General features: G+C 55.4%; 62 protein-coding genes and 2 pseudogenes (1 of these 64 running past the window's edge). 18 read left to right on the forward strand and 46 right to left on the reverse strand.

All coding sequences use genetic code 11. The annotated features are described in order from the left end of the window. The first annotated feature begins 129 nt into the window (after positions 1 to 129). Positions 130 to 1092, forward strand: coding sequence for an IS30-like element ISPpu17 family transposase (locus AC05QJ_RS31940; protein WP_004577240.1), 963 nt, complete (start codon positions 130 to 132; stop codon positions 1090 to 1092). A gap of 2 nt (positions 1093 to 1094) precedes the next feature. Here AC05QJ_RS31940 and AC05QJ_RS31945 read toward each other — a convergent pair whose 3' ends face one another. The 9 genes from AC05QJ_RS31945 to AC05QJ_RS31985 all read right to left on the reverse strand — a co-directional run bounded on the left by AC05QJ_RS31945 (position 1095) and on the right by AC05QJ_RS31985 (position 11333). Further along, positions 1095 to 1781, reverse strand: a complete 687-nt coding sequence (locus AC05QJ_RS31945; RefSeq protein WP_476748257.1) for a hypothetical protein — start codon at positions 1779 to 1781, stop codon at positions 1095 to 1097. Positions 1782 to 2014: 233 nt separating this feature from the next. After that, entirely contained in the window at positions 2015 to 2560 is a 546-nt protein-coding gene (locus AC05QJ_RS31950; protein WP_476748258.1) for a hypothetical protein, read from the reverse strand. A 347-nt stretch (positions 2561 to 2907) separates the two neighbouring features. Next, positions 2908 to 3351: a hypothetical protein gene (locus tag AC05QJ_RS31955; RefSeq protein ID WP_476748259.1), complete on the reverse strand. Its 444-nt coding sequence runs from the start codon at positions 3349 to 3351 to the stop codon at positions 2908 to 2910. A gap of 188 nt (positions 3352 to 3539) precedes the next feature. Continuing rightward, entirely contained in the window at positions 3540 to 3944 is a 405-nt protein-coding gene (locus AC05QJ_RS31960; RefSeq protein WP_476748260.1) for a hypothetical protein, read from the reverse strand. 516 nt (positions 3945 to 4460) lie between these two features. Beyond that, positions 4461 to 5099, reverse strand: a complete 639-nt coding sequence (locus tag AC05QJ_RS31965; RefSeq protein WP_476748261.1) for a hypothetical protein — start codon at positions 5097 to 5099, stop codon at positions 4461 to 4463. A 335-nt stretch (positions 5100 to 5434) separates the two neighbouring features. After that, entirely contained in the window at positions 5435 to 7552 is a 2118-nt protein-coding gene (locus tag AC05QJ_RS31970; protein ID WP_476748262.1) for a tandem-95 repeat protein, read from the reverse strand. A 345-nt stretch (positions 7553 to 7897) separates the two neighbouring features. Beyond that, a complete protein-coding gene (locus AC05QJ_RS31975; RefSeq protein ID WP_476748263.1) occupies positions 7898 to 9181 on the reverse strand; it encodes an OprD family porin in 1284 nt (427 codons plus the stop codon). A gap of 463 nt (positions 9182 to 9644) precedes the next feature. Then, positions 9645 to 9863 carry a hypothetical protein gene (locus AC05QJ_RS31980; protein ID WP_476748264.1) on the reverse strand — a complete coding sequence of 73 codons (219 nt, stop codon included), beginning with the start codon at positions 9861 to 9863 and terminating at the stop codon, positions 9645 to 9647. Positions 9864 to 10349: 486 nt separating this feature from the next. Beyond that, entirely contained in the window at positions 10350 to 11333 is a 984-nt protein-coding gene (locus AC05QJ_RS31985; protein ID WP_476746388.1) for an IS5 family transposase, read from the reverse strand. A 337-nt stretch (positions 11334 to 11670) separates the two neighbouring features. Between AC05QJ_RS31985 and AC05QJ_RS31990 the strand changes: the two genes are divergently transcribed. Further along, a complete protein-coding gene (locus AC05QJ_RS31990) occupies positions 11671 to 12783 on the forward strand; it encodes a DUF1173 family protein (RefSeq protein WP_476748265.1) in 1113 nt (370 codons plus the stop codon). Positions 12784 to 12846: 63 nt separating this feature from the next. On the opposite strand, the gene AC05QJ_RS31995 is transcribed toward AC05QJ_RS31990, so the two are convergent. The 4 genes from AC05QJ_RS31995 to AC05QJ_RS32010 all read right to left on the reverse strand — a co-directional run bounded on the left by AC05QJ_RS31995 (position 12847) and on the right by AC05QJ_RS32010 (position 14718). Further along, complete coding sequence (locus AC05QJ_RS31995; protein ID WP_476748054.1) at positions 12847 to 13575, reverse strand: phospholipase D family protein; 729 nt, start codon at positions 13573 to 13575, stop codon at positions 12847 to 12849. A gap of 73 nt (positions 13576 to 13648) precedes the next feature. Beyond that, on the reverse strand, positions 13649 to 13795 hold the full coding sequence (locus AC05QJ_RS32000; RefSeq protein ID WP_476748055.1) for a hypothetical protein: 147 nt from the start codon (positions 13793 to 13795) through the stop codon (positions 13649 to 13651). Between the two features lie 57 nt (positions 13796 to 13852). Beyond that, complete coding sequence (locus AC05QJ_RS32005) at positions 13853 to 14053, reverse strand: hypothetical protein (protein ID WP_476748056.1); 201 nt, start codon at positions 14051 to 14053, stop codon at positions 13853 to 13855. Positions 14054 to 14145: 92 nt separating this feature from the next. Further along, a complete protein-coding gene (locus AC05QJ_RS32010; RefSeq protein WP_476748057.1) occupies positions 14146 to 14718 on the reverse strand; it encodes a hypothetical protein in 573 nt (190 codons plus the stop codon). 326 nt (positions 14719 to 15044) lie between these two features. Between AC05QJ_RS32010 and AC05QJ_RS32015 the strand changes: the two genes are divergently transcribed. From AC05QJ_RS32015 to AC05QJ_RS32025, 3 genes are all read left to right on the forward strand, one after another. Continuing rightward, a complete protein-coding gene (locus AC05QJ_RS32015) occupies positions 15045 to 15395 on the forward strand; it encodes a hypothetical protein (protein ID WP_476748058.1) in 351 nt (116 codons plus the stop codon). A gap of 184 nt (positions 15396 to 15579) precedes the next feature. After that, a complete protein-coding gene (gene yejK, locus AC05QJ_RS32020) occupies positions 15580 to 16581 on the forward strand; it encodes a nucleoid-associated protein YejK (RefSeq protein WP_476748059.1) in 1002 nt (333 codons plus the stop codon). A gap of 355 nt (positions 16582 to 16936) precedes the next feature. Next, a complete protein-coding gene (locus AC05QJ_RS32025; protein WP_476748060.1) occupies positions 16937 to 17923 on the forward strand; it encodes a ParB/RepB/Spo0J family partition protein in 987 nt (328 codons plus the stop codon). Positions 17924 to 18292: 369 nt separating this feature from the next. On the opposite strand, the gene dnaB (AC05QJ_RS32030) is transcribed toward AC05QJ_RS32025, so the two are convergent. Further along, a complete protein-coding gene (gene dnaB, locus AC05QJ_RS32030; protein WP_476748061.1) occupies positions 18293 to 19690 on the reverse strand; it encodes a replicative DNA helicase in 1398 nt (465 codons plus the stop codon). 424 nt (positions 19691 to 20114) lie between these two features. Continuing rightward, positions 20115 to 21617 carry a replicative DNA helicase gene (dnaB, locus tag AC05QJ_RS32035; RefSeq protein WP_476748062.1) on the reverse strand — a complete coding sequence of 501 codons (1503 nt, stop codon included), beginning with the start codon at positions 21615 to 21617 and terminating at the stop codon, positions 20115 to 20117. 252 nt (positions 21618 to 21869) lie between these two features. Here dnaB (AC05QJ_RS32035) and AC05QJ_RS32040 point away from each other — a divergent pair, with 252 nt between their 5' ends. Together AC05QJ_RS32040 and AC05QJ_RS32045 are read left to right on the forward strand one after the other, a co-directional pair. Beyond that, positions 21870 to 22799, forward strand: coding sequence for a S49 family peptidase (locus AC05QJ_RS32040; RefSeq protein WP_476748063.1), 930 nt, complete (start codon positions 21870 to 21872; stop codon positions 22797 to 22799). Positions 22800 to 23003: 204 nt separating this feature from the next. Continuing rightward, positions 23004 to 24293, forward strand: a complete 1290-nt coding sequence (locus tag AC05QJ_RS32045; protein ID WP_476748064.1) for a DNA cytosine methyltransferase — start codon at positions 23004 to 23006, stop codon at positions 24291 to 24293. A gap of 137 nt (positions 24294 to 24430) precedes the next feature. On the opposite strand, the gene AC05QJ_RS32050 is transcribed toward AC05QJ_RS32045, so the two are convergent. From AC05QJ_RS32050 to AC05QJ_RS32170, 25 genes are all read right to left on the reverse strand, one after another. After that, on the reverse strand, positions 24431 to 24652 hold the full coding sequence (locus AC05QJ_RS32050; protein WP_476748065.1) for a hypothetical protein: 222 nt from the start codon (positions 24650 to 24652) through the stop codon (positions 24431 to 24433). 77 nt (positions 24653 to 24729) lie between these two features. After that, the gene (locus AC05QJ_RS32055) at positions 24730 to 24912 is read right to left on the reverse strand and encodes a hypothetical protein (protein WP_476748066.1); all 183 of its coding nucleotides are present in this window, start codon (positions 24910 to 24912) and stop codon (positions 24730 to 24732) included. Positions 24913 to 24934: 22 nt separating this feature from the next. Next, positions 24935 to 26464, reverse strand: coding sequence for a hypothetical protein (locus AC05QJ_RS32060; RefSeq protein WP_476748067.1), 1530 nt, complete (start codon positions 26462 to 26464; stop codon positions 24935 to 24937). A 21-nt stretch (positions 26465 to 26485) separates the two neighbouring features. Then, on the reverse strand, positions 26486 to 26668 hold the full coding sequence (locus AC05QJ_RS32065) for a hypothetical protein (protein WP_476748068.1): 183 nt from the start codon (positions 26666 to 26668) through the stop codon (positions 26486 to 26488). Positions 26669 to 26679: 11 nt separating this feature from the next. After that, positions 26680 to 26838, reverse strand: coding sequence for a hypothetical protein (locus AC05QJ_RS32070; protein ID WP_476748069.1), 159 nt, complete (start codon positions 26836 to 26838; stop codon positions 26680 to 26682). 110 nt (positions 26839 to 26948) lie between these two features. Further along, positions 26949 to 27557 carry a hypothetical protein gene (locus tag AC05QJ_RS32075; protein ID WP_476748070.1) on the reverse strand — a complete coding sequence of 203 codons (609 nt, stop codon included), beginning with the start codon at positions 27555 to 27557 and terminating at the stop codon, positions 26949 to 26951. A 134-nt stretch (positions 27558 to 27691) separates the two neighbouring features. Further along, positions 27692 to 28081 (reverse strand): hypothetical protein, encoded by a 390-nt coding sequence (locus tag AC05QJ_RS32080; protein WP_476748071.1) that lies wholly within the window; start codon positions 28079 to 28081, stop codon positions 27692 to 27694. A 20-nt stretch (positions 28082 to 28101) separates the two neighbouring features. Continuing rightward, a complete protein-coding gene (locus AC05QJ_RS32085) occupies positions 28102 to 28335 on the reverse strand; it encodes a DUF7706 family protein (RefSeq protein ID WP_476748072.1) in 234 nt (77 codons plus the stop codon). Between the two features lie 118 nt (positions 28336 to 28453). Then, the gene (locus tag AC05QJ_RS32090; protein ID WP_476748073.1) at positions 28454 to 28801 is read right to left on the reverse strand and encodes a hypothetical protein; all 348 of its coding nucleotides are present in this window, start codon (positions 28799 to 28801) and stop codon (positions 28454 to 28456) included. Between the two features lie 191 nt (positions 28802 to 28992). Beyond that, positions 28993 to 29409 carry a hypothetical protein gene (locus tag AC05QJ_RS32095; protein WP_476748074.1) on the reverse strand — a complete coding sequence of 139 codons (417 nt, stop codon included), beginning with the start codon at positions 29407 to 29409 and terminating at the stop codon, positions 28993 to 28995. 126 nt (positions 29410 to 29535) lie between these two features. Further along, positions 29536 to 30222, reverse strand: a complete 687-nt coding sequence (locus tag AC05QJ_RS32100; RefSeq protein WP_476748075.1) for a GNAT family N-acetyltransferase — start codon at positions 30220 to 30222, stop codon at positions 29536 to 29538. A gap of 62 nt (positions 30223 to 30284) precedes the next feature. Continuing rightward, positions 30285 to 30422 (reverse strand): hypothetical protein, encoded by a 138-nt coding sequence (locus AC05QJ_RS32105; protein WP_476748076.1) that lies wholly within the window; start codon positions 30420 to 30422, stop codon positions 30285 to 30287. An 8-nt stretch (positions 30423 to 30430) separates the two neighbouring features. After that, entirely contained in the window at positions 30431 to 30835 is a 405-nt protein-coding gene (locus AC05QJ_RS32110) for a hypothetical protein (RefSeq protein ID WP_476748077.1), read from the reverse strand. A 109-nt stretch (positions 30836 to 30944) separates the two neighbouring features. Continuing rightward, positions 30945 to 31214 carry a hypothetical protein gene (locus AC05QJ_RS32115; RefSeq protein ID WP_476748078.1) on the reverse strand — a complete coding sequence of 90 codons (270 nt, stop codon included), beginning with the start codon at positions 31212 to 31214 and terminating at the stop codon, positions 30945 to 30947. After that, positions 31211 to 31831 (reverse strand): hypothetical protein, encoded by a 621-nt coding sequence (locus AC05QJ_RS32120; RefSeq protein ID WP_476748079.1) that lies wholly within the window; start codon positions 31829 to 31831, stop codon positions 31211 to 31213. The genes AC05QJ_RS32115 and AC05QJ_RS32120 overlap by 4 nt, the downstream gene beginning before the upstream one ends. A gap of 885 nt (positions 31832 to 32716) precedes the next feature. Further along, on the reverse strand, positions 32717 to 32953 hold the full coding sequence (locus tag AC05QJ_RS32125) for a hypothetical protein (protein ID WP_476748080.1): 237 nt from the start codon (positions 32951 to 32953) through the stop codon (positions 32717 to 32719). 123 nt (positions 32954 to 33076) lie between these two features. Then, complete coding sequence (locus AC05QJ_RS32130) at positions 33077 to 33286, reverse strand: hypothetical protein (protein WP_476748081.1); 210 nt, start codon at positions 33284 to 33286, stop codon at positions 33077 to 33079. 14 nt (positions 33287 to 33300) lie between these two features. Further along, positions 33301 to 33654, reverse strand: coding sequence for a hypothetical protein (locus AC05QJ_RS32135; protein WP_476748082.1), 354 nt, complete (start codon positions 33652 to 33654; stop codon positions 33301 to 33303). A 111-nt stretch (positions 33655 to 33765) separates the two neighbouring features. Then, on the reverse strand, positions 33766 to 34074 hold the full coding sequence (locus tag AC05QJ_RS32140; protein ID WP_476748083.1) for a hypothetical protein: 309 nt from the start codon (positions 34072 to 34074) through the stop codon (positions 33766 to 33768). A 329-nt stretch (positions 34075 to 34403) separates the two neighbouring features. Beyond that, positions 34404 to 34646, reverse strand: coding sequence for a hypothetical protein (locus AC05QJ_RS32145; RefSeq protein WP_476748084.1), 243 nt, complete (start codon positions 34644 to 34646; stop codon positions 34404 to 34406). 18 nt (positions 34647 to 34664) lie between these two features. Beyond that, a complete protein-coding gene (locus AC05QJ_RS32150; protein WP_476748085.1) occupies positions 34665 to 35510 on the reverse strand; it encodes a hypothetical protein in 846 nt (281 codons plus the stop codon). A 269-nt stretch (positions 35511 to 35779) separates the two neighbouring features. Beyond that, on the reverse strand, positions 35780 to 36013 hold the full coding sequence (locus AC05QJ_RS32155) for a hypothetical protein (protein WP_476748086.1): 234 nt from the start codon (positions 36011 to 36013) through the stop codon (positions 35780 to 35782). Between the two features lie 53 nt (positions 36014 to 36066). Then, the gene (locus tag AC05QJ_RS32160) at positions 36067 to 36348 is read right to left on the reverse strand and encodes a hypothetical protein (protein WP_476748087.1); all 282 of its coding nucleotides are present in this window, start codon (positions 36346 to 36348) and stop codon (positions 36067 to 36069) included. 9 nt (positions 36349 to 36357) lie between these two features. After that, a complete protein-coding gene (locus tag AC05QJ_RS32165; protein WP_476748088.1) occupies positions 36358 to 36708 on the reverse strand; it encodes a hypothetical protein in 351 nt (116 codons plus the stop codon). Between the two features lie 11 nt (positions 36709 to 36719). Beyond that, complete coding sequence (locus tag AC05QJ_RS32170; protein ID WP_476748089.1) at positions 36720 to 36959, reverse strand: hypothetical protein; 240 nt, start codon at positions 36957 to 36959, stop codon at positions 36720 to 36722. A 554-nt stretch (positions 36960 to 37513) separates the two neighbouring features. Here AC05QJ_RS32170 and AC05QJ_RS32175 point away from each other — a divergent pair. The 6 genes and pseudogenes from AC05QJ_RS32175 to AC05QJ_RS32200 form a co-directional block, all read left to right on the forward strand. Next, positions 37514 to 39844: a KAP family P-loop NTPase fold protein gene (locus AC05QJ_RS32175; RefSeq protein WP_476748090.1), complete on the forward strand. Its 2331-nt coding sequence runs from the start codon at positions 37514 to 37516 to the stop codon at positions 39842 to 39844. A gap of 348 nt (positions 39845 to 40192) precedes the next feature. Then, positions 40193 to 42046, forward strand: a complete 1854-nt coding sequence (locus AC05QJ_RS32180) for a DEAD/DEAH box helicase (RefSeq protein ID WP_476748091.1) — start codon at positions 40193 to 40195, stop codon at positions 42044 to 42046. Next, a complete protein-coding gene (locus AC05QJ_RS32185; protein WP_476748092.1) occupies positions 42043 to 42471 on the forward strand; it encodes a hypothetical protein in 429 nt (142 codons plus the stop codon). Before AC05QJ_RS32180 ends, AC05QJ_RS32185 begins: the two co-directional genes overlap by 4 nt. Before the next feature lie 655 nt (positions 42472 to 43126). Continuing rightward, complete coding sequence (locus tag AC05QJ_RS32190) at positions 43127 to 45196, forward strand: putative bifunctional diguanylate cyclase/phosphodiesterase (RefSeq protein ID WP_060501710.1); 2070 nt, start codon at positions 43127 to 43129, stop codon at positions 45194 to 45196. A 152-nt stretch (positions 45197 to 45348) separates the two neighbouring features. Then, positions 45349 to 46077, forward strand: a pseudogene (locus AC05QJ_RS32195) (PAS domain-containing protein); the annotation flags it as partial. 153 nt (positions 46078 to 46230) lie between these two features. Continuing rightward, positions 46231 to 46668 (forward strand): annotated as a pseudogene (locus AC05QJ_RS32200) (methyl-accepting chemotaxis protein); the annotation flags it as partial. Positions 46669 to 46800: 132 nt separating this feature from the next. Here the strand turns inward: AC05QJ_RS32200 and tnpC are convergent. From tnpC to AC05QJ_RS32230, 6 genes are all read right to left on the reverse strand, one after another. Next, on the reverse strand, positions 46801 to 48348 hold the full coding sequence (gene tnpC / locus AC05QJ_RS32205; RefSeq protein WP_034128274.1) for an IS66 family transposase: 1548 nt from the start codon (positions 48346 to 48348) through the stop codon (positions 46801 to 46803). A gap of 61 nt (positions 48349 to 48409) precedes the next feature. After that, positions 48410 to 48745 (reverse strand): IS66 family insertion sequence element accessory protein TnpB, encoded by a 336-nt coding sequence (gene tnpB, locus AC05QJ_RS32210; RefSeq protein WP_009682493.1) that lies wholly within the window; start codon positions 48743 to 48745, stop codon positions 48410 to 48412. Further along, positions 48742 to 49074 (reverse strand): IS66-like element accessory protein TnpA, encoded by a 333-nt coding sequence (gene tnpA / locus AC05QJ_RS32215; protein ID WP_009682494.1) that lies wholly within the window; start codon positions 49072 to 49074, stop codon positions 48742 to 48744. Before tnpA ends, tnpB begins: the two co-directional genes overlap by 4 nt. Before the next feature lie 11 nt (positions 49075 to 49085). Next, positions 49086 to 50324, reverse strand: coding sequence for a HEPN/Toprim-associated domain-containing protein (locus tag AC05QJ_RS32220; protein ID WP_476748093.1), 1239 nt, complete (start codon positions 50322 to 50324; stop codon positions 49086 to 49088). A gap of 20 nt (positions 50325 to 50344) precedes the next feature. Continuing rightward, entirely contained in the window at positions 50345 to 50518 is a 174-nt protein-coding gene (locus tag AC05QJ_RS32225; RefSeq protein ID WP_476748094.1) for a pPIWI-associating nuclease domain-containing protein, read from the reverse strand. 213 nt (positions 50519 to 50731) lie between these two features. Continuing rightward, positions 50732 to 51562 carry a LysR substrate-binding domain-containing protein gene (locus AC05QJ_RS32230; RefSeq protein WP_476748095.1) on the reverse strand — a complete coding sequence of 277 codons (831 nt, stop codon included), beginning with the start codon at positions 51560 to 51562 and terminating at the stop codon, positions 50732 to 50734. 265 nt (positions 51563 to 51827) lie between these two features. Here AC05QJ_RS32230 and AC05QJ_RS32235 point away from each other — a divergent pair, with 265 nt between their 5' ends. The 5 genes in view from AC05QJ_RS32235 to AC05QJ_RS32255 are tightly spaced (at most 48 nt apart) and all read left to right on the forward strand, a layout consistent with a single transcriptional unit that may run on beyond the window. Continuing rightward, positions 51828 to 52520, forward strand: coding sequence for an ABC transporter permease (locus tag AC05QJ_RS32235; RefSeq protein ID WP_476748267.1), 693 nt, complete (start codon positions 51828 to 51830; stop codon positions 52518 to 52520). Beyond that, entirely contained in the window at positions 52520 to 53203 is a 684-nt protein-coding gene (locus tag AC05QJ_RS32240) for an ABC transporter permease (RefSeq protein WP_476748096.1), read from the forward strand. Before AC05QJ_RS32235 ends, AC05QJ_RS32240 begins: the two co-directional genes overlap by 1 nt. 48 nt (positions 53204 to 53251) lie before the next feature. Continuing rightward, positions 53252 to 54100 (forward strand): lysine/arginine/ornithine ABC transporter substrate-binding protein, encoded by an 849-nt coding sequence (locus AC05QJ_RS32245; RefSeq protein ID WP_476748097.1) that lies wholly within the window; start codon positions 53252 to 53254, stop codon positions 54098 to 54100. Between the two features lie 34 nt (positions 54101 to 54134). Then, positions 54135 to 55262 carry an NAD(P)/FAD-dependent oxidoreductase gene (locus tag AC05QJ_RS32250; protein ID WP_476748098.1) on the forward strand — a complete coding sequence of 376 codons (1128 nt, stop codon included), beginning with the start codon at positions 54135 to 54137 and terminating at the stop codon, positions 55260 to 55262. Further along, a protein-coding gene (locus tag AC05QJ_RS32255; protein WP_476748099.1) for a (2Fe-2S)-binding protein crosses the window boundary here: on the forward strand, positions 55252 to 55428 show its 5' portion. 138 nt of this gene lie beyond the right edge of the window; 177 of the gene's 315 nt are visible here — the first part of the coding sequence; it begins with the start codon at positions 55252 to 55254; its stop codon lies beyond the right edge, outside the window. The genes AC05QJ_RS32250 and AC05QJ_RS32255 overlap by 11 nt, the downstream gene beginning before the upstream one ends.

Here is a 55428-nt window from a genome sequence, read left to right on the forward strand (position 1 = left end):
GGTTAACTCCCGCAAACCATAGGGATTATGGCTCCTGAATTCATAGAATAAGCGCAACGCTTGAAACGAGAGGCAGAGAGCCAGCCACCGGTAGAATCCAGGCTCTCACACCGAAGGATTCAAGCGCAGATGACTACGCATTACCGGCAGCTGACTCAGGGACAACGTTACCAGATTGAGGCTGGCTTGAGCGCCGCAGAGAGCCAGGCGAGCATTGCAAAGCGGGTCGGCGTGCATCCCTCGACGATCAGTCGCGAGGTTCGCCGCAACAGCACCCAGAATATCTACAAGGCTGTTTCTGCGGCCCATGAAAGTGATGCTCGTCGAGCGGGTGCGCGCAAGTTTTGCAAGCCGGCGACATGGCTCAGCCATCATCTCCCGGTGTGGCTCAAGCATGGCATGAGTCCGGAGCAGATCGCCCAGCGGTTGAAGCAGGAGCAGCCAAGCCGGGCGGTCAGCCATGAGTGGATTTATCGGTTCATTGCCGCCGAACAGCGCGCCGGTGGTGAGCTTTATACCTATCTGCGACATCGCCGAAAGCGCTACCGGAAACGCTATGGAAGCCACGATCGGCGCGGGCAGCTGCGTAATCGCGTGTCAATCAGTGAACGCCCAGCCGAGGTCGAAAGCCGCGAGCGCCTGGGGGACTGGGAGGGCGATACGGTACATGGACTGGGCGGTAACCTGGTGACCCTGGTTGATCGCAAAAGCGGCTATCTGAGCGCCTATCCGGTCAAGCGCAGAACGCGCCGGCAGGTAACGCGGGCGATCAATCTGATGCTTCAGGGCCATGCCGCTCACACGCTGACGCTGGATAACGGAAGGGAGTTTGCCGGGCATGAACGCATCGCGCTACGGAGCCAGTGCCAGGTCTTTTTTGCAGACCCCTATTCATCCTGGCAACGTGGCACCAATGAAAACACCAACGGTCTGCTCCGCCAGTATTTCCCCAAGGGCAGCGACTTCAGCAAGCTGACCGTCGAAGCCGTCAATCGGACAGTAGCGAGGATCAATCTACGCCCGCGCAAGCGCTTGGGCTGGAAGACGCCGTACGAAGTGCATACAGGGGTGAGCGTTGCACTTATGTGTTGAATTCAGGGCTTCTTTTTATTCCAGCTATAGATGGCGAACCCAATACAAATGACGGCTATCGCACCCATTGCACTCGCGTACCAGATTTTGCCCACCATTGATGAGTTAAATGCATCAGCAGCGGAAATGGCAGCCATCACCAAAAAAGCAATCGGCGATGGAAGCACGCGTCCTTTACCTTTTGGCGACTTGCTATTGCCCCTCGCCTCGGAAAGAACCTTCCTCGCCGGGCCAATCAACTCCCTGAGGTTTTCGCGACTTCGGTGATCATCTCCTAGAACGTTGTTCGGTAGCTCCTGGAGAGTTGCCGCAATCGACTCCACGAGCTCCCGATCGGTTCTGGCCGCAATTCGGATCCTGGCCAGCCCCTCATGCAGCAAGTGAGCTGCCTCGCCTCGAAGAAGCCCAAGCTCAGTTTGTCCCGTCAACGCATTATCGATCATAGGTCTGGCAAGCCTGGAAACCGCCTCCTCACCACCCCACTCGCCCAGGACCTGCTCTACAAGAGCGGGCTCGAATCCAGCGCCTCGAACAAAATACCCCTCCCGCCGAGCTGCAGTGCACAGGCTCGCGATTGCCGGTATAGCGCACTGGCAATCTGCTGGGGTTGCGGCGAAATGGTCCTGGTCAAGGATGACGACTTCCAGTCCAGCTTCCTTGAGATCGTTGAACAGCGATTGTGTCGACACGGGCATGCTCCAGATATCTTTTCACAAGGATCACACCAGAGCGCTACGCAGCAGCTCCCAATCTGACCGTACCGCTGGTACCAATTGCCATACTGAGCTTGGCTCACTGACCCTTGCTTAACCACGGAACATCCCATCGGACTGTCGACTACTGATTTCGCAGTCGAAAAAAAACCGGCGCCTGGCGCCGGTTTTCTATCACTGAGAACGATACTGTGTACCCGGAACAGGTATCACAGTTCTATGAGCTTGTAGTCATCCAACACCGTACTTTTCTGCTTGCGAATAGTGGTTTGGATATCTTCGACAGTTGGATTCTTCATCCAGAACAAAATGGAGAAGTCATCCCCCCGAGCTGGATGTATCCATGCTTCGATTCGATGGGTGCATCCCTGTTTTTTGTACTTCCTATCCAATTTGGCAATGTTTGCGTTCTCTTTTTGAGTATCCGCGTCCAATTCAGCTCGAAGTTGGTCCATGAAGCATTTATTGCACTGACCATCACGATTGGTTTTTACCGTGGCTGGATCAAAGCACGAATCACCACACGTTTTGCACGCCAGCAACCGCACGCCACTGAGCATTTTCTGAACATCGCAGGTGCTTGCAGCGTCGAACGACAAAGGCTTGTTGTTCAGCGTGCCGGTACTACCATTCTGTAGTTTAGCCGTGAGCTGGACACCGTACCCAGGATACATCCAGGAGCAGGGGTCGATCGTCGCGATAAACTCAACACCGTTGTAAACAGCGGTAAAAGATTGGTCTTTAGAAATTGTCATTGGTGTTCTCCACATAAAGTAGAGCACCTGCCCCAAGGGGACAGGTAGCCCCGAGGGTTTTCATTTAGTAGGGTTACGCCGGTATGACGAACCCCAAATTGAAGTGCTGCGAGCAGCGTTTGTGGCAGTCACACTGCCTTCGATTGGCCTGGAACATTCCAGAACAATAGATAGTTAGAACCCACTAGCGCGTATAGAAGGTAATCCGGGAATCTTAGCCTGGTGGCGAAGCAGTCGACAATACCCAGGAGAGATAACTAAGTTTAAACGTAGGCGATGCAGTGGCGATGGCTCGGACTTTTACCCCTTAGTCAGGTGACGATTCCCACGATGGGAATGGAAACACCCTACAACTCAATCAGTTGCGCGTCATAGCGATGGAACACACCGCGCCTTTGCAGCGCCTCAGTGATCGCATTCTCGCTTGGATTGCGCATCCAGAAGATCAACTCAGCTTGGCCAATCTCGTGCAGCATCCTAATCTGGACTCGATGCGTCATGCCCGCACTCTTGTACAGGCGGTCATACCTCTCCTCGCGGGAGCGGGTAGGTTCGAGACGAACGGTTACCAGGTCTCGCTTGATAGGCATCGCCGTTCGGTACGTGCACCCAGGACGATCTACGTTCAGTTCAGTTGGAGCAGCCATGTGTGCTGCGATGGACAGGATGCGGGCAGCCCAAAGCCGCGCAATGAGAATCGCCCGTTGTGGACGGCTTACAGAACCTTGGGATGCTGCCGTGCAGTGAGTGAGCGAGTCCTCGGACGGGGCGGATTGTAGGAGGTTAGTCATGATAGCGTCCTGCTAGTTTTGACTTACATGATGCAATGAGTGCGGACCTGTAACCGGCCAATCTAGTCCCAATTCTGGAGCGGACCTGCCTCCCCAACAGAACATCAGGGTTAGCGGCAGACGCGGCGGAGGGCCGATAGACTTCAGTTCAAAGGAGCCCAACCATGGCTTGGTCCGCAGGCAAGGCTTTATGGAGCGGTTCTTTGCGCCCCATTCCGCCAGGCTCCCCAAGCAATCACCGCCGCGGAATAGAACAGGACGAGGCTGGTCCCCAGGAGGACAGAAACGGATGAGACCACGGCCAGCATATTTAGGTTGGTCAAGAGCTCCATGTGCCCAGCAATTCCGAGGACTGCAAGCCAAACCGCCCAGGCCAGAACCGCGATGGTCAGAACCCTGAGCACGATCAGCAGTCGGGTACCAGAGAGGCGATGTGTCAAATACACCCCGCACATGCTATTCAATGCAGCAACTAGGTATTCGATCCATCCTGCCGATAGATAGTGTGTGCCCCCATGCCCGCCTCTGATTGCAAGTAGCTGGCTCAGAATATAGAACGATGCGATGCAGATGATTGGCTTGACGTACTTCATGACAGAGAACTCTACTCACCCTGGACAGGGGATAGAGTCACCGATAAGGAAAGGGCTATGGCGTGAATCAGCCCCTAATTGAGGCTCGAAAGCAATCAAGAAACCAGTCAGGGATTGCCATTTACCCCATAGTTAGATTCAGAGGTATTCGGAGGCTCCCAATTAGCTGTTCTAGCCGAACGAGAGGTCAAAAGTGCTGATTTCTGGCGTTTGTACTGATTTTGGGGTAAGCCCATCATCCCGCTGATGGGATCCCGGTCTTTGCTCTTCCGACCCTCATCAAAGCCTGGGAGCTCAGTTTGCACACTCCCAGCATGTCGCGGTTGAAGATCGTGAACAAGCGCAGATCCCCACCGCGATGAGCTCATCAAGTACTGCCAGCGTCAGGTGCCAGAGCTCCAGCACCTAGGTCGACTTGCAGGCAGCCCCCAGCCAACGAAAGGGCTGCTCAAGCTTTAGCTACCACTCCACCACGGATAGAACCGAAAGATTCTTCTGTGGCGCTGGCAAACAAGGTCAAGCCTCTGTCCCGCTGAGTTGGCCGGGTTCCACGGTAGGTGATTTTAGCGACAGCTCAAGCGGCACCAGTTCGGCAATCGTAGCTTTAAGATTCTCCCGCACATAACCGATCGACTCTGCAGCAGCCCGCGGGTGGTTTTGAAGCCAGTAGCCAATCACCGATGAATCAGGCTGAGGATTGTCCCGACATTTAGACCCACGCAACAGGATTTCGACATCTCCCCGAAGGCTGTAAACATCGTACCCCTGCCTTTCAACGTCGATCCAGTAACTGGCACTAGCCACCTGAAACATCATTTCGAATACCCGCAGGACTACCGCAGCCAGAGGGTCTGGTGATGCCTTGAGGACGCTCATCAAAGGCCCCAAAGCGCGGAGGCGCTCAATACGAATACGGTTGCCCCAACTGATTGAACCGGTAGTGCGGCCTATCAATTTGGGCAAAGCCACCTGGTGAAAACCCTTTCCGTTGTAACCAAACCAATTCGTTATCTTCTCCCCGCAGGCCCTGCACAAGGTCGAACTCGCATAGTTCAAGTCGCTGGCACGACCTTGCTTGCCGCGGTAGTGGAACGTAAACACATCAGTGTGCCCGCACACCCGCCGAGTTGGTGCGCCGTGATGATTGACGGCCATAGTGTCACCCCTGGTTTCGAAATGTGGATCCAGTGTCACTCGAATCTCAAAAGTGCAAGGGGCTCCCTACGATCCTGCATACACCTGTAAGAGTGATCGAACCAAGCAATCGGTTGGTTGCCACGCGTTGTGTGCCCCTTCGCGGCAGGGCTTAACCGACTACCGGGCGACCGCCCTGCTGCAACATTGCGAAGGCGTGGAGAGCTGGAGGTCACCCCTTTCCGCCGCCTAGCTAGGCGTATCAACATTTGCGAGCGCCGAAAAAACAGAAGTACAAGCACTTAAATAGCGAAGCCCGCACAAGGCGGGCTTTTTCTGATGTCTAAACCATATACCTACATATGGGACACAGTAGCCCGAACAGTGGCTGGGACGCCCTCTTTCGTCTCAATCTTTATTGCGCGAACGTTGACAGGGCGGTCATTTACCGGACGGACGACAATCGTTACAGCCGCCGGTTGAGACCAAGCACCGGCGTTGTCCTGGGCGCGATAAGTCAGTGAGGTGCTACCGTTCCAGTCCTGCGCTGGATTGAACGTAAGCGTAGAACCAGAGATCGTTGCGGTGCCGTGCGAGGAGTTCGGAGCGGTCACGATCTGGAAGATTGTTGGCGTTGGCGAATCGATGTCGGTAGCTGTCAGGGCGACACTGCCCGGCGTGTCCTCGTCGATTGTCAGGGATTTTGGTTGGGCTACAGGCGGGTCGTTAACCGGGTTCACCACGATTGTAACCGTGGCCGGCGCTGACCATGCGCCAGCGCTGTCCTGGGCACGATAAGTCAGTGAGGTGCTACCGTTCCAGTCCTGCGCTGGATTGAAGGTAAGCGTTGAACCAGACAGCGTTGCGGTGCCGTGCGAGGAGTTCGGCGCGGTCACGATCTGGAAGATAGTTGGCGTTGGCGAATCGATGTCGGTAGCTGTCAGGGCGACACTGCCCGGCGTGTCCTCGTCGATTGTCAGGGATTTTGGTTGGGCTACAGGCGGGTCGTTAACCGGGTTCACCACGATTGTAACCGTGGCCGGCGCTGACCATGCGCCAGCGCTGTCCTGGGCACGATAAGTCAGTGAGGTGCTACCGTTCCAGTCCTGCGCTGGATTGAAGGTAAGCGTTGAACCAGACAGCGTTGCGGTGCCGTGCGAGGAGTTCGGCGCGGTCACGATCTGGAAGATAGTTGGCGTTGGCGAATCGATGTCGGTAGCTGTCAGGACGACACTGCCCGGCGTGTCCTCGTCGATTGTCAGGGATTTAGGTTGGGCTACAGGCGGGTCGTTAACCGGATTCACCACGATTGTAACCGTGGCCGGCGCTGACCATGCGCCAGCGCTGTCCTGGGCACGGTAAGTCAGTGTGGTGCTACCGTTCCAGTCCTGCGCTGGATTGAAGGTAAGCGTTGAACCAGACAGCGTTGCGGTACCGTGCGAAGAATTCGGGGCGGTCACGATCTGGAAGACAATTGGCGTTGGCGAATCTATGTCGGTAGCTGTCAGGACGACACTGCCCGGAGTGTCCTCGTCGATAACAAGGGTTTTCTCCTCAGCGACAGGTGGGTCATTGACCGGATTAACCACGATCGTAACCGTGGTTGGTGCAGACCAAGCGCCAGCACTATCCTGGGCACCATAGGTTAGTGAGGTCGTGCCGTTCCAGTCCTTCGCGGGGGTGAAAACCAGGGTCGAACCAGAGATGTAAGCTGTCCCATGCGCAGCATTAGGACCGGTGAAAATCTGGAAAACTGTGGGAGGTGGTGAGTCTATGTCGGTGGCCGACAGAACCACACTGCCCGTTGTGTCCTCGTCAACAATGAGGGTTTTACTTTCGGCCACAGGCGGGTCGTTGACCGGACTGACCACTATTGTGACCGTGGCAGGTGCAGACCAGGCACCAGAGCTATCTTGCGCTCGATAGGTGAGCGTCGTTGTCCCATACCAATTCGCCGATGGGGTAAACATCAGCGTAGTGCCGGATATATATGCAGTACCAAATTCCGGACTTGGAGCAGTGACAATTTCGAAGACTGTTGGTGGAGGTGAGTCAGAATCGGAAGCAGAAAGCGTAATGCTACCTGTAGTGTCCTCATTTAAACTCATGACGACATCTGTCACTAATGGAGGAGTATTAGCAACTATGCAATTTCGATTAAACGTTCCGTATTTGTAACCAGTCTGTTTTTCCAGATAGTAATTAATATCGTTTTCTGACTGACCAGCCTCCAACCGCTTAGCGACTTCAGCGCTTATTGCAGGACAATCCCATCTGCTATAATAATTTGTTCTGTAACTAAATGAAATTGACCCTGCATAGCCTGCGGGGCAAGCAGCTGCGCCAGTACATGTATACGAAGAGTCGACATTACTTCCTCCGTCCGCATAGACGTAACTCATGAGAGGCCAGATAAATGTCACCAGCAGGGTGTATCTACAGGCGCTAGCTACCCTTTTCATCAAATTCGGCATAGACAACCATCCATTTAGACAAAATTAGATCAGTCTATTGTTCCCGAATGGATTCGATGAAGGTGCTCAATTCAGCCCCTAACCAGGGACAGGATCGCGATTGTCAAAATCAGGTGAAACCTCATTCGCCATCCACGGACGAATTCGTAATCAAGAGCTGACTGTCATCCGGACACCTGGACCCGCCCATCGCCTGCCCCCCCCCAAAAAAAATGGCCGACACATGGTTGGTGTACAGGGGCAGACTGCTAGCGTAAACACGTGGATCACATCATCGAACGACACAATGCCTCGGCCAGAAAGGAAAAGCCCCGAATTCACGGGGCTTTGTGTACGCTTTGCAGATCAGAAGACGTCGATCGGGTAATCAACGAATACGCGCAGTTCGTTGCCGCTAATGTTGTATTCACTCGATTTCTGGGAGACGCGCAGGACTGAGCTCCGCACCTTGACGGACAGGTTTTTAGCCGGACCACTCTGAACGACGTATTTGAGCTGGTTGAAGATCTCACGCTCAGTGCCACCCTCGCTGGTGGAGGTCGTGATGTTGTCGCCACGCACATAAGCGAAGTTGTAGCTCAGACCCGGTACGCCAACCGCGGAGAAGTCAAAACCGTAGCCCAGTTGCCAGCTGCGCTCGTCTTCGGCATTGAAGTCCGACCAGTACGAGTTAGCCAGGTAGATAGTGTTACCGCCATCGCCAACCCGTCCCTGGTCGCGCTGGTAGCCGCCATAGGCATAGCCTAGGTTGCTGTCACCGGTGGAGCGCTGATGAGCGATCGTGAAGGTATGAGGACCGGTCGCGAACGTTGCTGCCAAGCTCCAGATCTTGTTGTCGTCGCCGGTCAAGCCATGTTCGCGGACGTACGAATCTTCCAGCTTGGTGCGGTAGCCGTTGAAGTCAAAGGCCAGCGATTGCTGGTCGTTCAGCGGCAATACATAGTTAGCCCCCACGTACTGCTTTTTGAGTACGTCTTCCACGTCCGAGGCGTACAACGAGGCCTTGAACTGATCGGTGAACTGGTAGCTGCCCCCGAGGACATTGATCGATTTCAGGCCGCCACTGTCACGACCTTCGGCGCTTTTACGGGACTCGGCCGTGAAGCGGCCACCGTTCAGCTCCAGTCCTTTGATCTCCTTTGAAGTGATCAGAGTGCCTGTGAAGCTTTCTGGGAGAAGACGGGCGTTATCGTGGCTCAACACCGGGAGGCTTGGCATCTGGTCGCCGTACTTCAATACGGTGTTAGACACTCGGAACTTAATCGCTGCCCCACCTTTAGAAAGGTCATCAGGCGCGTTGCCACTGTCGCCAGGCTTGAAGAAGTCAATGCCTTGAGCGCCGACACGGCCTTTACCACCATCGAGGCGGATGGCGTACAGGCCGAAGGCATCTACACCAACACCGACAGTACCCTGGGTAAAACCTGAGGAGAACGTACCGATGAAGCCCTGCCCCCACTCGGCCTTGTCGGAGGCATCCTTGTAATCGCGATTGATGTAAGCATTTCGCAGCAGCACATTCAGGCTGCTATCTTCAACGAAACCCTTGGACTCTGCTTGATCGTTAGCCAGAGCCTGTGTAGCCCCCATGATCCCCAGCACTAACAGGCTTACTCGCGACTTCAACATCTTGTTTTTTTCCTTAATACGTTTAGAGGCGCGCTGTGGTCGGCCCAGCGATCGAAGCGTTGCATCCGAAAATGAAAAAGCCCTGCTCCAGGAAGCGTGATGCTTTGCACTCAAGCTTCTCAACCAGAGACTTTGCTCAGGTTGATCTTGAAGCCCAAGTAAAGAAGGCGCGCCCTCTGCACAGGGGAGCACCGCTTTCCTTTGAGTGACAGCATTACGTCGAGGAGTAGGGCCTTTCGGAAGAAGTCGCCGCGTACAGCCACAGGCGTTGAATGGATCCTAAACCCAGGATGCTGTATGCGTCAATTTTGAGTCCTTTCGCTGCCACAAGGCTGGTAGCCTTGAGGCCGCAATGTCAGTTCGTGCGTAGTGCAGCCAACCCTCTTTCGTCTCTGACCGAGTATAAAAAAACCCCTGCATCCGTAAGGATGCAGGGGTTACTCTCGAAGCTGACTTGGACGTATTACTTGCTTACGAAACGCGCACCGTCATTGCGACTCTCGGCACGTTTTGGATTCGGGACAAGCTTACCCTCTTTCCAAAGGAAGTGAGGAGCTGGCGCCTTGGTGTTGTAGCCAAGGTCGTTCTTTGGGTTGCCGCTTCCGTTACCTTCAGCATTTGCTCCAGAGGCAACGACCAGGGTGATGATTGCGATAGCGAGCGATTTTTTGTTGAAAGCCATGGGTGTTGCTCCTTGGAAATTTGATCAAAATCTTGTCTAGTGAAGGGCGTCTTTGCCTTGGTCACGAAACTAATCTAACCCCCCTCCTCCTACATGCAACCCCCTAAAAATCACTTTTTTGAGATTTTTTTTGGACCCTTGATAACCCGAAAAGGAACACGACGGAGCGACTATTGGCATGGTCATAGCACCGATAGGTTGCAGCCATTGAAGCCCGAACGAACACAGCGCGACCTTATGACGATCTTTTGACTTCAATTGGTGGGCGGCCCCACGTTACGCTGGGACGTGGAGTGCACCTCAAAAGATTCTTCTTTGTTGATTAGGCTGCTAGAGACCTTCATCTCTGGCTGTTGGATCATAAGCCTAAGGAAACTCCGAACAAGTTGCCCATCAGCCGGAAATGGACGGCTTGGGGATGCCGAAAAGTCCGATTTTCAGCCGCAGGTCATTGGAAAACCAAGGCATAGCCTTGGTTTTCTGCCCTCACGGGCGCACCTCTCCCGTAGCCGGCAATAATTGCCGGCGCACCATCCACAGATTCGACAGGGCAAACAGCGTGGTCAGTTGCGCCGTGTTCTTGGCCAAGCCACGGAAGCGGGTTTTCACATAGCCGAATTGGCGCTTGATCACCCGGAATGGATGTTCGACCTTCGCTCGCGTCTGCGCTTTGACCTTCTCGATCTTGCGTCTGGCTTTGTAGAGCACGCTGCGTTTGCTCAAGTGCTTGTAGGTGCTACGACGAGCCGCAATCTGCCAGATCACCGGCCTTCCTTCATGCTCCGGCCGCTTCTCCGCGCCGGTATAGCCCGCGTCGGCACAGATAACATTTTCATCGCCATGCAACAGGTGGGCGACCTCCGTTACATCGGCCACATTCGCCGCTGTACCGTGGACGTGGTGCACCAGACCCGACTCAGCATCTGCACCGATATGCGCCTTCATGCCGAAGAAATACTGATTACCCTTCTTCGTTTGATGCATTTCAGGATCGCGCTTGCCATCCTTGTTCTTGGTCGAACTGGGGGCGTGGATGATGGTGGCGTCGACAATGGTGCCCTGACGCAACGACAGGCCCTTGTCTCGCAGGTAATTGTTGATGGTTTCCAGAATGCCCGCCGCCAGTTGGTGCTTCTCCAGCAGGTGCCGGAAATTCATGATCGTCGTGTCTTCGGGGATCGGAGCGCTGAGCGTCAGACGAGCAAACTGGCGCATCGAAGTAATCTCGTACAGCGCCTCTTCCATGGCTGGATCGCTCAACGAGAACCAGTTCTGCAGCAGGTGAATGCGCAGCATGGTTTCCAGTGGATACGGCTTGCGGCCACCGCCAGCCTTTGGATAGTGAGGCTCGAGCAACGCCACCAACCCACTCCACGGAACCACCTGCTCCATCTCGGCCAGGAAACGCTCGCGACGGGTTTGCTTACGCTTACCGGCGTACTCGAAATCGGAAAAGCTCATCTGACTCATGGAATGGCGGGCTTGTAGAGGGCAGTTGGACGGAGGGCTATTTCAGCACAGGTCAAATGACCTGTGCTGACTTGATCGGAGAATCCCTAAGGCTGTCAACCCTCACAAAGCGTTTCATCTACCCCATCAAACGAGCCTGGACTTATGCATCAAGCCCTGCCGAGCATCAACTGAGTTACTGTGTACTTCAATCCGACCTGGGGCGACCAGAGGGGGATGGTATCTAAACTCTCCGGATATGGGTGGGGGTTGCCATTCTTCTTGTGTATCCTTCGCTGATGGGCATAATGAGCGGCTGCACACGTCACGCTTGTGTTTGTTATTGCAAGGAAATCAAATGCAAAACCGTCGCTACGCCATATCTATCCAAGGCCATATATTTTCAGTAGAAGAGCAGAAACGATTTTCATATTCCAGCCTGTTCGGCGCAGGCAGCAATTCAATTCATACGCTAGAAGCCGATTGTCTATGCAACGCCGGCAAGCACAGCGGCCACAGTAGCAACCCTAAAGTCATTATAAATCGGCGAAATGATCGGGATGGCTTCACTATTTTCCGGTCACCTAACACAGGCGAAGCGCACAGTATTTTTTGCATATTCAACTCTATTCCAAGGAATTACTCCGGTCTAAGGGCGTACGAGCCCACAGTTGTCGAAGAAACAGAAGATGGAAATGTAAAAATCATCCTGAAGAAAAAACTGTTCGCTCACATTGATAATTTCTACGCGACCAAAACCAGCAGCGATAAGCTAGTTTGCCTTTCACTGAAGGCCGTATTAGATCTCATCTGGACCGAGTCAAGGTTGAACCGCTGGTTCCCTGGCCCCAAATGTGACAGACGCCTTGGATTGGTTTGTGCGGATATCTCAAAAGCCGCCTCGAGGATCTACTCCCAGGAGACGCCGCTGAGTCGTAACCTTCTTCTTCATGCACCCATAGGTTCAAACTTAGAGACTGCAAATGCTGAGATCGTTAAAACTGCAGTGGCTAGTAATAGCATGCTGCTAGTCGTAGCGCCGCTTAAACCAGCACACCTCGTTCGAACAGGGCGCACTCCGAAACTCCCAATTGTTGGAAACTTTGGTTTACAATCCATATTCCTACCTGAACATGTATGGAATAAAACATTGTTCAAATTCCCTACTGAAATTGATCTTTGGGAGAAAGGCCTCAATGTTATAGCGTTAGCACAGGTCGCACCTCAAAAGGAAGGCGAATTTTATTTTGCAAAAGCACGCGAAGTTGTACTAATGGCTGTGAGCAATGCATGGACACCCGTTAATTCGCTCGACGAAATTGAACAAGAAGCCGAACTTCGAAATGAATCCAAAAGCTTTATAAAACCGCTAAAATATGACTGCACAACAGCCCAGGACTTACCAGCTTTCATCATCGCATCAGACAATGATTATCGGATTATCATGCAAACTGATGTGAGCTTAAACTAAATCACCTCAGATTAAGAAATCGCTCAACTTCTAAAACCGTACCGGCAGACCTCGACACAAGCGTCAAAAAACAAAATCAAACGGCCACAAAAAGTAAAAACCGCCAGGCCCCTTCCGAAATTCACCACCTGAGGACTTACCAAAGTCTGTCAGGTAATGCATGGTATCACGAAGTTCGAGGTACCCCCCAGCAACAAGCCGATCCATGAGCCCCTTAGTCTTGATGCCCATTTTTGCAGCCAACTTTGCAGTGGTGAGCTTGGCCATAGCGCTTGAACCGCCGTCAGCCTCATCAGTCGATGTCTGTGCTACCTGCGCAGCAGCCCCCGCGACTTCTACCTGGACGACCATTTCCATTGCAATACGCACCTCATCGCTTATACGGACAATCCGCTGAGCCTCGTCGTACGCATCGCGGTAGCACTCCGAGTCTGTCTCACGTGACAACATGATACCCATTTCATTGTTATTGACCTGGCTGAACTCGTAGAGGTTAAGGCTAGTGATGATAGCCACTTCTTCATTGATGTAGCACTTAGCATGTAGATTCTTACAGAAGCTCGTTCGCACGAAGGTCATACCCTTGAGCCAGTTAATTTCCTGAGGGTTGAGCTCGCTTTTCCCGTAGACGATACGCACGTCAATTTTCATCCGGTTTTTGTCTTCCAGGAGCTCGCGGATGCGATCATTGATTTTCAGAAAAGGGCTAATAAGGATAAGCCGTTCTTTGGCGCTCTTGATCAGCTCCTCCAAGTAGTAATTGGTAGCGCTGGTATTAAGAAACTTGGGCATATATTTTCCGGTAGGTCAGTCGAGGCCGCGCAGAGGCTGGCCAAAATCATCGCGCCGCACGGGCAATTACTCTTTATCCATTTATCCCGAGCCTCAGAGCACGCTCTTTCTCTGCATACATTGCTATCCAGCCAGGGTCATCTTCCGGTGCTGGCAGACCAACAATCATCTTGCTCAGCCCAATGGAACCGACAGCCACGATCGGGATCAGTAAGAACATCAGCCACTTTCCATGAGGGTAATGATCGTAGCCATGGATACGGATTCCTAGGACACTTCAGCCCAGATCAACTTTGGCATCCGCCGGGATCTTGTATGGCTTTTCACAGTCTTCACATGTGTATGCACCACCACGTGGATCGTTCACAAACCCCATTTGAGCCGCACCGCAATGCGGGCAATCAACGTGATTAACATAGGCCACAATCACAATTTCGACATCCATGGCGGCCTCCGCGATATCAGTATTGTTGGTCATCAAGATATTCCTTCGATTGGGGACTTCGATTCGGTGCCCTCTACTGCCGCTGCCCAGAACTGGGCTTGGGCGCTCCTGGGCGTTACCTGTAATTAGAAGATCTTGCTAGCAACACTCTTTGCTCGGTCGGGATCGGCCAGCTCTTTCCAGTTTTTGAGAGTGACGACAAAGTGTGGCTTACGGCGCTCAATACCCTTGAACGCCATCAACCCACTTCGGTTGAGGATGTTGTCTAGAGCTTGCATGTCGTGCTTTAAACGGAGAAAAGCAGTCGTTGCCTGGACATTGGAAGAACCGATTCGGTCTATGACTTCGGGGGACGCTTGAATCACTGCCGAGAATGGAATTCGATTAGCGCGCCCGTTGTGGCTGGTGGTCGCATAGGCTTCCACGTCGTGGAAGGCGATGCCATGGCCCTTGTCGCGATAGACGTGACCAAGCCAATGATCGCGCGCCTCCATCAGGTCAGCGAGCGCCTGCTCACTCCCAATTCCGGGTTGAGGCCAATAAACCCCATAGCACACAAAAAATTTTCCTTTCTCCTCGAATGGTTGTTCCTCGAACGAGTCTTTGTAGACTTCCAGCGTCTGCAGTTCGTTAGCGTCAACCAGCCTTTCGACCTGATCGCCGACTTCGTTGTGAACTCTGATAATTGCGTATTGCATCGTGATTTCCGTGATCAGTCTTCTAGGTCGGTGGCGCCAGCTTTAGCCACACACATCTGCTTGACGATTGGCCTCGCTGAAGCGCCAAGACGACAATAATCACAGCTCGCCACCCGGGAAGGGCCGCAATCCGCCCCTGGCAGCAGGCGCAACCTGCCGATACTCCCCAAGTGACCTCCTTGCTCGCAAGAGCGCAGGTCATCACCGGGGGCTCTACGGCTCCTAGTTGCTAGTGGGTCGTTGAACCGCCTCAAGAGCTAGCCACTTGCACTTGTTGAGCTCCATGGACAATCAGATCCGAATTAGCGATGAGTCCGGAGTTAATTATGGAGTTCAAGCAGCACCAGCCACACCGTGTTGAAGCCGAAGACAGTGGCGCACTTCAACCTAAGCAGTCCTTTTCGCCCCGCGACCCTAACCAGGTTTTCAGGCGCTTGCCTTTTACCCGACAACCCAGGCTTGGCCGATACAACGCAACGCTGGAAGAGTGGAAGCAGGCCTACCGACACGCGCGAATGCGGCGCCAGCAGGAACCGGACTCGTCAACCAGCGGCATTATCTGGAAAGCTCAGCTCATCATTACCTATGAGCGCAGCGCCTACTTGGACCCACTGCAAGCCCCCCTGCGGGAGCGGCTGGCCGCAAAAAAATTAGTTGCTGAAATCGTTGGCGAGTAGATACCCAACCTTTGCCGACGGCAAAATGCCTTAGAAAAAGAATCTTCTGACATGTTGGGTCCAACTGGAGTCGCCCGTGCACGGGACGCGGTACCGAAGTGGATTCCCAATTGAGCGCAAATGCCCCTCCCACGGTCGTGCGCATGTGAGAACGTTCCATCATTCCTCAAGCAGAGACAGAGCTATGCCCATCCGCAATTGCGTGATACATCACATCGACAAGAAACCCGATGGCAGCCCCGCCGTGCTGCACGCCCGCGACTCTGAACTCAGAGAGTCCACGGCCATCGAAAACCTGCTGGCCGACCTCAACGACAGCTACAACGCCAAACAGGGCAAGGTCTGGGGCCTGTTCCACGCCGAGTCCGGCGCCCACCCGCTTAGCGGCTGGCTGAAGAAGTACCTGGACGGCGGCAACAGCTTTATAGACTTCAGTCGGGTGGCCGTGGAACACCTGTGCGGACTGATGGAGGAGTCGAACCTGTCGGTGGGCGGCCACGTGCTGTTCGCCCACTACCAGCAAGGCATGACCGACTACCTGGCCATCGCCCTGCTGCACCACAGCGAAGGTGTCGCGGTGAACGCCGAACTGGATGTCACCCCCTCGCGTCACCTCGACCTCAGCCAGTTGCACCTGGCCGCACGGATCAACATCTCCGAATGGCGCAACAACCAGAACTCGAAGCAGTACATCTCCTTCATCAAGGGCAAGAACGGCAAGAAGGTCTCGGACTATTTCCGAGACTTCATAGGCTGCCAGGAAGGGGTCGACGGCCCGGGCGAAACCCGAACCCTGCTCAAGGCCTTCAGCGACTTTGTCGAGAGCGAGGACCTGCCCGAGGAAGCGGCCCGCGAGAAGACCCAGACCCTGGTCGACTACGCCACCAGCCAGACCCGCGCCGGCGAGCCGGTGACCCTCGAGGAGCTCTCCGGCCTGATCGACGAAGACCGGCCGAAAGCCTTCTACGACCATATCCGTAACAAGGACTACGGGCTGTCGCCGGAAATACCCGCGGACAAGCGCACCCTCAATCAATTCCGGCGCTTCACCGGCCGTGCCGAAGGCCTGTCGATCAGTTTCGAAGCGCACCTGCTCGGCTCGAAGATCGACTACGACGAGGAAGCCGGCACGCTGATCATCAAGGGCCTGCCCACCCAACTGACCGATCAACTCAAAAGGAAGTAGCCTCCAGCCGCTGTCCGAACATCTCACCGCGACTGCCGGCCACATTCATCACTTCATAGCTCACTGCAGGTGGCCTGCAGTGAGCTCTTTAACTTGCTGAGCTGTCTCAGCTTGTCCGCCTTCCAACGCCCCAGGTAATTGAACACCTACCCGCCCCAGGTATCCCCGGGCTACTGACCCTGCCCCCCAAATCACACCTTGCGGTGATCGGTCGATCGGCCTGCCATCTACATCACTTCCCAATTCGCCCCTTGATACCCTCCGGATTCAGGGTTGCAGTTCTGGCAACCTCTGTATTCTCAACACCATGAAAGGCAGAATGCCGACACGATAAAACAACCTAGGAATGAGTCCCATGTCTGAACACGTTGACATCCTCGACCAAACTGCCATTCCAGCCAGCGAGTTCTCGCTAGATTTTGTCTTCGGATCGATCAAAGGCGCGCTCGAACGGGACATGGGTGCAAAATCCCGCGACCTCTGGATGCCGTCGGTAACTGAAATCGACAAAATCCAGGTCATGGACGGATTAAACGTCCGGGTGAATGATGCCGGCCTTCAGGCTCACATTCGTCAGATCGCCGACAGCATGAAGGTAAACGGCTTCAAGAGTTCGAAGCCTCTCGAAGTCTTCATTGTTGAGGATGGTGGGAAATCCCTCTGCTATCTCGCCGATGGCCACTGCCGTTTGGCTGCACTTCGCATCGCGCTTGCTGAAGGCGCCAAGATCCTCAACATCCCGGTAGTAACCTTGCCCACCAAGGGCATTGGCCTGGAAGACATCATCGCCGGTCTCTACACAAGCAACACCGGCAAGACCCTCACCACCTTTGAGACAGCTTTGGTCTGTAAGCGCCTTGCTGGCTTCGGTTGGAGCGAATCTCAGATCGGCGGGAAACTGGGGTTTGGACCTGAGTACATTGCCCAGCTTCTGGAGGTTGTCAGCGCACCGGTCACCATCGTTACCATGATCCAGAACGGCGAATGCTCCGTTGGACTGGCGCTCGACATGCTGCGCAAGCATCGTAGTGGAGCTGTAGAAGTGCTCAAGAAGGGCTTGGAGAGCGCCCAACGCGCCGGCAAGAAGAGCGTCACCAAAAGCTTCATCGCGGGCGCCAGCCTTGAGAAGGTCGTTAAGAAGCAGGCTAAGCCACTCTATGACGCGGCAAAAAAAATCACCGAAGACCCGGGGTTCAAAGGCCTAAGCCAAGAAAACCGCGATCTCATGGTCAAGCTGCTAGCAGAGATCAGCGACAAGGAGAAAAAAGCCGATGATAAGGCCAAGGCGCTGGAGGCGAAAACCGCTGGCAAGGATGCTGATTCGCAAGGGGCCGGGACGTAACCGTCTGGTTCCCCTCCACGTCTATCAACGTCGCCCCTTCGGGGGCGGTTGTACTCCAGGATCCCCCATCACTCCCCCCCTCCTCCGCCCACTCAAAGCGTTCACTCGTACCTTGCACACGGTCACCAGCCCGGCCTAGCCCGAACCCCGTGAAAGCTCGACGTTCCGAACTCCTCGCCCCATCATGGCAGTACGGCTCTGCAACAAGCTCAGGGCTCAGACTTTAGAACACACCAACTCCTGACGCTGCTGCCCTTGAGAAGGACCGTGCCTCAACCCAAGAGCCAGCCGGCGGTCCCGCGGATTGCGCAGATGGGTATCCGGCACGGGGCGTAAGTGACTCAGTTGAGGCCCAGCAAAGCCTGTGCCCTACTCGTCGTCATCGAAGTTGTAGCTGCCCGGCGCCAGGTTCTCGAAGCGGGTGTACTTGCCGATGAAGGCCAGGCGGATGAAGCCGATCGGACCGTTCCGCTGCTTGCCGATGATGATCTCGGCGATGCCCTTGTGCTCGGTCTCCGGGTGATACACCTCGTCGCGGTAGACAAACATGATCACGTCGGCGTCCTGCTCGATCGCTCCGGATTCCCGCAAGTCGGAGTTCACCGGGCGCTTGTTGGGTCGCTGTTCGAGGGAGCGGTTGAGCTGCGACAGGGCGATGACCGGGCAGTTGAATTCCTTGGCCAGGGCCTTTAGGGAACGGGAGATCTCGGAAATCTCGTTGGTCCGGTTGTCGCCGCCGGAGCCCGGGATCTGCATCAGCTGCAGATAGTCGATCATGATCAAGGCGATGTCGCCATGCTCACGCACCAGGCGACGCGTGCGGGCGCGCATCTCCGACGGGCTGATTCCGGCGGTATCGTCGATGAACAGCTTCCGGTCGTTGAGCAGGTTCACCGCCGAGGTCAAACGTGGCCAATCGTCGTCGTCTAATTTGCCCGAGCGCACCTTGGTTTGATCGATACGACCCAGGGACGAGAGCATACGCATGATCAGCGATTCGCCTGGCATCTCCAAGGAGTACACCAGCACCGCCTTGTCGCTGCGCAGCACGGCATTCTCCACCAGGTTCATGGCGAAAGTGGTCTTACCCATGGACGGACGGCCGGCAACGATGATCAGGTCGGCCGGCTGCAGGCCGCTGGTCTTCTCGTCGAGGTCGGTGTAGCCGGTGGACAGGCCGGTGATCTCGCTGTCGGAGTTAAACAACGTGTCGATGCGGTCGATTGCCTTGGTAAGCAGGTCGTTGACGCTTACCGGACCGCCGGTCTTGGGCCGCGCCTCGGCGATCTGGAAGATCTGTCGTTCGGCTTCGTCCAGCAGCTCTTCGGCATTGCGCCCTTGCGGGTCGAACGCGCTGTCGGCGATGTCATTACTGATGCTGATCAGTTGGCGGAGTGTTGCGCGCTCGCGGACGATCTTCGCGTAGGCCTTAATGTTGGCCACCGAAGGGGTGTTCTTCGCCAATTCAGCAAGGTAACCGAGCCCACCCATTTGTGCGGCCAGACCTTCCTTGTCCAGCTGCTCGTACAGGGTAACCACATCGAACGGGATGTTCTGGTCGACCAGCTTGTGGATAGCGCGGAAGATAAGGCGGTGGTCATGCCGGTAGAAGTCGCCGTCGGAGACTTGATCGAGGACTCGCTCCCAGGCGTTGTTGTCCAACATCAAGCCACCCAGCACGGCCTGCTCGGCCTCGACGGAATGCGGCGGTACCTTCAGGGCAGCGGTTTGCAGGTCATATTGTTCTGGAGATGTATGCTCGTTCATAGGCTTCGAATCTTCACCAGACGATGAGGGGGAGCTATGACAACCCGTTACAGACAACGGATCGATCAAAGCAAGTGAGGTAAGGATGCGTCGCAGGGCGATAGGCGCCTGGACTGGGATTAAACAGTGATCAAGCTCGTGCTGTAACACAGACCGACAGCTCTCTGGGTTAACAGCTTGCTCGGCTTGGAAGCGCATCGGGCCGGATACAGTGTGGAGTGCAGGAACTCCCGCCAGTTGGGCCTAGTGGCTGATTCAATCAGTACCATTGGAATGGTCCCTCACACCCTGGCTGCCGGCCAGATCGGGGCGCATTGCGCCTTACTGAGTTCGAGTCGCTATTCTTTCATGGTTCTCGAGTTCGCAAACTCAAACTCCACCGGTGCAGCAGAACGTCAGCGATAGGTATGAGCAGCGTTCCGGATTACTTCAGCCGCGGTTTACGGCGTGGCTTCTTAACCAGGTCTGCCATGGCCACATCTGGCACGTGAATGCGGCCGACACGCGGCGACACTGGTAATGGTTTGCGCCCCATCTCAAGCTCGGTGAACTGATGACTGCCGGCCCTAAGATTCTCGAATCGACTCAGATTCCCGACAAAGGCGAGCCGGCAAAAACCGAGCGGGCCCTCGCGCTGCTTGCCGATGATAATTTCTGCAGTGCCCTTGAACTTCGACTCGGGGTGATACACCTCGTCGCGGTAGACGAACATGATCACGTCCGCATCCTGTTCAATTGCGCCGGACTCCCGCAGATCTGAATTCAATGGCCGCTTATCCGGGCGGGCTTCCAAGCTCCTGTTCAGTTGGGAGAGAGCCACTACTGGGCAGTCAAATTCCTTGGCAAGGGCCTTAAGTGAGCGGGAGATCTCTGAAATCTCGTTGGTCCTGTTTTTGCCGCTAGCACCAGGTATCCTCATCAACTGCAGGTAGTCCACCATTATCAGGCCGATGGGCCCATGGGCCTTGAGGATCCGCCGTGTTTCGGCACGCATGGCCGAAGGGCTCATCCCAGCTGTGTCATCAATAAAAAATCGGTTTGGCTGATTCAGAAGTTCTGCCGCCTTAACCAACTTGCCCCAGTCCTGGTCCTCGAGCTTTCCAGTGCTAACCCTGGTCAGGTCGATACCACCAATCGACGCAAGCATCCGGTTCACCAAGGTGTTTGCGGGCATCTCCAGCGAGTACACCAGCACAACCTTTTCCGAGGTGCGCACAGCGTTTTCGACCAGGTTCATGGCAAAGGTGGTCTTGCCCATTGAAGGCCGGCCAGCGACGATCACAAGGTCAGCAGGCTGAAGAGAGTCGACGATTTTATCCAGGTCATCGAACCCTGATCGCAGTCCAGGCACATTGCCCTTTGCTCGGGCCTCGATCTTGTCCCGAGACTTGGCCAGAAGCTCACTAAGGCCGACCGGACCGCCCTCTTTTGGCCGATCCCCTCCCACCAGAAGAATCTTTCGCTCCGCCTCTTCAATAAGGTCAGCTGCGGATGCCCCTTCAGGATTTAGGGCGTGATCCTGGATGTCGATGCAGGTTGTGATGATTTCGCGCCGTTTAGCGTGCTCGCGGATCGCCCCCGCCGCCGCTTTGGCATTAATCGTGGACCAGCTGTTTTTCGCGAGCTCAAGGATGTATTCAAGGTCATCAAACGCGCCATCTAAACCTTCCTGGATCAGCTGATCTTTGACAGTGAGCACGTCAAAAGGACGGTCACTATCAGCCAATTGAGCGATAGCTCTGAAGATATGCCGGTGCTCTGAGAAGAAAAAATCACTCTCTGACACCAGGCTGGACAGGTCCGTCCACCCGGAGTTATCGCGTAGAAGGCCACCCAAAATGGCTTGTTCAGCTTCCAGGGAGCACGGGGGTTCCCGCCTTACTTCTGGCTGCGTTTCGTCCGGCACGGTAGTGAGATGATTGTTCAAAGGTACCTGCACTCGTCGCGAGGCAGATCATCTGACCTCGAATTCCCTTCCCAGGCGGTCAGTTTGTCACTGGGAAAACAACACTGCCCAATGCCCGCCGCCGAAAGTCACGCAGATTTTGCCACAGTTCGGGCAACTGCAAGCGCTCCCATCCTCACAACCAAACTGCCATTCAGGGACCAATTGCCGCCCCTTTCCTAGGGTGCTGAGGCATCTTCATCGTCAGCTTTTTCCCATACTTTCGAGGTGCGTATGACCCAGCCGATTGAAGTGCTCGAACAACTGGTTCGCGAGATGATCCGCGAGCAACGGAGCAAGCGGCGTTACAAATACGTCATGTGGCTGGGCGCACTGGCCCTGGTTACGACAACCATCGTGGTTGAACACCTCAACACCGATGATGGGGGCCCCTCTGGAATCACCGCGCGGGTCGATGTTAATGGCCCGATTGCTGAGGGCGAGGCCGCAAACGCCGAAGCTCTGAAAAAAAGCATTGCCCAGGCATTCGAGGACACACGTACCAAAGCCGTTGTGCTGAAAATCAACAGCCCAGGCGGCAGCCCAGTACAGGCCGGCTACGTTTACGACGAAATCAAGCGCCAGCGGGTTCTGCACGCCGGCACCAAGGTCTATGCCGTCATTACAGACCTGGGAGCCTCGGGCGCCTACTACATCGCCAGTGCAGCTGATGAAATCTATGCAGACAAGGCCAGCCTGGTCGGCTCGATCGGCGTCACGGCCGCAAGCTTCGGCTACGTTGGGGTCATGGAAAAGCTGGGGGTTGAGCGCCGCGCATACACCTCTGGAGAACACAAAGCATTCCTGGACCCCTTCCAGCCCCGCAATGCCGATGAGACTGTATTCTGGGCAGGCGTACTCAAAACAACCCACGACCAGTTCATTGGGGCTGTCAAAGCGGGACGCGGCGACCGCCTGAAAACTGAAGGTCACCCTGAGTTGTTCTCGGGGCTGATCTGGTCTGGGGAACAAGCCTTGCAGCTCGGCCTGATCGATCGGTTGGGAGATATCGACTACGTGGCCCGCGAGGTTGTGGGCGCCAGCAAGGTCGTGGACTTCTCGACAAAGGACAATCCCTTCGATCGCTTTGCCAAGCGAATTGGCTCATCCGCTGCGCAGCAACTTTCTCTGACCCTGGGGTTCGGCGGGCAATCACTGCGCTAGCCGGCAGGGTTTCATTACCTGGTGCACCAAACACCTCACCAACCGTTGGGGTGTTATCTCACCCTGGGCCAACGGCACCAGCGCCTGCAGGATTGCACGCACCACTCGCAAGCGGCCGGTGGCCAGTCACGCAAGAAAGAGATTCGCGACCTTGGTTGGGTCGTTCTCAAGTGGGCTGGCAAAGTCAGGCCGCTCGTCATCAGCATGGAAAATGTGAAGCAGATGCAGCTGTGGTCCCCCCTGGTTGCGAAGCGTTGCTCGAAGACCGGTCGGGTGGTCAAACTCGACGGGACCATTGCCGAACCCGGAGAGCGCGTACCGCGGCATGAGCAGTTCCTGGTACCGGACAAGGGCAAGATCACCGGGAACGCCTTGCATCGCCGCAAGCAACGTCGAAAATACAAACGTCATGGCAGTCCAGTATCCCGAACCTGGAACCACTTTATCGCGAGCCTGCGCAGCTTGGGGTATGTCGTCGAATGGCGTGTTTCGCGGGCTTGCGACGATGGTGCACCAACCATCCGCGAACGTCTTTTCCTGATGGCGCGTTGCGATGGCCATCCGATTGCTTGGCCTGAACCGTCACACGCCGCCGTGCCGAAAAAGGGGCAACTTCCCTTCCGAACGGCCGCTGAATGCATTGACTGGAGTGATCTCGGACAAAGTATTTGGGCGCGTTCCCGCAAACTGGTGAAAACCACCAACATGCGTATCGCGGCGGGCATTGAAAGGTTTGTCCTCAACGGACGGCCATTCATAGTACCGGTCACCCACCAAGGCAGCGTGCGTATTCACAGCATCGACGAGCCGCTGCGCACTGTCACAGCTGCCAACCGAGGGGAGTTGATGCTGGGCACGCCATTGGTGACACCGTTCATCACCGAGCATGCCAATGCGACGCACCAACGCAACATGGCGGCCAACAGTCCATTGCGTACGATATGCGCTCAGGTGAAAGGCGGGCACTTCTCGTTGGTCGCCCCGATCGTCGTCCAGGCTAACGGCGGTAAGAACACAACCCCGGCACGCAGCGCTCTGACCCCATTCAGCACGATCACTAGCGCCGGCAGCCAGCAACAACTCGCCACTGCCTCGTTGATGAAGGTCGCATCAGAACTGGGCCTGCACAACAACGAGGAGCAATTGGCCTGCGCCCTACGGGTAGCAGATTTCATGCTGGAGCACGGTAGCGCACATAGCCAAGGCCGAGTGCTCACTATTGCCGAGAAACTGGAATTGGTCACCGTCGTGCTGGAAGGCGCCAAGTTCCTGATAGTCGATATCTGCCTGCGCATGCTGAAACCGCGAGAGCTCTACCGCGCACAAGGCTTCCCGGAGACGTACAACATTGACGAAGGGCCTAACGGGAAACCACTCACCATCTCCGAACAAACTCACATGGTTGGCAACTCTGTCAGCCCGCTGCAGATGGCCCGCCTGGCGGCAGCGAATGACCCATGGAAAGCAAGACTGCGCCAAGCCCTGGCTGGCTAACACGTGTGGGCCACCGCACATGTCGTGAGCCTGTTTACAGGCAAGACAGTGGGAGTTGTGGGCAGAAAAAAGCCCCCGTCTCGTAGCGAGCTGGGGGCTTTGGTTTAACGAAAATCTCTTATCCGAAGGCGGTGGACCTACAGCCCCTGGTTCGCACGGGCCAAATCGGCGGCGGTCGGCATTTTTGGCGCAGGTTTGATCTCTGCCGGCTTCACACGACCCAGGTGATACTCCGCATACTGGCTGCTGCCATCCTGAATTACACAGACCGCCAGGATTCGCCACCCCTCGTCCAGCAGCCGCTGGGCCTGCGTCTGCCCGTTAACTTGCTGCAACTCCGTCACATCTTCAATCGCCATCGGTACTGCTCCGTGCATGGATGAGGGCTTAGTGTAATCAGCGGCGCAGGACGGAGTCGAGACTGGCGGGGTGGGGTTCAGGATTCGGAGTGGACCCAGTCGCTGGGCTCGCCCAACTGCTCCTGTACCTCCAACTGCACCTGAAGCGCCAGAGCGCAGCCTGCGTCGTCCAGCGCCTGTTCCAGGCGCCCGCGGTCAGGGTCGCCATACTCAGTAACGAACCGTAGAGCTCGCCCCTCGGACCAGAACGAAGTCGCCACGGTGTTCCTGATTGCATGCACGTTACTTCGTCGACGTCGATTCCCGGTGAGAGTTCTTGTCATGCACCCAGCGGTAGCGGTTTGGATCTTTTTCCAGCAAAAAAACTTTCATAGCTGCGCGCCTAGCCCTGCCCAGCCGAAGGAAGATGTCACGTAGTTCGTAGTCGATGCCCTGTTTCTTGGCACCCCGCTGCTCAGCCTTGGCGTACCAGTCATGCCCTTCCCCAAAGTTACCTAGCTCCATGCACACAGCGCCTAACAGGGTACAAGGACGGAAGTTGCGCGGCTGTAACTCGTGCCCTAGCTTACCGAGCTGAAGAGCTTCGTCATGCCGCCCCTGGTCGCGCATGGCGCCGCCGCGGGTGGTACACATAGCTGAGTGGATCTTGGGGTGCTTGAGTTGAGTGACAGGCACACTGGCAAGTAGTTCAAGTGCTGACTCTGGTTGATTGCACTTTCGAAAGTGAGCACTGGCGTTTATTGCTTTCCACGGGTCTTGGGTGCGGCGGTACCCTTTGCTGCAGAATTCGGCCTCAAGCAGGTGGTAGGCTTTCCGCAACTCCTCAGTCAAACACTGTTGGGCCTTGAGCCAAAATAAATCGTCATTGGAGAGTCGATTTCCAGAATCAATGGCCTGAAGAATGGCCATTATTCGTGGTAACAAAGACTGATCGAGGTCGGGAATCCCATATTTTTTAAACAGGATGTAGGCGGGATCGTTTTCGCGGGAAACTCGGGCGATTTCCGCTGCCATAAGCTGGAGTCTTTGTACTTCGGCCAGTTTAAGGCGATCTGCATCGGCGATTTTCCGTGCTACCTCGCCTGAAATATAAATCTCATAGGTGGTTTGGCCAATTGCCAATTCATAGAGCCGGGTGAGTCCCTTTATCCGAAGGTAGTTGAGATAGGCCTCTGCTAGCGGACGCCCTTGATAGAGTGCATTCAGGATATTGCTCAGCGGCGAGGTAGATGCGCTGGGGAGGTGGTTCAAGTGGTAGTGCCGAGCAATGTCGTTGGGCGTCGGAGCGATGTAATCGGGGTTTCTCATGCGAGCCTTGTATCTTGCTTCAGCAGCATCACGATTATGCTTGCCCTGCACCGCCCACTCGGCTTCACGCTTTTTGCGTGCTGTTTCAGCAGCCTCGCGGCCACGGTTGTACTGCGCCACCTGCTCATTTTTTCGAACATCGTGAGCAATACGGGCAGCCTCTTCTGTTTCCGCCTTGCGCTGGGACTCCAAAGACCGCTTTTTTTCTAGGGCCAAGCGTTCTGCTTCCTTGGCGTGGTGTTCTACTTTTGCAGCCTGTTCGCGGGCGAGTAAAGCTGGATCTAAAGCTGATATATAGCTCTCATACGTTATCTGGCCGGAAGCCAGTTGATGGAGCTCGGTAAGGTTCTGCTGCTGTAAGTACCTCAGCGATAGCGCTGTGAGCGGGCGCCCCCGAAACATTTTTTCGAGGATATTGCTCAGTCGAGTGGCAGGAATCGTCGCACCGATAATGCGGCTCACGCAGAAGTGAGATGCGATGTCAAAGAGTGTTGGGCGATTCAAGTCCACTCCAGAGAGTCCGTTCTATTCGTCGGTTTGAGGAATGTCGCCAACGCGAACCCATTCGGAGGCATTCAAAACTCCGCATTTAGACCAAATCGTACCGTCATCACAAAGGGCAACTAGCTCGGTTTCTTGCAAGGGCTCGGAGCCCTTTTCTTCGAGTACTGCTATGCGCAGCGCCTGGATTTGAATTACTTTTCGCATGTCGATTTCCCTTATGGCTGGCCGAGATCAGCGGTCGGCGGCTTGATCGTGTGTGCATAGCTTCCCCAAGCCAGGTCATGCTTATCACGCGCCTTACGGGCTTTGTGCTTAGTGCCGTATGCACCGACGACGGCACCGGTGAAGCGGTTGACTACCTGGTATTTGGCCATCTTGGTTTTCCTACCCGGGTGTCTTGGCCAGGGCTTGGAGTACAGCGAGCGTGATGCAAGATCAGTTTACGTCGAATGAAAACCCTTCTGCCTCAGTCACTGGCGCTCCGTCAGAACAATTTCGGTACGGCATACAAGAACGCCGCGGCTGACATGAAGAGGCCGGCAACCCGCAGCAAAGTGTTGATCTGCGCCGTCCTACTCATCTGCCTGAACCTCGGGCCGTGGGTCACGTCTCTGGTCGAGAAGTACCAGCCGGCGGTCAACGGCGGATAGAGCGCGAGAGCGATGACGATGGCCTGGGCCAAGCTAGTTTTGACTGCGAATCCAACAACGATGGCGACGCTAAGCACAACTGCCCTGATGTAGTTGTGCCGTATCAGTTTTCGGAAGCCTTCCAGATTATCATCCTGTTTGCTATCCGTTTTGCTGGGCTTATAGAGGTTAGCCAACAGCAATTTGGTTGTAAGGACAGCGTCATCTCGCGCCAGCACCGCACAAAAAGCCTCGATCAGCAAGGCCTCATCAATTCCGCCCTGGCCGGCATTGAAGCGAATGCCGTTCGCACCTGTGCTCAAAATGATGTTCCGACATAGATCTAGCGCCTGGGCCGGCGTAGCGAGCATCTCGGTGAGCGCCACCTCGCCGTCAACCACAACGCCGGCTCTTTTCATGCCAGCTACAACTTTATCGGCATCGCTTTTCCCTTTGATCGTCAAACAGGCCTCCAGAATTACTCGTCATCAAACGGATAGTGCTCAAGGTTGGCCAGACTCCCCACCGCGAAAGGCCGCACAGGGTGGGCTTGTGGGGGCATCGGCTTTACCTAGTCTTAGAGAATCAGTCTTTCCATTCAATAGCCAGGACGGCGGTCAGCGCTGGCTTGCTCTATATCGTGCTCAGCCATGCCAGAGAACAGATAGACCACTGGGGCCCGCGCTGAGCCTGGTGCGCGAATGGTGAAGTCGCTTGCAAAGCCCATGACACGAAGCTCATCGCGTAGCCAAACCACTGCGCGCACAACAGGGTCAATTGGGTCAGTAACCAGGTCGGCTGAGTCCTTTTGAACCTTCTGCTGCCGTTTAACAGCGTCAACCCGCGTCTTGCGTACGACCTCAAGCAGTTGGAATACCTCGGCGTCAGGGTTGGGCTCGTGGGCTGACGCTGCATCGAGCAGCGATTGCAGGTCCTGCAACTGCTCCAGCGTGACAGGTAAGTAGTAGCGGTTTTTTGGGGGTGTCATGGCTGATGTCCCAGTACGGATTAGCGAGGTGCGTAACCGGCACGCCCCAGGGCATCCTGAAGCTTACCGACCGCATCACGCATCACATGAGTCTCGGTGTCGTCCACCGCGCAGCTCCGCATATCGCTCCAGGTAAGGCGCTTCACTAACTGGGCCAGGGCCAAGGCTTCCTCATGACTTAACTGGGCGTCGGCCTGCTGGCCGGCATTGTCGACAGTGAAAGTGACAACATGGGCTTGGCTTGGCTCGTTCATGATCGTAAGTCCTTCGATGCGGCGGACGCCGATTCGGTGCCCTCTACCGAGTGTTTCCCTAAATGATGATGCTGTAGGCAACAGGCGCTCTCCCCTGCCCCATTCTGACGGGGAGAGCTCACTCCTCCCCCCCGGAGATCGAGACGACTTCGATGTACTTGAATTTCTTTCGCGCCGCGCGCTTGGCGTCCAGTTCCGCCTGCAGGCGGCTCAGGGTGTCTGCTTCATAGACAAACGAGTAGGTTCGGCCTTCGTACTCGTTGCTGACCTGCAGCGTGACTTTCAGCTTCGGCGCGAATGGCTTCGCCGCCTTGCGTCCCTCCCGCGGTCCGCCACCAGGGCCGGCGGCAACCTGGGTGACACCGGTCGGCTGTGTGGCTTCCGTCGAGCCGAACAGGGCACGGCGCATGTCTGCTTCGGTGAGCACTTCAGAATCATGGGGCGGCGGCGGTGTGCGGGCACTCATGGGGTTATCCGGTGGTGTGGGGTTATCGATGTTGCGCAGGATCTGCACGGGATTATAGAGGGATCGCACCTGCGCCTGCGCGGTGCATCGCGAGTGGCCAACGGTGACTTGGAGCGGCACGTCCTGGATCAACCGAACCAGCGGTGGCCGATCGCCGGCAATGGCCGCTCAGGACCAACACTCACCTCAGCCTATTGCACGCCCCGCCGGCCTTCCTTGTAGCGGTGCCAAGCGTCGGCCACCACTCCCGTGTTTCCAGCTTCGGCCATCCAATGCCGGCGATCGGCTTCGGTCAGGGCGTTCCACCAGGTCATGCCGGCATTCTCATCAACCGTGCGCGCCCGGCCAATGTCCTCGCCTTGTGGTGGGTTCGGAGCCGGTGCAACACCGAGGGCAGCCAGCCGCGCATCCCGGCGCCCGGTGGCGATACTGTTCAGGTTTCTGGCATGGTCGACTGACAGTTGCCCTTCATCGAGCAGGCCGTCGATATAGCCACAGGCGTAAGCCGTTCGGGTGCGCGCTTCCAAGGCATCCACCGCCGCGGTGATCAATTCCAGGGCCGTAGTGATGCGCATCTGGCGCTGCGCGTTGGTCCTGATCGGTTCCATGAAAAATACTCCAAGATTCAAGGGCCTAAACGGGGCACTGCCTGACAATGCGGGCCAGGCGGCCCGTGATGTCGATCATGCGTAATTAACGACGAGCTGCGCCATGGTCTGCCAGATCGGTTCGTGTCAACCGGATAGCGCTTCGCCGTGGCTCAGGCCCGATTGACGCTTTTGCACGTATCCAGCGACGTCGGCAATTTTCTGTTCTTGAATCGCCCCCAGCTTCGCCAGAATCGCCTCACCCTTGCCGCCGGCATTGCGGAAGAACACAGCCTTGGCCTCCACGATCGGATCGCTATTGTCGAAGCCCAGGATCCTCATTGTTCCGTGGGGCTTGTCCAGTCCCCAGCTCATGGCGACCTGCATCATGTCGGCGCCGGTGATCCGAAAGCCCAGGGCCTCGTAGTACGGCACCTTGTCGACATTGCAGGACATCCCGATGAAGCTGAATTTTTGCATCACCAGGTCCAGCATTGCCCGCATGACTCCCTGCCGGCGGTAGCGGGTATCCACGACGATGTAGTTCAATCCGCAGTCCGTTGGGATCAGGCCGGCTAGGTAGATTGTGAAGCCGATGACCGCCCCCGTCGCGGCGTCCCTGGCAAACACCGCTCCAGCGCCGGTGCCATAGCACGCACTTCGGGCATCCTCCAGGTAAGTCCCGACCTCGGTTTCCACCTGGGCGATGCACAAGCTACTCGTAGGGCCATGCGGCTTTATATATTTGTTGATCAGTTCGACGTAGTTCGCCCGGGCTAGGCGCAACGCCTGGTCGATATCGGTTTGTGTGAATGTTGTGGTCAGGTTGAACAACGTGCTGCCCCTTCAGTCCAGAGAATTCAAGTTCAGTCCGGCACAATGCCGGACCTCACGAATTAAACGTTGCCAGTACCGACTGTATAGCGCGCTAGGATGCCCATAATCTCGATCATGCGACCTGCGGGGCAACATGGCGTGACGGCCTCGTCGCGCAGTGCGACCAGCCAGGCCATGACATGTTCATTGTGCTTCATCGGCTCTCCTACAGCAGATCACGGTCTAGTTCGTCATAGTCCTCGATCAACAACGCTCCCCCTGCATACAACCCGTGCAAGAAACGGCGTAGACGTTCGGGGTCAAGCCGACCAGCCTCGGCGTCCGTTTGATAATACTCCAAGGTCTCCAGAGCCAAGGATGCTCCGTTCAGCATGCCCGCAGCTTTCTTGCAGACCGCCACGACCTTTTCTCTCACGCCGCGGCGATTACGCAGCACCCGCGCCGCCAGCTCGCCATCACTGACGACCTTGCCGAGCACATACACGGCGTAGCCTTGTTTACCATCAAATCCTGGGACCACCGAAAGCAGCGACCAACCCGCGCCCAATTGCGCATTGGCCGACGCCTGGTCCCGCACCTCTAACACTTCATCGACATTTTCAAACGGCATGGTCACTCCCTCGACAGATAACCGCACAGTGCGGGTGGATGAGATTAACGGCGCCTGGTCTGCATCGCTACTCAGGCTGGTCAGGGTGTCTCGGCGATGGTTTGGTGGATCATACGCCAGCCTCCAACGCCAATGCCCGCGCGGTGGCGGCATCCTCGACTAGCAGGTACAGCCGCTCAATACCCGCCTGCTCCAGCACCTGGCCGACCTCTAGGCCACGCACCACGCCTTCGGCGCGGGCCTGTGCGCGCGGGTAATCGGCGGCGCCGGCGGTCTCAATGCGCGCGAGCAACTGGCGCAGCTCACCGCGGATGTCAGGGGGCAGGACCAGCCCGGGGACCAGTTCGTTCGCGCCGGAGTTACCGTAATGACCGCTCATGGCCGCGGCCCTGAATCGGCCGGCGTTCCGATGGCGGCCTGATCGATGGCCGCGCGCCAAGAGGCCTCATCCTCGGGACTCAGGCCGAGGTCCGTCAGGCACGCGACCAGGGCATGGTCGCGACGCGCCTGTAGCCGCCGGCGCTGGGGGTCGGCGATATGGCTCAGGTCCTGTACGCGCCCGCACAGGACGTTGAGCCCGCCGGACAGGAAGCCGGGCAAGCAGCCGTTATCCAGCGGTGGCAGCAGCCGCAGGGCCTCGGCCCAGTCGGCAGGGCTCAGGGGCCGGACATCGTGGCGCAGCCTGTCATGGGCGCGAGCAGCCGCCTCATACACCAGGTGCTCCAGACGGTCGAACTCGGGGCGGGTGATGCCGCCGGCGAGCCAGATGCCCAGGGCAAAGCCCATGGCCGCCTCGGCCTGACCGTTGACGGTGGCGGCTTCAGGCGCCGCGCGCAAGCGGGCTAGGAGCACGGTCAGCGGCGCACCGAAGCGTTCGTCGAGGCGCATCTCCAGCAGTTGCAACAGCGCCGGGTCGTCCACGCTGGGCAGGACATCGGGTTGCCTGTGGCGTTCGAGGAGCAGGCGCGCGGTCAACTCGTCGAGAGTCAGGGTCATGGGGCATTCCTTTTCGGCGTAGGAGCGGATGCATTTTGAAACCACACCCTAGGGTTGTGGTGCCCAGTTTAAGGGGTTGTAAGCAGAGCTGGCCATGAAAAAGGCCACCGCACTTCAACGTACCGGGGCCCCAAATCATGAGAAGGCGTCTCATTCGACAGACTGACAGACACACCGAGCGATCACTCGCCGGCCAACACACGGTCAGCCACCTTCAACGCCCGTTGCTTGACCTTGGCTCGGGCCGCCCTGCCTTGCGCCCAGTAACCACAACTATGTGGCTAATCAGTTCAAAGGGTGAAGCGGCCCCCGGTTTCAGAAATTTGCTTCGATCCAGTCCCGAATTTTGCCCTTACCGAACTGTGTTACCAGTGCGATCGACAGGGCTAGAACGGCGCTAGTGGCAAACAAAGGCCACACGTCGTCTCCGTGTCCATTGCTCGGAACGAAGAGTGCAACTAACAGTAGTACTCCAGAGACTGAAGCCATTAGATAACCTCGGGTGTATGTCTTCATGTTTTTCCTATCGGTCCGTGTGGATGATTACCTTCGCACCCGCCCCTGTGACAATCGGACTACCGACCCCATGCGTCGAAACATTGGTGGACGCAGGAACACAGTCAGCGCTGTGCCCCGGTGCGTAGGTTTTGCCATCAATTACTACCACGCTGCTCTCTCCGGTGACGATTGGCGAGTCAGGCCCGATGGTCATGCAGTTATGCGTGTTGCCAGAAGTACCACTGAGCGGGTGAGGTTCGCTCGGTCTATGGGTAATAACCCAAACTGCCAGGGCGCATGCGATTATCAGCAGCACCCACAGGTGGTACTCCCTGTAAAACACTTTGGTATCGGGCACATCATGATTTGCCATGTGATATTCCTGGGTCAGATTTCGGTACTGCCGACCCATTCACCGCCGAGGTAGCCATCGGCACCGTCGTGGGTGATCGACTCGTGTTCAACTGCAAGAGCCTGCAGGCTTTCGTGGGTCCAGCCAGAAGGCGGGGCCAGGAAAGTTTTCAGCACTTCGCCGGCAAGCGTGCGAATTTCAAACGCTTCATGTACCAGCGGGCTTAAGATGTCGGGCTCACTGCCCTGGTGATCTGTGACAAGGGTCAACATGAGTGTTCTCTCCTGGTTTCTAGCTGCGCTGCCCGAATCGGCGCTTCTACGACCTCAGCCCAGCACTGGGGCTGGGCTTGGGCATTAGCAGCGATTTCCGCGGATTCGCTGGTTGCTCAAAACTCATTCAAATTTCGAGGATTGCACGAATTTAACGATTTGCTGGCAACCAAAACAGTCGACTGGGCGCTGGGTAACTTCACCAGGGGTTCGTCCGCCAAGCCAGTCAGGCACTCCGCAAAGAGTCACCTGATCCAAGCCTGGTGGCGGACCATAATGCGTGATTGCCTCATCCGGTTCATAGATATGGGCTGCCTTCGACTTCGTTGCCATGTCGGTTTCCCTTGTCAGGCACTGGTACTGGCAAAGCCAGTTTTCGCAATCAAATGGTCACATTCCGAAGCAAGGTCGAACGACGGATCATTCGCTTTCCGGCTGATCGCCACTGCTTCGCGGATTGGACAATCAACGATGAACCGAAAGCGGGTTGCATCCCGCTGCGCTTCGGCCAGATCTGTCTTGGCAGTTGAAAGCGCATCGAGCAAATCGTTGATCCCCGAACCACCAAACGGGCCAAGGATGTCGGCGGCATCGGACCAACGATCAAGTTCTCCTCCAAGGCCTTCGCTCAGGTACTGCCAACCATCATCGGTCTTGCGCAGGTCCAAGTTGCCGACACGCATTGTTTCGAGTTCGCTCATCTCGTTTTCTGCTCAATCCTGGGCGCGGAAATCGCTCCCTTCTATGGCCTTGGCCCAGCACTTGGCTGGGCTTGGATGGTATGAAGGCCCGGCGAACCGGGAGGCGCTGGTTTAACAGCCGAAACGGCGCTCTGCGGCCCATTCAGCATCGAGTTCAGCATTCAAGTGCGCTTCCCGGCGCTCGATCACCAGCAAGCGCTTTTCGGCAAACGTCATTGCGGCTACGTTTGGAACCTGTACGCGGCCCAACCCTTTACAGTCCTGGCACTGAACGTCATAGTCACCTGCCATGTAACTGGCCTGCTCGTCCTCGTGCATGTCGTGCCATTCACTGGAAGTGAAGCCGTTCGAGAACGCTGGATTTTCAACCTTGCCATTCCCTTCGCAGCAATCGCAGATGACCCATTTCAACTTCTTCATATCGATTTCCTACTTGTTCGGGTTTTCGTTGATTCGATGAAGTGACAGGGCGCTGCCCAGCACAATACCAAGGTAAACGGCGCAACTTTAACGCCGGTACCAGTTGAGCTGATAACATCTGGCATCCGCGGGTATCTGGTCCAATACCCAGCGCAGACAGTCCAAATATAAACGTTCAGGCTTGCTCGGACTGGGCCGAATTGCCTGGACCAAATAGGCCGACCCACCCGACGTGACGATGTAGTCGCCGACACTCAAGCCTTCTGCACCGTCGATGTATAACTTACACGGGGTGAAAGGCTGCCGGCGGCTAGCCATAGTCACTCTCCTCAGTGGTTCTGCTGTTCAGATGCACCGATCAGTGCAGCAATGCCCCGCCAGCTTTTGTAATGACGCTCAACATCGGCCAGAGTGTCGAAGTCTTTCCAGCTTTCCCCGCCGAGGCCCCAAACGCGTGTCGCCGCATTGCGAGTTTTCACCCGCCAGCCTTTCTTCGTCTGCTCCAGAACCATACTGGAGCCTCGCGCCTCAACTGCATAACTGGTGTCGTCAATCTGCTGGATAGTGGCCATTGGCTTTTCTCAAACAATTCATTCGTTGCTAGTTGGGGCTTTTCCAGGCAGCGTTGGCCCGGCCAGAAGAGATGGCCCACGCCCCTCAATTGCAGCCATAACATTGGCTTCATCGCCAAAGAAACTCTTGAAACGCCGCCCAATCTCACACATGGCCATCATGCTTTCGTAGAAGAACCTCGCCGCCTCTTCGGTGTACGGCATCTGCCGTAAATACTCAGCTGACTTAGGCTCTGACAATCCACAAAGACCTGTGAGCTTTTCGCCCCACTCGCCCAAGGCAGGCGGGCGGGCACCGAACTGGGTGATCCGCTCCCACGTAACTGTGGCTCCGCTAGCACGGGTGTAGGTTGTCCGCTTATGGATGGCTGCATACACACCGACAGAAAAGTGCTTCGCTGTGTAGTTCGCGCAAATCGACTGTCCGTTCTTCAACTTGTGATCAGCCCAATTTCCACCAGAACCATCGACATTGCGGGGGGCTGCATCGGGCATTGAGCCATTGGCAGCCATCGTGCCGTCCGGATTCAGCCAGTAACTGACCTCGGCAAACCAGTCGTAACAAATGATCAGGTCGGTGGTCACTTCGGCCTGATGATGCTGTCGGTGCGCTTCATCCACAAATTTGAGCAAGTCGGCCTTGGAGGGCGCATAAGCCCTGTGGTTGACTTTCAATTTCTCGACATACAGCGTCGGCTGAAGTTTGTTGCTCCCCTCCCCGACAGAAGCCAGGGCCTCCACCAGGAAGTCGGGAACAGTGCAGCTGAATTCACCATCAGTGCTGACGTGAATCTCACTTTCAAAACGGTGGCGGTGGCCATCAACCGTCTCGATGGCGAACGTATGGTTCGTCAGCTTGGGCATGTTGTAATTCCGTGATCAGTTGGCTTATGTCATCAGCGTACCTGGCGGCTCTTTGGAGTGAGGCCTCGGTAGCCTTTTGGCTGAACATCCAGGCTGCGAGCACAGTCCCGAATTGTTGCTGGCATTATCCAACACTACCTGAAAGCGCAAGCAGCAAACTGATACCGGTTCTGGGTCGAATAGCTAGAATTCTGGATGTCAGCGGGCATCATCAACCGCTGGGGCGACCACCATTACCTGGTGCGCTTTCCTCCTTGTCGTAGTCCGCGTCAGTCGTCCGGGATACCCGCCGCTGTTTCGTCGGCCATTGCCATTTGGTCAAGGCTGTCGCGCAGCATCTTGATCGACACCTCAAGGTCATCCAATCGCGCACGCGCTCCTTTGCGGTCGTCAGTGCCGATGGCAAACATCACGTCAGTGGCACCCTTGACCAGCCTGGCTGCGTAATTCATTGGCCACATGCCAGGGGCGCACTTGTTGATCGGGGTGTAAGTCACAGGCATGGAGTTTTCCTGCTGTGGTAGAGACAAAGCGCCACGAGCTCCTCGGAAGTCGTCTAGCGTGGCCAGTTTTTCTGTCGACGCGCCCAAAAAGCCTTTTTTGCTTTCTCGCGTGGCAGATCAATCGTCAACCAGTTGATGATGCTCATGATTAAGCTCGCGAGCATCATTATCGACACAGCCACGATAGCTTGCGAAATGTCGTAACCGAAAAATTTCGGGCCGGTCATCCCTGGTATGTAGCCGGCTTCGATCAGCAAGCCGGAAGACTTCCAGCATCCGTAAACGGCCACTGGAAAGATGACGTATGAAAAGAGCCTTATGATCCAGATTTCCACGATGGTTTCCTACGCTGGCCGAATGATTCGGTAGGCAATGCCTGGAATGGCCATTGGTACTCCAAGCACATACAACCAGTTCGGGATCATGCCTCCCATAAGTGCCGAACCAAGCAGAACGTGACCACCTACAAAAATCAGCATTCCGGCGATTCCACCTCGGTAGACCCCACAAGCCCCGAAGAAAAAACCGACGCCCCACGCTAAGGCAGGAGGTGCGCCGATTAGGGCAACCGGATCTGCGCCTGCACCAAAGATCAAAGCCCCGAGCATTATCGAAAGCAGCGATGCCGCTCTTAAGAACATGTCGCGGCGGTCTTTAACCGCTGTCCGTTCCAAATCTGTCTTCTGTATGTCCATTGCGCCCTTTCCTACACGTCCTGAATGAGATTGCGTAGGCGATCCAGCACCGTGCGAGCGAACTCCGGAGCCGCTGCTTTCGCGTCCTCGATGCTGGCAAACCCACTTCCGATGTGGCCCAAGTAATCCAGCTCGAAACCTCCTGCATCATCGGTGATGGCCATCATTTCCAGACCCGCAAAACGTGCAACCTGCATCACCTGCGGGCTATCTCCCCACCAGACTTGCTGGGACCGATTTAGCGGGAACATGTCCCCCTCTCTCACTTTGACTCGCATGCCGTTTTCCCCGCTGCTACAACTGGTCGGTTTTCATGGCCATCGCATCGGTTAGTACCTGAAGGTGTTCAATCAAGACAGGGTCCCCCTTCGGATCGAAAAAACTTACTGATTCGCCTTCGGGGCGCTCTTTGTAGTCATCCGAAGCGGGGTTCCTTGGCAAGTAGTTCGCACCGAGAACTGGGACCTTCTGTGCGGGACTACACACCCAGGCCATATGCTTTCTTCTTCATGGATTCTAACAACATAGTTTGACACAAGCCCCCCCGAAAACACTGGCTCGAGCGAGAGGTGGCTGCCCTGTGGATCGCAACATAGATTGACACGCACACCATGGCTTTCCGAAAGATGGATGCGACCTGTGACAACATAGTTTGACACAACTCAAACCTGCGCACGTTTCCTATCTGAAAAAGGCATACTCACATCAGCCTGCTCCCCGTACCAGGTTCGTTATTCTCAGCGTAGGCCCTATCATCGCTGGATCGGCGAGAAGGCTTACCGGATCTTTCCCCAGGAACTGTTTCATGGCCGCTGTATGGACCCGCCTGACAACATGGCTCGCGAGCTTCAAAAAAAAGACCCATTCCGATGCGTTACAGGTTGATGAGATTGGATCAGAAGCACCAATTCGCACCAAGGCTGAAGATCGACTGAGGAGGGCCGAATACGCGGACCGGATAGCCACCGTGCTTTTGCAAATGAGTCCGCGCGAAGGTCGGGTTTTTGCCATCCGCGGAGGGTGGGGGTTTGGTAAATCGTCGCTCAAGAACCTCATCACTGAGCAACTGAGGAATCGGGACGATGGGGCGAGCTGGCTGGATTTCAATCCTTGGCAGTGGAGTGACAGTTCGGCAATTGCGCGAGCCCTCTTCGGTCAAATCGCTGATCGGCTAGGGGGAACGCATTCCAAGAACGCCTATAAGCGCGCCGAGCAGTTACGCCGATACGGCTCCTTACTAACCGGAGCGAGCGCGCCGCTGAAAAAGGCCAGTGGCGCCAAAGAAACCGTGTCATCCGTGCTAACCCATGGCTCCATAATTCTCATAGCGACAGCCGTCGGCTTCGAATTGCCAAGTGTTGCGAAAGTAGTCCTCGGGTTAGCGATCCTCGGCGTTGCTGCGCTATTTGTTGGCCGCGCCATGATGCATCTTGGTAGGGACCGCAGCAGTGAAACGCTCGACCAAATACGGGAAGATCTAGAGTCCCGCTTGCGTGAGCTCGAACGCCCCCTGATTGTCTTCGTAGACGATATTGATAGGCTAGAGCCGGAACAGATCCGTACTGTCCTTAAACAGGTTAAAGCGAATGCGAACCTACCCAACATCGTATTCGTGCTGCTGTTCCAGCCTAGCATTGTAGAGAATGCGCTCGATCCGGTGGCTAATGGTGACGGCCGCGCCTTTCTTGCAAAGATCGTCCAAGCAAACTTCGACCTGCCGGCTGTCCCTACCACCCTCGTGCATAGCATTTTGGGAGAGGAACTGACTCAGCTCGCGGGACGCTACGCGAACGAAGCTAACGGGTTTTCGGAAACACGCTGGGGTAACGCTTACGTCAGCTACATACAGCCCAGCGTAAGAAATTTGCGAGATGCTAGACGACTATTGTCCTCCATCGCTGTACACCTACCATTACATGCGACCTGCGACGCTCTCGAAGTCAACATCGTGGACTTTTTGCTGCTCGAAGCTATTCGTGTATTTGAGCCAGGCCTGCATGAAGCGCTGCTTTTAGAGAAAGATCTGGTTCTTCAAAAAAGACGCACTCGGGGCGACAACAGAGACGGCGAGCACCAAGCTGAAGCCAGACGACTTCTTGATAAAGTTCCAGAATGCCGTCGTGATGTTGCCCAAGAGGCTATCACCGAGCTGTTCCCCACCTTGGCATGGGCGTTCGATGGTATGGCCTATGGAAATGACTTTCAGACGACTTGGTTGACAGAGAAACGGGTCTGCACATCACGTTATTTTCCCCGCTACTTCGAACTGCAAACGGCAGTTGGTGAGGTCTCGGAGGTTTGCTTCCTTAAATTCCTCGATGCGACGGCGAACGAAGCGGCGATGAACGTAATGATCGCTGAGCTTGAAGCAGATGCATTGCTGCCTTCACTCGTAGCAAGACTCGACGAGTCCGTTGAGCGCCTTCCTCTAGATAACGCTGCAACATTGCTCACCGGCATGTTCAGCATTGCCCAGAAGCTAGTCCACCTGCGGGGCGACGGTTTCAGCTCTCCGTGGATTTCGGCGTGGAGGTCAATTTCTTGGTACGTAAAACGCATACCGCCCGAATTTCGTGATCGCCTGCTAACAGACGCTCTTCGCGAAACCAAAGCGCTATCTGTTGCTGCAATGCTGATCCACTTGAGTGATCCGGCTGACCACAGGCCAGAACGGGGAAGAGATTTTGAGCCAGCTTTAGATCTGGACACCGTCCACGCGATGAAGGCCGTGTGGTTGCAGATCATTCGTAGCCGTGCTGAAAGGGATCAATCATTGATCTATCAGCCAGACCTACTCCGTCTGCTTTTTGTTTGGGAAAAATACGAAGGTTCCGCTATCAAACCACACCAGTGGGTTCGGCAGGCAATACTCACAAACGAGGGGTTCGCCATCATGGTGGGCCAAATGATGAGCAGAGGGACCACTCACTCATGGGGTGACAGAGTGTCCACACCTCACCTCACATTTAATAGAGAAACGGTTCAAGACTTAATCGGAATCGAAGTGGCTAAAGCTCGTTGCGACGCAATGAATTTCTCAGATTTCCCTGACAATGAGGAAGCGCTGAAGACTCTCCTACGTCACTTGGAAGTCTGGCTTGGTCTTAGAGAGCGTGACCTCTTAGACGACTTTTAGTGACTTGATCTGGCTCACCCCTTGGTTACCCATGCTCCTCCAAGCTTCGCTCTGAAGCTTGGACGTGTTTACTCGCGAATGCCGAAGCATGCCGAGTTCACCGCTGCGCAGGACGATTTTTCCAGTAAATCCGGGCCCCAGAATCTGATAGCACTGGGCTACAATCAGCCACAAGCTCCACAGCTCAACTGTCAGACCCACTTAATTATGACTGGCCCGAAATATGGATATTTCAATGCTCAGGTCCACTGCACAGCAACCACTCCTACCCCTGCTCACACGTTGCCGTGCGCCTGCTCAGCGGACGGGAACCTTGGCGCGCGACTCCGATAGGAATTTCGATTGTCTATGAATTACTTCACCGAAACGGCGGCCAACATCCTTGGCAATAACAAGCTGCGATCCCCCCAGATCGAGGCTTATATCAAGGCCCAGGAACACTTCGAAAGCTCCAACGAGGACGCGCTAATCGTGCTGCCGACCGGCACCGGGAAAAGTGGACTGATTTCCATCATACCGTTTGGTCTCGCCAAAGGTCGTGTACTGATCATCACTCCAAACCTCGTCACGAAGCAGAGCATCCGGAAGACTCAGGAGCTCCTGGAGGATAATTTCTGGATCAATTTGGACGTTATCTTCAGCGCTGATGACCTGCCCGTCATTTGCGAATACAACTCCAGAACGCTGCAGTCGAGCCTTGAGAAGAGCCATTTTATCTACTCAAACATTCAGCAGGTACACAGCGAGCGGGCAGGATGCCTAACCAATCGTGTGCCACCAGATTTTTTCGATCTCATCATCGTCGATGAGGGACACCATGCACCGGCGGAAACCTGGCAGAAAACCCTTAGCCATTTCACAAATGCCAAGAAGATCTTCATTACTGGCACCCCTTTCCGCGGTGATAAACAAGAGGTGCCTGGAAAACTGATCCACGAGACTCCTCTTTCCGAGGTCATGCGCGATCGGTACGTGAAGTGGCTCAGGAAAGAGACAGTCAACGCCCATGAGCTCTACTTCACACTGGCCGAGCAACCGGATGTTCGCCTGTCCAAGGACGAGGTGTTGGCACTACGAGACCGAGAGTGGCTGGAGCGAAGCGTAGCGTTATCACCAGAGTGCTCGAAGGACGTGATTGCTCGGAGCATCGCCAACCTCCACGAGCTCCGAAAGACTTCACCGAAAGTGCCACATAAAATCCTCGCAGTCGGCTGCAGCATCAGCCATGCGGTAGATCTCCAGACTTGGTACCAAAACGAGAAGCTGACCACCACGATTGTGCACAGCGACATGGAGGCGCCGGATCTAGAAGCCGCATTCAGGGCCATCGATAACAACGAATGCGATGTCGTCATTTCTGTAAACATGCTGATGGAAGGCTATGACCATCGCTACCTCACAGTCCTCGCACTTTTCCGCCCGTATCGCAGTATCAATGCCTTCGCGCAGATTGTCGGCCGGGTACTCCGTGCGATCCCGGCTGAGGAGATCACGGCCTTCGAGGTGGACAACAATGCAGTGGTGATTTATCACGAGGAGACCGGACTGGATTCCATGTGGAGCGCCTTCCAAAAAGAAGTCGACCGGGCCCAGCATCAACGAACCCGCGAGTACACGATCACTGATTTGGAATACACCAGAAAGGAACACTCCTTGGCCGGTGTCTCATCGTCCGCTGCGTTCGTGAGCGACCGAGACTCGTACCTCGGGGACCTCGATTTCAACAGAATCTTCTCTGAGAAAAGGGCTGAAATCGACTCCATTGCGAGCCAAAAGGTCCAGCAGATGGCTGCCTTGGCGGACTATGATGAGGAGATGTTGGCGCAGTTCAAATCGCTGTTCATCAAAGCTGAGACGAAGAAAGCAGCCCAAATCATTGACCCTACCCTCATGGAAAAACGGCCTGAGATCGCGCGCAAGGCGCTGCGCGAGATTCTCACGAAGAAGGCACAAGATGAGGCGGCAACCCTGCTGAGTGACCTGGAAATCGAGGAAAAGGCCTTTACCCTTTATCCGAAATTCAGGAACCATCTTGTAGGAATCCAGCCCAATACCCCCAACGACGGTATACTGGTTAGATTTATTAACGCCAAGCTTGCGAAGAAATTCGGTAAGGTCACTGAGCGCGACACCAGCATGCTGTCCAAGTCGATTGCTCACGTGGAAGTGGTCATGGCTGAACTGAGGGGAATTTTGAAATGAGTCTCGAATCCATCAAAACACTTGTTGATGAGCTGACGACTCTCCATGTCACTCGTGGCGTTCAACCTAGCGACCTGATCGACAACCTCTTCGAGAACGATTACGTCGAGTCCACTGCACGCAAGACTCCCTTGGGCATGGTATTCGAGCTTACTTTCCTAGAGTCAGATGAGGACGGGGCGCCGAGCAAGGTCACAATGCGATATACCTACGATCGCGATCGGAATCTCACCCTGATTGAGCAGAAGGTTGCGGCCAAACGGTTCAGCATTCAATGGGATCGCTCCCAAGCTGTCCAAGATCTTATAGGCAAGCTTGAAATCCTACTTGCAGAGGAACTGCCTCAGGACAAGGTCGCCATGATCTTATCCACTATGCCCCAAGCGTACATGGCGCTTGCCCCTCGCCTGCAACTCGTAGCTTGATCCCACCTACCTGACGTTATGGCTGGTCTACTGACCAGCCATAACCTCGTCGCATTGAAGCCGCTCAATGCGTTTGTGGCGGCAAAGGTAGAGAAGCAACAGCCTATCTGCTGAAGCGGCCTACCAAGCGGGCGTCAGGTGTCTACTCTGTCTGGTACTGCGAGTTCAACATCTCAGTGGCTAGACCACAGCACTGCTCAATCAGCGCCGCTATCACAGCTCGGAGCTTACCCGCGTCATATGTGCCTGACTCGATAGCCTCAAGTGAGGTTTCGTAGAAAGCTTTGGCGTAGCTATCCTTGAAATCAAGCGTAACCGTCCGGCCATGTCATCTACCCAGCCCCGCAAAGCCAAGACATCGAGTGCACTCAAATTTAAGTGAGCACCAGATCTAGCCTTTAAACGGGTATTTCATGCAGCCAACACTCGGTTCCTATTCCAAGGCCTTCAAAGCCCAGGTCATTCAATATGGGTGCCCAGCACGGCACTACAATTGCCAGCATCGCATTCAGCCGTAAGCGTGCCCGTGGAAGTCGCAAGGCTGGCATGACGCTTTTTTTTGTAAAATTTTTGACGATAGGATGAAGCGTACTCTTCAGAAACTGCTCGTGCCGCCGATGGCCCAGAGGAGCCAAATTCAACCTTCGGGGTTTCAATGCTAGTAAGCAGCTATAACAGCGTGTATGTGCTGTTTTCCTTCGCCGTAGCGATCCTGGCGTCTTATACCGCGCTGGACATGACTGGTCGAGTCACCCGTACCGAAGGCAAAGCATCGGCACTTTGGCTTGCCGGTGGATCTTCCGCCATGGGCACGGGCCTCTGGTCGATGCATTTTATTGGCATGTTGGCCTTCCAACTGCCCATCGAGCTGGGTTACGACCTGACGCTGACTGGCTTATCGTTGTTGATCGCCATCGCCTCCTCCGCCTTTGCTTTGTGGCTAGCATGCCAGACGGAAATGCCACTGCCGCGTTTGCTGCTTGGTGCGGTGCTCATGGGTATCGGAATTGCATCCATGCACTACGTTGGAATGGCGGCGCTGCTGATGAATCCTGTAGTGGAATACGTTCCGTCGTTGTTCGCGCTATCGGTGCTGATTGCTATCCTTGCTTCGGGCGTGGCTTTGTGGATCGCTTTCCGCATGCGTGGCGAAGGTCAGTACATCAATCGTACACGCATCGGCGCCTCGTTAATTATGGGGTGTGCCATTGTTGGAATGCACTATACCGGAATGGCGGCTGCCCAATTTCCTATCGGGAGCGTGTGCGGAGCGGTCAATGCAGGCATTGATAGCAACTGGCTAATGGTTTTGGTGATTCTGATCACGCTGGCTGTCTGCGCTATTGCCTTGATCGTATCAATGCTTGACGTCCGCACCAGCATACTTGCCAGCTCCCTTGACCTCGCAAACAGTGAACTGGTGCAGCTAGCTCTTCACGACAATCTTACTCGCCTCCCTAACCGTATCCTCCTAAACGACCGTCTTCAGCAAGCGATTCATAAAGCCATCAGGCAGAAGAGCCACTTTGCCGTACTCTTCATGGATCTGGATGGTTTCAAAGCTGTTAACGATACTTACGGTCATCACACTGGCGACCAGTTGCTTCTGCAAGTAGCAAAGCGAATCAACGACGCCAAACGCGGCGAAGATACGGTGGCTCGCCTCGGAGGCGACGAGTTCGTTCTGCTTATCGATCCCGGCGAACCTGAAGACGCTGCGATGTTGGCGCAACGCTTGGTGGAAAATATTCGATTACCTTACGTACTTGGGCGGCAGACAGTGCATGTGTCCGCTAGCATCGGTATCGCTATATTCCCAGAAAATGGCCTAACCGAGCATGAGCTGATGGTCAATGCCGATGCGGCTATGTACCACGCCAAGGAGCAGGGCCGCGATGGCTACTGCTTCTTTGAAAAAGCTATGAACGTTAACGCTCACCTGCAGTTGGAAATGCAACAGGATCTGCGGTGCGCACTGGATCGGAATGAATTTATCCTGCACTTCCAGCCGAAGATGCTCGCCCCAAATGGCCCTATGATCGGCGTTGAAGCTTTACTGCGTTGGAACAAGCCAGGTTTGGGCTTGGTGCCGCCCGTCCGTTTCCTGCCCTTGGCAGAGCGTACTGGATTGATCGTGCCAATCGGTAGCTGGGTAATCCATGAGGCGTGCCGGCAGATGGCCGAATGGCAAGCGTTAGGCGAAGGTAAAGACGAATGGAGTATTGCGGTCAACATTTCGACGGTACAACTGGCCCATGCAAAGCTCGTTGATGTCGTGCGCAATGCCCTGCAAAGCAGTGGCCTGCCCCCCCGTTTCCTGACACTGGAAGTTACCGAATCTACGGCGATGCGGGACGCTGAAGCTGCTTTGATTGTTCTTGATCAATTGGCAGCATTGGGCGTGAATATCTCCATCGACGACTTTGGTACCGGTTATTCCAGCCTGCTTTATCTTAAGCGCCTACCAGCCAACGAACTGAAGATCGACCGAGGTTTTATCACCGAGCTGGCTAAGTGTAACGATGACGCGGCTATCGTTTCGGCCATAGTAGCGCTCGGTAAAACGCTGGGGCTGAGGATCGTTGCAGAGGGTGTGGAAACCGCTGAACAACAACAGATGCTTACCGAGTTGGGTTGCGACATTTTGCAAGGTTACCTGCTGGGCAAGCCGATGAGCGCAGAGAGGATGCTGGAAAGCTTAAGCGCGACCAAGACTCTAGCGTGATACTGCACAAGCCATAGATTCAAGTTGGTGCTTGCTGGTGCAATTTGCAGACCCGCTACATCACCTGATTTAAGCATCAGTTAAACATTCGAATTGGGATTTACGGCTTCTCCTCATTCGTCCGATAGTAAAATTCACTCTAAGGCTAATCAATGTTCAACAAGGCAATCAAGCAGACCTTGGCTGAGGCTCTGCAAAAGCTTCAGGCCGCAGAAGCAAGGGCCGTGGCCGTTGACCGTTCGACGGCAACAATTGAATTTAAACCCGATGGCACCATCATAGGTGCCAATGAGAACCTTCTTACCACCATGGGCTACCGACTGGAGGAGATCGTCGGACAGCACCATCGTATTTTCTGTTTTCCTGATTACCAGGCGAGTGCCGACTATCGTAAGTTCTGGCAGCGCCTGGCTGGTGGCGAGTACATACGTGAACGTTTCCTGAGGCGTAATAAGCAAGGCCTGGAGGTCTGGCTCGAAGCCAGCTACAACCCTATCCGAGGCGCCGATGGTCGCGTCGAAGGCGTGCTGAAGCTGGCCACCGACATTACTACTCAGGTGATCCGTGAGCAGGAGCAGAGCAGCATGGTTCAGGCCATCAGTCGCTCGATGGCTGCGATTTCCTTTAACTTGAAAGGTGAGGTTCTCGACGCCAACGAAAACTTCGAGCAGGCCATGGGCTATCGCCTGGATGAGATTCGGGGAAAGCACCACCGCATGTTCTGCACACGAGGTGAAGCGGACTCTCCTGAATACCGCGATTTCTGGGAGCGACTGAACCGTGGTGAGTTCTTCTCTGGACGCTTCCAGCGACTCAACCGGCATGGCGATACCGTCTGGCTGAGCGCAACCTACAACCCGGTATTCGATGCCAGTGGCCGGCTTTACAAAGTAGTTAAGTTTGCCCGTGATATTACGTCCCAAGTGCGCCAGCAGCAAGCAGAATCCGATGCAGCCACGTTCGCCTACAATATATCCCAGCAGACGGACAGAAGCGCTCGCCATGGTGCCGAGGTCATTAGTGAAACGGTCGAGGTGGTACAAGGCATAGCAGCCGAGCTCTCACGAGCGGCTGAAGGCATCACTGCAGTCAATCAGCAGTCAGAGATGATCCGCAGCATCGTGCAGACCATCCGAGGTATCGCCGAGCAGACCAACCTACTTGCTCTAAATGCTGCTATCGAAGCTGCAAGGGCGGGTGGACAAGGCCGAGGTTTTGCGGTGGTCGCCGATGAAGTACGAAACCTTGCAGCCCGCACGGCGCAGGCCACCGTGGAAATCGTCGATGTTGTGAAGCGCAACCATGAACTAGCGCAGGATGCTGTGGAGAGCATGCAGGCTAGTCGCCAAAAGGTCGATCAAGGCGTCGATTTGGTCAGCCAAGCCGGCTTTGTGATAGAGGAAATTCAGAGCGGAGCACGGCAAGTAGTCGACGCCGTGCGCCAGTTCGCCGAGGCAAAGGAAGAGCTCTGATGTAACTGTATCGGGCACAACCTCGTAAGGCTGTTCCAATTTCTCACGATAAGCGTGCTTGTCCAATATGACATCATCGCTGCTTACTGGGCGCAACTGAACGTTTGCATCCGAGCATCACGTCTTACGCAATTAGACCGGTTGCCAAATATGCGGCAGCAAATGATCGATTTCACTCGCCCGCTGCGTCGGCAGGCGTGTGAGCACGTCCTTCAAATAGGCATACGGATCATGACCGTTGAGCCGCGCAGACTGGATCAAACTCATGATCGCCGCCGCCCGTTTTCCGCTGCGTAGCGACCCTGCGAAGAGCCAGTTCTTGCGTCCAAGAGCCCATGGTCGGATCTGGTTCTCTGCCCAATTGTTGTCTATGGGTACAGCCCCGTCATCGAGGTAGCGCGACAGCGCTGCCCAGCGTTTCAGGCTGTAATCGAGTGCTTTGCTGATGGCTGAGCCTTCGGGCACAAGGTCGCGCTGGGCGCTCATCCAGACATGTAGCATGTCCATTACCGGGACGGCTTTTTCTTTCCGTATTCGCCGCCGTAAATCCGGCTCCAGATCGCGGACTTCGCTCTCGATTTCGTACAACAACTGGATATAGCGCAGGGCTTGCTCAGCAAGCGTGCTTTTATTCGTAGCGTGCAGCTCGAAGAATTTGCGCCGTGCATGGGCCATGCAGCCGATTTCGGTCACGCCGAGTTCGAAGCTGGCTTTGTAACCGCCAAAATCGTCACAGACCAGCTTGCCCCTCCAGCCTTGCAGGAAGTTGCGAGCATGCTCTCCGGCACGGCTGGGGCTGAAGTCATAAACCACCGCTGCCACATCCGAGAACTGGCTGGTGGCGTAGGCCCAAACATAGGAACGGTGGGTTTTCTTTGTTCCCGGCATGAGCATTTGCACGGGTGTTTCATCGGCATGAATAATCTGCTGCCCGAGTACCACTTCGCGCAGCGCATCGACCAGCGGCTGCAACTGAACCCCAGTCACGCCAACCCATTCGGCCAAGGTTGAGCGTGGAATCGCCAGGCCCGCTCGACCGAAGATCGATTCCTGACGGTAAAGCGGTAAATGGTCAGCAAACTTGGCAATCATGACGTGGGCCAGCAGCCCAGCGGTTGGGATGCCCTTGTCGATGATCTGAGCCGGAACCGGTGCCTGGATAAGCGTTTCGCAGTCATCGCAGACCCATTTGCCACGTACATGACGCTCGACGGTGAACACGCCCGGTGTGTAATCCAACTTCTCACTGACATCTTCACCGATGCGTTTCAGCGCGCAGCCGCATGGGCAGTGAGTGTTGTCAGGTTCGTGATGGATCAGTGTGCGTGGAAACTCAGCCGGCAATGCAGTGCGCTTGGGCTTCTGCTTTTTCTCGGTCGCCGCTGGCACTGTTTGCAAGGCCTGAAGCTCTGCTTCAATCGCTGCGATATCTGTATCGATCAGGTCATCGAGCAAACTGGCCTGCTCAGGATTCATCTGCTCGCTGCGCTTGGCAAATTTCAAGCGCTTGAGCTGCGCAATTTCGAAGGTCAGCTTCTCGATCACCGTCTGATCGCGGTTGATCTTCTTGCCCATGGTTTCGACCGTCTTACCCATTGTTTCGACTTGCGAGAGCAATTGCGCAGCTAAGGCACGCAGTTGGTCGGGAGTCATTTGGTCGAGATTGGGAGAAGAAGTCATGCGCCGAATTTTGCCAGAGCAGGCGCTTCGCGGCGATAGACCGATAGGCTAATGGCAGCCGTTAAAGCAGTGTGATCGAGCCGCCGGAACCTGCTCGTTGCCATGGCAGGCCCAATACCAAGGCTTGGAGTTGCTCGGTGTCCAACTGCATTTCAGAGCCATGACGAATGCTTGGCCAGTGGAACTTGCCCTGGCTCAACCGGCGCGCCGCCAGCCATATGCCGAAGCCGTCATGCACCAGCACTTTCATGCGATTGGCGCGGCGGTTGGCGAAAAGATAAGCACAGTGCGGCTGCGCCGCACCGAACACCGCAATCACCTTGGCTAATGCCGTTTCGGTACCAGCGCGCATGTCCATCGGCTCGGTGGCGAGCCAGATGGAGTCGATGCGAATCATCGCAGAAGGTCTCGAAGAAAGGTCGCGCAGGCAGCAGCATTTTCAGTGGGCCAGTTCACTGTGACGGTGCCACGCGGGTGCTGTATTTCAACGCAAATATTCGATGATGATGTGTGGGATTTCGCCCCTGCCAGCGGCACGGGTAACGGAATAAATGCAGGTTGCAGCGCCGTGCTTTTCTGCGCTTGCAGGCGAATCCATTTGTGGACGAGGTTTGCGTTGAGGTTATGGCTGAGTGCGATGCTGGCAATCGAAGCACCGGGCTGGGCACACTCTTGAATGACCTGAGCTTTGAAGGATTTGGAATAGGAACGGCGTGTTGGCTGCATGAAATACCCGCTTAAAAGGCTAGAACTGGTGCCCACTTAAATGTAAGTGCACACCATGTCTTGGCTTTGCAGGGCTGGGTAGATGACTTGGCCGTACGCATACAATCAAGCGCCCCCTGATAGATATCCAACGTTTCCTTGTAGTTTGTCCAAGTTACCTGCGCCGGGGGGCGGCCCTTCAACCTAAGATCGAGATAGCATTCAATAGCGGCTGCGTAGCCATTGATGTCAGCGCTCACGACGCCACCTGGGCCCTTTGCGGGAAAATTCCGTAACTCTTCCAGATCAGGGAGAACCATCGCCCTCATGTTCACAGGGAATTTGAAGCGCTGGAGGAGTTTTCTGTAGGTATCAGTGCCTTCGGCGTCGTTGTCAAATAGGAAGATCACGCGGTTATGTACATCAATTTTGACCAGTCCTTCGGCAAACTTAGAAAGATTGCCTGTGCCCGAAAAAGGGTGACGATCCTCGATGTCGATGAATCGAAAAAAATCCTCTATGTCTGGTCGAAGTAGCGCGAGGCCCCTTTTTAGAATGTGGGTATCAGAGGTGCCTTCGGTCGCGATTAAATAGGTTTGGGTTCGCCGCGCATTGCCGATGAAGTTCTCGTTTTTTGCCCAGCCGGCGTCAACAAAGCTGCCGTAATCCCATACGACTTCTTCGCTTAGGTTAGCCGGGCTTTCAGCAAGGATTCGCAAGGTTGCGTAGGGGCTCAGGAATCCAATCATCGAACCGAAATGGCTTCGTTCAGAATACCCTCCGATGTCTGCATCAAATACTCCCGTCGGTAGCAGAGATACGGCAGGATCAGCCGCGAAGCGGCCCAGCCCCTGCGCATGCTCAGTGTCATAGGTAGGGACATACTCGCTTTTGAGGTCTCGCAACGGATACGTCTTGATGAATTCGACAAACTGCTCGAAGGTCAAACGGTCAGGGCGTAAATCATCTGGCCGATATTCCGAAAATTGATCGCGATCGAGTTCGACCTGACTGTCATATTCTGATCTCACCGCCGCCAACGTGTATCCAAGCAGCTCCAACCGAGACACCATGGAACCGAGAGTACGGCAGAAACACAGTTCCATCTGGCGAAGACTTTCAGCACTGTGTTCATAATCGTAATCAATGCTGCCATGTCTACGCTGCCGACGGTCGCTCTCTTGATAGAGCATGCCGTGGTCTATTCCCATGTGACCCGTGTTGTAGGTGACTTCGAGATCGCCCACGGTCAGAGTGATTGGTGTGCTCATGAAGATCTCAGTACCTGGATTTAATCCTTGATGGCCAACCGAGCGAGCGTGTGGCCCACTAGTTCGCGCATAGCAAAGGCAAAATTATGGAGGCGCAGCTTGTTCCGGCAGTCTTCCAGATTAAACATCGCTGCTTCGTACAGGTCTCGCTCGAACCGAGAGTCACCCAAAAGCTGAAAAATCCTTTCATCCATAGCCTTTCCCTCTCAGCGGTTTTTAGCCGTAGCATTAACGCACTGCTGCTACCGTTTCTGGCGTATAGCGCCTAGACCTATTTGATAAGTGGGTTATCCAGGATGATGATCGCTTGCTCGGACGATATAGACGCTCCTGCTGTGCGCGCTTGGTGCGCATTAGAGCAAAGCGCAGTTTGTGCACAGCCTGCCTGGACAGGCTAGCTTACGCACTCACACCCACCCGTTTTTGAAGAACGCCAGAAACTGGTGAGAAAACTCCTCCGTCAACGTCTGCTGTGAGCTTTTGCTGGAGCGAATGACAAGAAAGCCCGTATCAACTCTCACGGATAGCGGGCGGATTTCGAGCCCCTTACCCACGAAATCCAAAGCTGTCGGTGGATCAACGATGCTCACGCCCAGGCCTTGGGCAACGAGCGCGCACGCGGTGTAGGACAGGCTGGTCTCCAGCCGCGTGACCCGGGGTACTTGAGCCAAGGCAATCTGCACACCAGCAGAGAAAATGGTGCCGGGCCGAGGCGCAACGAACCTCTGCCCTTCAAAGTCGCTGGGCGCAACGACCTCAAGCTCCGCCATCGGATGGCTGCTGGGCATGACTGCTACAGCCTCCATGTCTACAGACAGCATATCGACACCGTGGGGATTGATCGGTCCCTCGGCATAGCCGATATCAACCTGGCCAGCTGAAACCATCTCCACAACCTGACTGGACGGAACCCCCAGAATGCTGATCTGGAGGTTGGGCCTCTCCTGAAGGAAATAGGCCAAGAATTTCGGCAGTAGCGTGTTAGCCACTGCAGGCATTGCTGCAATTCTCAATGAGCCGGCCGTGTTTTCCCTGATCCCTGATGCCAGGCGGCCGATGCGATCAAGCCCGATAAACGATCGTTCAACCTCGGGAATCAGGGCATGTGCTTGAGGTGTAGGGACCAATTGGCTGCCTCGCCGTTCGAAAAGCGGTAAACCGACAGCCTCCTCAAAATCCCGGATCAGACGAGTCACCGCCGGTTGTGTCACGGACATCAGGTTGGCAGCCCCAGTCATGCTGCCTGTTCGCATCACGGCGTGGAACGCTTCTACTTGGCGGTGGTGTATTCGCACAGCTCACCTCATAACATTTGCGCATACTGAAAGGGCGTATTTTTGATTTTGAATTATGCCCAGCACGTGCGAAATTGCAAAAAAATTACACAGAACAAGAAAAAAATCGCGCCACGCCGGCGCCAGTAGCAGCAACCATCCTGCCGAAAGTCCACCCAGATAAGCGCGCTGTCGCCTGTGGAGTAATACCGTGAATTTTTTAGAAATAATGAGCTTCGGTGACCAGGGATGGGCGGCCGATATGCTGCTAGCCGCCCTGATGACGTGCGCGATATCGGTTTGTGGATTTCTCTGTGGATCGGTCATCGGCTGCTTAGGTTGCTGGGCAAAACTTTCACGGTCCTACCCATTGCGATGGCTGGCCGACGTGTACACCACCGTGCTGCGCGGGGTGCCAGACCTTCTAATCATCTACCTCTTTTACTTTGGCAGCAGCATGGTGCTGACCCAGGTGGCTCAGTCCCTTGGGATCAAAGGCTTCATGGGACTGCCCGGGTTTTTCGTGGGCGTCGTGGCTATCTCGGTGATCAGCGGAGCCTACCAGCTGGAGGTATTTCGCGGCGCGGTGAACAGCGTTGCAGTCGGTAGCATCGAGGCAGGCCGATCAATAGGTCTTGGAAAATTCCAGTTATTCAGACTGATCATCGCCCCCCAAGCGTTAAGACTCGCGCTGCCAGGCCTCGGCAATGTTTGGCTACTGGTTCTGAAGGATTCTGCCCTCATCAGCGTTGTTGGACTTGTAGAGCTGATGCGCCAATCACAAATCGGCGCCGGTGCTACCCACCAGCCCTTCCTTTTTTACTGCACCGCCGCTGCTCTGTATTTCGCGATCAGCGCTTTCAGCAGTCACTTGTTTGCGCGGCTTGAGCAGAAGCTTGATAAGCCGATGAGGAGAGCATGATGGACTTCGCATTCCTGCTTGAGTGCTTTGAGAAACTGCTGGCCGGCGTCCCTATTACCTTGGGCTTGTCGCTATTTTCCTGTGCCATCGGCCTGGTGCTGGCCTCAGTAATTTGCGCGATGCGCATGTCAAACAAGCCGTGGCTGGACTATCCCGCCAGGACCTTCGTGGCTGTATTCCGTGGGACTCCTCTGCTTGTTCAACTGTTTGTCATTTACTACGGCCTCGGCCAGTTTTCTTGGCTTCGCGAAAGCTTCGCATGGCCCTACCTCAGAGAGGCTTACTGGTGCGTGCTCGCGGCACTGGCACTCAATACCGCCGCCTATACCAGCGAAATTCTTCGGGGAGGGATCAACTCTGTTCAGCAAGGGCAGATTGAAGCAGGTTTATCTGTGGGACTGCGGAAGGACCAAATATGGCGCTATGTAATTATTCCGCAAGCCTGCCGCCAGATGTTGCCTGCCTATGGCAATGAAATAATCCTACAAATCAAATCTACTTCCCTCGCTTCGATCGTCACGCTCATGGAGGTGACAGGTATCGCCGCGAAGTTGGTGTCTCAAACCTATCGGCCAATCGAAGTCTTTATTTGTGCCGGTGCGTTGTACCTGTTGTTCAATTTTATCGTAACTCGCGCAGTAACGCTGATGGAGTTCCGGTTCACCCGTGGTATGCGACGCTGAATAAGTTAGCAGCATATATCTGCCCAATCTAAATTGAGGAAGTTTGCTATGCGATTTAAAAGCCTGACGTTGAGTGCAATTATTCTCTCTGGCGTATGCGCATCGTTCGCTAACGCCGAAGAGCCTCAAGTAATCAGAATCGCCACTGAAGGCGCCTATGCGCCTTGGAACTTTGTGAAGCCGGGAGGTCAGCTCGATGGCTTCGAAATCGAACTAGCTCGCGACCTGTGCGATCGCATGAAGGCCAAATGCGAGATCTCCGCCCATGACTGGGACGGACTGATCCCATCGCTCAAAGGCGGGAAAATCGACGCCATCATGGCAGGCATGAGCATCACCCCAAAGCGCCAGGAGGTGATCGGCTTCAGTCGCACATACGCCGCCCCACTCAACGGTTTCTTGGTGGTTGATAGCGGCAGCCTTGCAAAACTGCCAGGCGCCTCAAAGAGCATCGATCTGGACAAAGATGAGGCAGGAGCCGAGGCCGTTATCAAAGAAATGGCTCCTCTTCTGAAGGGTAAGGTCATTGGCGTACAAGGCTCGACTACCGCGTCCGCCTTTGCTGAAAAGTACCTTTCGAAAATTGTTGAGGTTCGAGAATACAAGACCGTTGATTCTCACAACATGGATTTGATGAGCGGTCGAGTCGACGCCGTGTTGGCTAACGCGGTTGTCCTCAAACTTGCAACAGAGGATGCATCGTTGAAGGGTGCAAGCATGGCCGGCCCGGTGTTTTCCGGTGGCGTATTTGGCCCAGGGATTGGCATTGGATTGCGGAAATCTGATTCCGACTTAAAAGCCAAGTTTGATGAGGCCATCACTGCGGCAGTTAAAGACGGCACGGTTAAGAAGCTTTCTGAAAAATGGCTGAAATTCGACGTAACTCCACTGGAATAAAGCGGGAATTCCAGGCTGAACGGAGCGGTAACTTATGAGTGGTGTAACGATCGTCGTGGGCGGTGGGCTGGTCGGATTGGCGACTGCCTATGGCCTTGCCTGCAAAGGGCAGAAAGTCCGACTGCTTGACCAAGGGGATACTGCCCTTCGAGCTGCACGAGGAAATTTCGGCCTGGTCTGGGTGCAAGGTAAAGGCTATGGGATGCCCCCCTATGCTCGATTGACGCTCCGTTCTGCAGCGGCGTGGCCACGTCTAGCCAACGACCTGTTGGTCGAGACCGGCATCAACGTTCACCTGAGCCAGCCAGGGGGCTTCAGCCTCTGCTTGAACCATGATGACATGGCTGAAGAAGCGGCCCAGTTGCGCTGGCTTCGCGAAGCACTGGACGGAAGGTACCGGTTTGAGGAGCTGGGCCCTGCAGAGCTGAGAAAGCGCCTGCCGGGCGTCGGCCCAGATGTCGTGGGAGCTTGCTACAGCCCAGAAGACGGCCACACCAATCCGCTGTTTCTTCTGAAGGCACTCACAGCAGCTGTTCAACGGCGCGGGGTGATTTTAGAAACCGGCTGTGATGTTCAGAAGATCGAAGCTACCGAGTCGGGATACAAGCTGACCGGCAGCGGGCGCACTTGGGAAGCAGACAGGGTTGTATTGACTGCTGGGCTGGGGAATCAATCGCTGGCAGAGCAGGTCGGCATATCCCTTGGGCTGTCCCCAAATCGCGGGCAAATCCTGATCACTGAACGCCTGCCTCACTTCTTGGACTATCCCACTAACTACGTCCGTCAAACCGGCGAAGGTACCGTACAGCTCGGGTATTCCAACGAATCCACCGGCCTGAATGACAGCGTCAGCGCGAACGTAATGTCTGACATCGCCAGGCGGGCGGTCGCCTGCTTTCCAAGGCTGGCGAACGTCCAACTCGTTCGGGCGTGGGGAGCACTTCGGGTCCTCACCCCAGACGGTTTCCCCATTTATCAGGAATCACCAAGCATGCCTGGTGTTTACGCCCTGACGTGCCACAGCGGGGTAACGCTCGCAGCGGTACATGCTTACGAAGTGGCTCCTTGGATCGCGGGCGGGCCGGCACCCTTCGAGCTTGAAGCATTCAGCGATCAGCGGTTCAAGGATCCTGACTACGAGGTAACCTCCAATGGCCACTAGTCCGTTGTTTCGATCTCTGGATGCAAGTTCATCCGAGGTTGTCATTGAATTTGATGGAAAGCAGATCCGTGTCGCCGACGACACGAATTTGGCCGCAGCTCTTCTCGAAGCAGGTGTCGATGTCACCCGGAAGACCGCAGTGAGCGGAGCGTCGCGTACCGCCTAC

The organism is Pseudomonas sp. TUM25319, assembly GCF_056388475.1.

Bases quoted from the DNA above. Each gene is read 5' to 3' on its own strand.
- AC05QJ_RS31940 (WP_004577240.1), top strand. From the start codon at position 130: ATGACTACGCATTACCGGCAGCTGACTCAGGGACAACGTTACCAGATT.
- AC05QJ_RS31950 (WP_476748258.1), bottom strand. From the start codon at position 2,560: ATGACAATTTCTAAAGACCAATCTTTTACCGCTGTTTACAACGGTGTT.
- AC05QJ_RS31955 (WP_476748259.1), bottom strand. From the start codon at position 3,351: ATGACTAACCTCCTACAATCCGCCCCGTCCGAGGACTCGCTCACTCAC.
- AC05QJ_RS31960 (WP_476748260.1), bottom strand. From the start codon at position 3,944: ATGAAGTACGTCAAGCCAATCATCTGCATCGCATCGTTCTATATTCTG.
- AC05QJ_RS31965 (WP_476748261.1), bottom strand. From the start codon at position 5,099: ATGGCCGTCAATCATCACGGCGCACCAACTCGGCGGGTGTGCGGGCAC.
- AC05QJ_RS31970 (WP_476748262.1), bottom strand. From the start codon at position 7,552: ATGCCGAATTTGATGAAAAGGGTAGCTAGCGCCTGTAGATACACCCTG.
- AC05QJ_RS31975 (WP_476748263.1), bottom strand. From the start codon at position 9,181: ATGTTGAAGTCGCGAGTAAGCCTGTTAGTGCTGGGGATCATGGGGGCT.
- AC05QJ_RS31980 (WP_476748264.1), bottom strand. From the start codon at position 9,863: ATGGCTTTCAACAAAAAATCGCTCGCTATCGCAATCATCACCCTGGTC.
- AC05QJ_RS31985 (WP_476746388.1), bottom strand. From the start codon at position 11,333: ATGAGTCAGATGAGCTTTTCCGATTTCGAGTACGCCGGTAAGCGTAAG.
- AC05QJ_RS31990 (WP_476748265.1), top strand. From the start codon at position 11,671: ATGCAAAACCGTCGCTACGCCATATCTATCCAAGGCCATATATTTTCA.
- AC05QJ_RS31995 (WP_476748054.1), bottom strand. From the start codon at position 13,575: ATGCCCAAGTTTCTTAATACCAGCGCTACCAATTACTACTTGGAGGAG.
- AC05QJ_RS32000 (WP_476748055.1), bottom strand. From the start codon at position 13,795: ATGTTCTTACTGATCCCGATCGTGGCTGTCGGTTCCATTGGGCTGAGC.
- AC05QJ_RS32005 (WP_476748056.1), bottom strand. From the start codon at position 14,053: ATGACCAACAATACTGATATCGCGGAGGCCGCCATGGATGTCGAAATT.
- AC05QJ_RS32010 (WP_476748057.1), bottom strand. From the start codon at position 14,718: ATGCAATACGCAATTATCAGAGTTCACAACGAAGTCGGCGATCAGGTC.
- AC05QJ_RS32015 (WP_476748058.1), top strand. From the start codon at position 15,045: ATGGAGTTCAAGCAGCACCAGCCACACCGTGTTGAAGCCGAAGACAGT.
- yejK (WP_476748059.1), top strand. From the start codon at position 15,580: ATGCCCATCCGCAATTGCGTGATACATCACATCGACAAGAAACCCGAT.
- AC05QJ_RS32025 (WP_476748060.1), top strand. From the start codon at position 16,937: ATGTCTGAACACGTTGACATCCTCGACCAAACTGCCATTCCAGCCAGC.
- dnaB (WP_476748061.1), bottom strand. From the start codon at position 19,690: ATGAACGAGCATACATCTCCAGAACAATATGACCTGCAAACCGCTGCC.
- AC05QJ_RS32040 (WP_476748063.1), top strand. From the start codon at position 21,870: ATGACCCAGCCGATTGAAGTGCTCGAACAACTGGTTCGCGAGATGATC.
- AC05QJ_RS32045 (WP_476748064.1), top strand. From the start codon at position 23,004: ATGGAAAATGTGAAGCAGATGCAGCTGTGGTCCCCCCTGGTTGCGAAG.
- AC05QJ_RS32050 (WP_476748065.1), bottom strand. From the start codon at position 24,652: ATGGCGATTGAAGATGTGACGGAGTTGCAGCAAGTTAACGGGCAGACG.
- AC05QJ_RS32065 (WP_476748068.1), bottom strand. From the start codon at position 26,668: ATGCGAAAAGTAATTCAAATCCAGGCGCTGCGCATAGCAGTACTCGAA.
- AC05QJ_RS32070 (WP_476748069.1), bottom strand. From the start codon at position 26,838: ATGGCCAAATACCAGGTAGTCAACCGCTTCACCGGTGCCGTCGTCGGT.
- AC05QJ_RS32080 (WP_476748071.1), bottom strand. From the start codon at position 28,081: ATGACACCCCCAAAAAACCGCTACTACTTACCTGTCACGCTGGAGCAG.
- AC05QJ_RS32085 (WP_476748072.1), bottom strand. From the start codon at position 28,335: ATGAACGAGCCAAGCCAAGCCCATGTTGTCACTTTCACTGTCGACAAT.
- AC05QJ_RS32090 (WP_476748073.1), bottom strand. From the start codon at position 28,801: ATGAGTGCCCGCACACCGCCGCCGCCCCATGATTCTGAAGTGCTCACC.
- AC05QJ_RS32095 (WP_476748074.1), bottom strand. From the start codon at position 29,409: ATGGAACCGATCAGGACCAACGCGCAGCGCCAGATGCGCATCACTACG.
- AC05QJ_RS32105 (WP_476748076.1), bottom strand. From the start codon at position 30,422: ATGAAGCACAATGAACATGTCATGGCCTGGCTGGTCGCACTGCGCGAC.
- AC05QJ_RS32110 (WP_476748077.1), bottom strand. From the start codon at position 30,835: ATGCCGTTTGAAAATGTCGATGAAGTGTTAGAGGTGCGGGACCAGGCG.
- AC05QJ_RS32115 (WP_476748078.1), bottom strand. From the start codon at position 31,214: ATGAGCGGTCATTACGGTAACTCCGGCGCGAACGAACTGGTCCCCGGG.
- AC05QJ_RS32120 (WP_476748079.1), bottom strand. From the start codon at position 31,831: ATGACCCTGACTCTCGACGAGTTGACCGCGCGCCTGCTCCTCGAACGC.
- AC05QJ_RS32125 (WP_476748080.1), bottom strand. From the start codon at position 32,953: ATGTTGACCCTTGTCACAGATCACCAGGGCAGTGAGCCCGACATCTTA.
- AC05QJ_RS32130 (WP_476748081.1), bottom strand. From the start codon at position 33,286: ATGGCAACGAAGTCGAAGGCAGCCCATATCTATGAACCGGATGAGGCA.
- AC05QJ_RS32135 (WP_476748082.1), bottom strand. From the start codon at position 33,654: ATGAGCGAACTCGAAACAATGCGTGTCGGCAACTTGGACCTGCGCAAG.
- AC05QJ_RS32140 (WP_476748083.1), bottom strand. From the start codon at position 34,074: ATGAAGAAGTTGAAATGGGTCATCTGCGATTGCTGCGAAGGGAATGGC.
- AC05QJ_RS32145 (WP_476748084.1), bottom strand. From the start codon at position 34,646: ATGGCCACTATCCAGCAGATTGACGACACCAGTTATGCAGTTGAGGCG.
- AC05QJ_RS32150 (WP_476748085.1), bottom strand. From the start codon at position 35,510: ATGCCCAAGCTGACGAACCATACGTTCGCCATCGAGACGGTTGATGGC.
- AC05QJ_RS32155 (WP_476748086.1), bottom strand. From the start codon at position 36,013: ATGCCTGTGACTTACACCCCGATCAACAAGTGCGCCCCTGGCATGTGG.
- AC05QJ_RS32165 (WP_476748088.1), bottom strand. From the start codon at position 36,708: ATGGACATACAGAAGACAGATTTGGAACGGACAGCGGTTAAAGACCGC.
- AC05QJ_RS32170 (WP_476748089.1), bottom strand. From the start codon at position 36,959: ATGTTCCCGCTAAATCGGTCCCAGCAAGTCTGGTGGGGAGATAGCCCG.
- AC05QJ_RS32175 (WP_476748090.1), top strand. From the start codon at position 37,514: ATGGCCGCTGTATGGACCCGCCTGACAACATGGCTCGCGAGCTTCAAA.
- AC05QJ_RS32180 (WP_476748091.1), top strand. From the start codon at position 40,193: ATGAATTACTTCACCGAAACGGCGGCCAACATCCTTGGCAATAACAAG.
- AC05QJ_RS32185 (WP_476748092.1), top strand. From the start codon at position 42,043: ATGAGTCTCGAATCCATCAAAACACTTGTTGATGAGCTGACGACTCTC.
- AC05QJ_RS32190 (WP_060501710.1), top strand. From the start codon at position 43,127: ATGCTAGTAAGCAGCTATAACAGCGTGTATGTGCTGTTTTCCTTCGCC.
- tnpC (WP_034128274.1), bottom strand. From the start codon at position 48,348: ATGACTTCTTCTCCCAATCTCGACCAAATGACTCCCGACCAACTGCGT.
- tnpB (WP_009682493.1), bottom strand. From the start codon at position 48,745: ATGATTCGCATCGACTCCATCTGGCTCGCCACCGAGCCGATGGACATG.
- tnpA (WP_009682494.1), bottom strand. From the start codon at position 49,074: ATGCAGCCAACACGCCGTTCCTATTCCAAATCCTTCAAAGCTCAGGTC.
- AC05QJ_RS32220 (WP_476748093.1), bottom strand. From the start codon at position 50,324: ATGAGCACACCAATCACTCTGACCGTGGGCGATCTCGAAGTCACCTAC.
- AC05QJ_RS32225 (WP_476748094.1), bottom strand. From the start codon at position 50,518: ATGGATGAAAGGATTTTTCAGCTTTTGGGTGACTCTCGGTTCGAGCGA.
- AC05QJ_RS32230 (WP_476748095.1), bottom strand. From the start codon at position 51,562: ATGACTGGGGCTGCCAACCTGATGTCCGTGACACAACCGGCGGTGACT.
- AC05QJ_RS32235 (WP_476748267.1), top strand. From the start codon at position 51,828: ATGAGCTTCGGTGACCAGGGATGGGCGGCCGATATGCTGCTAGCCGCC.
- AC05QJ_RS32240 (WP_476748096.1), top strand. From the start codon at position 52,520: ATGGACTTCGCATTCCTGCTTGAGTGCTTTGAGAAACTGCTGGCCGGC.
- AC05QJ_RS32245 (WP_476748097.1), top strand. From the start codon at position 53,252: ATGCGATTTAAAAGCCTGACGTTGAGTGCAATTATTCTCTCTGGCGTA.
- AC05QJ_RS32250 (WP_476748098.1), top strand. From the start codon at position 54,135: ATGAGTGGTGTAACGATCGTCGTGGGCGGTGGGCTGGTCGGATTGGCG.